The organism is Streptomyces sp. JLBJ103 (genome assembly GCF_058215575.1).
The window spans coordinates 1,365,944-1,422,472 of record NZ_CM177089.1 but is presented as its reverse complement, the minus strand read 5'-3'; the positions used below and the strand labels follow the sequence as shown (position 1 = coordinate 1,422,472).

Here is a 56,529-nt window from a genome sequence, read left to right as displayed (position 1 = left end):
CCCTGGCGTCAAGGTCAGGGAGATCACCAGCATGGACCCCACGTCCTTCCTGGTGCTCGACGTCCCGCAGTTCACGGTGCGGGCCGAGCACGATCTCATGGACAACGCGGAGTTGTTCGGGCTGCGGTCCGCGCAGGACGACAGCCGGGGGCACTTCCCCGGGATCAGCGACTACCCGCTGGCCGTGTCCTCCGGGGGACAGTCCATGACGGCCTCGTTCAGCCGGGAAGGGTTCTTCGCGGCGGCCGTGACCGCGTTCGCGATCAATCCGGGCGGGGTACCGCAGCGGACGCAGAAGGCGAAGCTGCTCAGCGTCGACTACGACCGGCCGTTCGGCTTCCTGGCCGTCCACCGCGCCACCGGTCTGGTGCTGGCGGCTGGCTGGGTGACCGAGCCCGAGGAGGGTGCGGACAGCATGTTCGCGCCGCGCCGCCCGGGGCGACCGCAGCCGCGCCTCGGACCGGGCAACTGAGCCGGGCGGGCCGGGACTTCCCGGCCCGCGTCCGTGACCGCGCCCCCGGCCGGGGAACTGCGTGACCAGCCACGAGGCAGCCGCGGACATATGACGGCAGCCGCCACACTTCCCGCGGAGCGCTGGGGCGCGTCAGCCGGTGAGCAGCCGCTCCCGCAGCCGCTCGCGCTGCGGGGCGGTCAACCCGAGCCCCTCGGTGAGATAGCGCTCGGTGCCGCCCCAGGTCTCCTCGATCGTGGTGAAGGCGGCCGACAGATACTCGAGGCGGGCGTCGAACAGCGGGAGGAGCAGCGCCAGCACCTCCGGTGACATGGTGTCCTCGCCCCCGCCCTTGCGCCAGATCTTGTAACGGCGGTGGGCGGCGGCCGACTCCAGGTAGTCGGCCTCGATGACGTCCCGCTCCACACCGAGGGCGAGCAGGGTCACCGCGATCGACAGACCCGCCCGGTCCTTGCCCGCGGAACAGTGCATCAGCACCGGGGAACTGTCCTCCGCGATGGCGCTGAGCATCCGGCTGTGCTCACCGAGCCGGGCGGTGATGATGGTCCGGTAGGAATCGATCATCCGCTGCGCGGCACGCCCCTCGTCCAGCAGCTGCCGCAGGGTGTTGAGGTCGCCCTCGCGCACCATCGTCCAGAACCCGGCGCCGTCCGCCGGGTCGGACAGCGGGAGATTGACGTTGCGCACGCCCTTCAGCGTGACGTCCGGCCCCTCCAGCTTGATGTCGGCCGCGTTGCGGAAGTCGAAGACGGTGTGCAGTTTCAGCGAGTCGAGGAAGACGGTGTCCTCCTCCGTGGCATGGGCCAGATGGCCACTGCGGAACAGCACACCGTGGCGCAGCCGCCGGCCGTCGGCGGTCGGCAGCCCGCCCAGATCACGGAAGTTGCGTACCCCCACCAGTACGGCCTGGGGGACCTGCGGGGGCTGCTGCGTCACGGGCGCTCCTCGGGTTCGGCCGCCCGGACCTCTGACCGGCGGGGCGGGTTCTGCCGACCATACGACATGGGTGCACAGGGCAATCAGCCCCGCGGAACCGCGCGGGGGCATTGCCGTACCGGCTCAGCTCCCCGATCCTGTTGATGCCTGTTGAGAATTGGGGAAGTGTGATGATTGATATCGGCGGAAACGGTCGGGTCTGGGCGCTGTCGGGGCGGCGCAGCAGCTACGCCCTCCATCTCACCGACCGCGATGAACTGCTCCACCTCCACTGGGGTCCGCGGATCGCGGTCGAGGACGCCGAAGCCCTCGCCGCCGAGCCCGGCCCCCCGGAGCGCGGCTTCGAATCCCCGCTGGACGGGCGCGAGGAGTATCCGGTCGAGGGCGGGCCGCGCTTCGTCCGCCCCGCCCTGTCCGTGCGCACCCCCGGCACCTCCGGCATCCGCGGCACCGAGTGGCGCTTCGAGCACAGCGCCGTCGGCGAGGACGGCCTCGCGCTGCGCTTCCACGATCCGCTGCACCACCTCGGGATCACCCTCCACTACCGGATGCGCGACGACGGCGACGTCCTCGAGCGCTGGGCCACCCTCCGCCACACCGGCACCGCGGACCACCCCCCGCTGGAGCTGTTGCGCGCCGACTCAGCGGCCTGGTCGCTTCCGGCCCGCGACCGCTGGCGGCTGACCCATCTGTACGGGCGCTGGGCGGCGGAGAGCCGGATCGCCCGGACCGATCTCACCCCCGGTGAGAAGGTGATCGGCAGCCGCCGCGGCCACACCAGCCACCACCATCTGCCCTGGGTCGCGCTGGACGGCGGCGACGCCACCGAGGAGAGCGGTGAGGTCTACGGCTGTGCGCTCGCCTGGTCCGGGTCCTGGCGGATCGCCGTCCAGCAGCTGTCCGACGGAGCCGTCCAGACGGTCGGCGGGGTGGGCCACGACGACTCCGGCCAGCTGATGCTGGCACCGGGGGAGTCCTTCACCACCCCGGCCTTCGCGGGGCTGTGGACCGACGGCGGCTTCGGGGCCGCCAGCCGCGCCTGGCACTCCTGGCAGCTCGCCCATGTCATCCCGGACGCCGACGCCCTGCGGCCGGTGCTCTACAACTCCTGGGAGGCCACCGAGTTCGATGTCGGCGAGGAGCAGCAGCTCAGGCTGGCCGGGCTCGCCGCCGACCTGGGCGTTGAGCTGTTCGTCGTCGACGACGGCTGGTTCGGGGCACGGACCGGTGACCGGGCCGGGCTCGGCGACTGGACCCCCAACCCGGACCGCTTTCCACACGGTCTGAAACCGCTGGCCGAGGAGGTGCGCGCACGGGGCATGCGGTTCGGCATCTGGGTCGAGCCGGAGATGGTCAACGCCGACAGCGACCTCTACCGCGCCCACCCCGACTGGGTCCAGCACCACCCCGGCCGGGTACGCACCGAGTTCCGCCATCAGCTGGTGCTCAACCTGGCCCGCCCCGACGTCCGTGAGCATCTGTGGGAGTCGATGGACGCCCTGCTGCGCAGCGCCCCCATCGACTATGTGAAGTGGGACTTCAACCGGTCCTTCACCGACGCGGGCTGGCCCGGCGACGGCTATCCGCAGCGGCTGTGGACCGAGCATGTGCACGGGCTGTACGCACTGCTGGGGCGCCTGCGCGCCGCCCACCCCGAGGTCGCCTTCGAGTCCTGCGCGGGCGGCGGCGGCCGGATCGACCTGGGCGTCCTCCGCCTCACCGACCAGGTGTGGACCTCGGACAACACCGATCCGCTGGACCGGCTCAGCATCCAGCACGGATTCGGCCAGCTGCACCCGGCCCGGGTGATGGCCGCCTGGGTCACCGACAGCCCCAACGCCATGGGCAACGCCCGCGCCTCCTCGCTGCGCTTCCGCTTCGTCAGCGCGATGGCCGGAGTGCTGGGCGTCGGCGGCGATCTGGCCCGGTGGAGCGAAGCCGAACTCACCGAGGCCCGCGACTGGGTGGCGCTCTACAAACGGGTGCGGCCGGTCGTCCAGCACGGTGAGCTGTACCGGCTGCGGCCCCCGGACGGAGGCGGGCTCAGCGCGGTCCAGTACGTCCACGGCGCGGAGACCGTGGTGCTGGCCTGGCTGCCCGCGCAAGCCTACGGCGAACCACAGCCCCCGGTACGGCTGCGCGGTCTGGACCCGGCCGCCCGCTACGAGGACCGGGCCACCGGAGAGATCCACCGGGGAGCGGTGCTCAGCCACCGGGGGCTGCGGACCGGGCTGCGCGGTGACCTCGACGCGGCCGTATTCCACCTTCGCCGCCTTTGACAGCTTCCGTGCTCGGTTCTCCTCCGGGGCGCCGGCAGCCGCTGTCGACGGTCGACCGTGCTCGGCCCCTCGTTCCTCAGGGCCTCCGCGCGCTCTCCCTTTCGACAGCGGCGCGCCCCTTCGGCTCACTCGCAGAGTGGGAAACATCACCACTCGTCAACCCCTGGTTACGATGGCGTAAGTCACGTCCTGAGGTGAATGATGTCCCGACGTGGCAGACGATTCGAAGATAGTGAACAACGGTGGGATCGGGTCGTACGCAGCCGTCGGCGACAGCTTCACCGAAGGCGTCGGTGATCCCGGTCCTGACGGGGCGTTTGTGGGCTGGGCGGACCGGCTCGCGGTCCTGCTCTCCGATCAGCGGCCCCAGCACGATTTCCGCTACGCCAACCTCGCCGTACGCGGCCGGCTCCTCGACCGGATCGTCGAGGAGCAGGTGGCGCGCGCGATCGAACTCAGCCCCGATCTGGTCACCTTCTGTGCCGGGGGCAATGACATCCTGCGGCCCGGCAGTGACCCGGACGATGTGGCCGCCCGCTACGAGGCCGCCGTCTCCGACCTGGTGGCCCAGGTCGGCACGGTGATGGTGTGCACCGGCTTCGACACCCGGGACGTACCGGTGCTCCGTCATCTGCGCGGCAAGATCGCCACCTATACCGCCCATGTGCGGGCGATCGCCGACCGCTACGGCTGTCCGGTGCTGGACCTGTGGTCGCTGCGCTCGGTCCAGGACCGCCGCGCCTGGGACGAGGACCGGCTCCATCTGTCGCCCGACGGGCACACCCGCGTGGCGCTGCGGGCCGGTCAGGTACTCGGCCTCGAGGTGCCCGCCGACCCCGACCAGCCCTGGCCGGCGGAGGGGCAGCGCAGCGCGGCCGAGGTGCGCCGGGACAACATCCACTGGGCGCGTGAGTATCTGGTGCCGTGGATCGGACGACGGCTGCGCGGGGAGTCCTCGGGCGACCATGTCGAACCCAAGCGTCCCGATCTGCTGCCGCTACGGCCCTGAGTGGTCCCGAAGGAATAGGGGCAGACCCCCGTTGGCGCCGCGCTCATCGCGGCGGCGCTTCGCTGTCCCTATTCCCTCGGCACCGCTCGTCCCGTGCGGACAGCGGATGCGGCTCGTGCGTCCCGTGGTGTTCCGTGCGTTCCGTACGGTGCGCCGGGGCCAGACCGGATACGCCTGGACCGGATACGCCTGGACCGCCTGGACCGGATACGCCTAGACCAGATACGCCCAGACGGCCCGGCCCGTACCGCTGTGGTCGGCGGTGACCCCCCATGCCTCCGACATGGCCTCCACCAGCATCAGCCCCCGGCCGCCCTCCTGTTCGACGCCCACCGACCGCGCCTGCGGCACCGACCGGGCGCACCCCTGGTCGGCCACTTCAAGCCGCAGGCGGGTGCCTATCAGCTGCAAGGAACAGCGGACCTCTTCGCTGGAGGTGTGGCGGACGGCGTTGGTGAACAGTTCGGACACGACCAACTCGGCGCTGTCACGGGTGTCCTGACCCACTCCCCAGGAGCGCAGCCGGAACAGTACATGCCGTCTTGCCTCCGCGACGGAAGCGCTCAGCGCCGGGAGACAGAACGCGTCCTGGACGCACGAAGCGACCATGGTGCCGCCGCGCCCTAACCGGAGAGCCTCGTAGGAAGGAGCCACATCGACACTATGCTCTGCGAGACTCGCGCATGGCAAGGTTCAATCTGTAAATTACAGAATCGCAAGCGCAGACTGTTCGGGAAGCTGAGCCCATGCCAGACTGCTGTGTTGTGAAGGTACTTGGAGGGGGACGGTAGTGGCGGATGCGCGGGCGGGCGGAGCCCCCACCGTCCTGCGGGTCGTGCTCGGCAAGCGACTCCAGGACCTTCGGGAGAAGGCCGGGCTGTCGTTCGAACAGGCCGGCCGCGCCCTCGACGTCACCCATGCCACGGTCCGCCGGATGGAGAAGGCCGAAGTCGGCCTGAAGCTCCCGTATGTGGAGAAACTACTCCGTACCTATGGCGTGAACGACCCCGAAGAGGTGGAGGGCTTTCTCGCGCTCGCGCGCGAGGCCAACAAGAACGGCTGGTGGCACCGGTTCCGCGATGTGCTCCCGGACTGGTTCAACACCTTCGTCAGCCTCGAGGGCGAAGCCAATCTGATCCGTGCCTACGAACCGCACTACATCCCGGGGCTGTTGCAGACCGAGGACTACGCCCGCGCGGTGCTGCGGGCCGGTATGCAGCACGCTCCGGAGTCCGAGATCGAGCGCAACGTCGCCCTCCGGATGGAACGCCAGGCGCTGCTGACCCATGACAACCCGCCCATGCTGTGGGTGGTCATGGACGAAACGGTGCTGCGCCGCCCCATCGGAGGGCCCGAGACCATGCGTGCGCAGATCGCACGCCTCATCGACCTCGCGGAGGCGCCTCACATCAGGCTCCAGGTCATGCCGTTCGACGCCGGTCCGCACCCGGCGATGTACGGCCCCTTCCATATCTTCCGGTTCCCGATCCCGGAACTGCCCGATATCGCGTATACGGAGTCGCTGGTCAGCGGCTCCTACTACGACCAGCGCGATGATGTGTCGGCGTTCCTGGAGGCCCTGGACCGGATGTGCGCGCAGGCCGCGCCTGCACAGACCACTCAGGCCATTCTGGGTGGCATTCGCAAGGAGATCTGAACGATGGATCGCATATGCGGGAACCGCGTCTACAGCGGCATGCCGGCGAGGGAACTCGGCAGCGAGGGCTGGCACAAGCCGTGGAGCGGTGGCAATGGGGGAAGTTGCGTCGAAGCGATGAGGCTCAGGGACGGACGGGTGGCGCTGCGCCAGTCCACCGATCCCGACGGCCCGGCACTCATCTACACGCACCTTGAGATGAAACGCTTCATCCAGGGGGCGAAAGCCGGGGAAGCCGACTTCCTGCTTCTGTGACGCCCGAGCGCGGCCCACGGGGGCCGAGGGGGAATGGTGTGACCGACCAGCGCATCTCCGCCGAGGAGATCGATACCAGCAGACCGCATCCGGCCCGGATGTACGACTACTACCTGGGGGGCTGGGACAACTACGAGATCGACCGCGAGGCCGCCGACCGGATCATCGCGGTCTCCCCGGACATCGTCGACAGTGCCCGCGCCAACCGCGACTTCATGGTGCGGGCGGTGCGTGCCGTGGTGGCGGACGGGGCACGGCAGATCATCGACATCGGCACCGGGATACCGACCTCCCCCAACACCCATGAGGTGGCACGGGAGATCGCGCCGGACACCCGGGTGGTCTACCTCGACAACGACCCGATCGTCGCGGCCCACGCCGACGCCAAACTGACCGGCACCCCGGGCACCGGCCTTGTCCTCGCGGACGCCCGGGCACCGGACAAGATCCTTGCCGACCCGGTGGTCCGGGAACTGATCGACTTCTCGCAGCCGGTGGCGCTGCTGCTGGTCGCGGTGCTCCACTTCGTCACCGACGAGGAGGACCCGGCCGGGCTCGTCAACGCACTGACGCAGTCGATGACATCCGGCAGCCATCTGGTCATCAGCCATGGCACCACCGACTTCCATGGCCCCAACCAGGTGGCCGACGAGGTCTACCGGAAGTCCACCGCCCGGCTGAGCCTGCGCCGCCACGAGGAGATCCTTCCGTTCTTCGACGGGTTCGACCTGCTCGACCCGGGTCTGGTGCGAGTGTCCCAGTGGCGGCCGGACCCGGCCGCGGCCGGGTCCCAGGGGCACGGTCCCATCGGGGTCTACGGCGGGGTGGGCCGCAGAAGCTGACGTCCAGGGGAGGCGGGCCCGGCCCGAGCGGCCGGGATCCGCTCCAGCACCCCGCCCGTGACGACGGCGTACGCCTACGAGCCGGAGGGCGAGACCCGACCGGGAGCCGGGCCCGACGCCGGGGCCGGGACGTCACAGCTGTCCTTGAACCCCTGACTGGTCAGACCCAGCGCCGAGTTGATCCGCGAGCGGAGGTTCTCCACCGCCACCATCGCGGTCAGCTCGATCAGCTGCGCCTCGTCGAGGTTCTTGCGCAGCCGCTCCACGAGGGCGTCGTCCACGGTGGGCGGGGTGGCGGTCATGGCCTCGGCGTACTCCATGACGTCCCGCTCCAGCGGGGTGTAGACGTCGCTCTCCCGCCACGTGGGCACATCGTGCAGCTTGCGGTCGTCGATGCCCTGGCCACGGCTGACCCAGTAGCCGAAGTCCATGCACCAGGAGCAGCCGATGGAGGCGGCCGAGGCCATCTCGGCGAGCGCCTTGAGCCCGGGGTCCAGGGTGTTCCACTTGCTCAGCGACTGCTCGAAGCGCAGGTTGCTGAACAGCACCCGCTGGTTGTGGGCGAGGGCCTTGCCCGGGTCGAGGACCTTCCCGTAGGTGCGCTTCGAGTACCACTCCATGACGCGGTAGAAGAGGGTGCGGCGCGGAGTGAGCGAGATACGTGACATGACGGGTGCCTCCGGATGGGGCTGTGGTGCCGCGGCGGTCACTGCCGCCCTTCCACCCGTACGACGGAGCACCCGGGGCCGGATGTGACATGGGTGGATGTGTGCCGCGTCACGTCCTCCAGCGTACGTAACGGCGAGCCGCGCACGCGGAAAGCGGGGTGCGCCAACAGGCGGACCCGCGCCAGCCTGGAGCACATGGCGTGGACGACGACAGATGACCTTGAAGGATTCCGGGCCGCGGCGGGCGGCTTTCTGCGGGGGCGCCCGGCCGAGCACACCGTCCTGCTGACGGTGACCGCCTCGCTGGCGGCAGCGGGCAGCGACCGATACGGGGAGCAGCCACCGCACTACGGCTGGTGGCGGCCGGAGTGGGGGGCCGTCGGGGCCGTCGGAGGGGCCTTTCTGTGCACCCCGCCGTATCCGCTGGTGCTCTCCCCGCTGTCCGACGAGGCGACGGAGGAGCTGGCCCGTGTTCTGGCGGAACAGAACGCGGAGCACGGCGCGCAGCACGGCCCGCCGCCACCGGTCACCGGCGTGAACGCCGGGCGGCGCACCGCCGAGACCTTCGCCGCCGCCTGGCAGCGGCTGACCGGGGCCACCGCCGAGGTGGCGGAGACCCACCGGCTCTACCGGCTGGGCGCCCTGACCCCGCCCGATCCGGCGCCGCCCGGCCGGGCCAGGGCGGCCACCGCCGCCGACCGCGCGGTGCTGCTGAGCTGGTACGAGGGGTTCGCCCGGGACACCGGGGCGCTGAGGGGCGATGTCTCCCGCGCGGTGGACGACCGGCTCAGCCACGGCGGGGTCATCCTCTGGGAGGTGGACGGCACACCGGTCTCGTCCGCTGCGGTCAGCCGCACGGTGGCGGGCATGGTCCGGGTCGCCCTGGTCTACACCCCGCCCGAGCTGCGCGGACGCGGTTACGCCGGAGCCGTCACGGCCGCCGTGAGCCAGGTGGCGCGGGCCGCCGGGGCCGAGGAGGTGCTGCTCTTCACCGATCTGGCCAATCCCACCAGCAACGCCCTGTACCAGCGGCTGGGATACCGGCCCGTGGAGGACCACCTCCAGCTGTCCTTCACCGCGCCCGGAACAACACCACCCGTCGAGTGAGTTGTGTTATTGCAGTACAGCAGCGCACGCAGCGCAGGCCGTGGGGTGATCCGCCGCCCCCTCATTCTGGAGGTCTTGTGACCGGCTCCCGTCCGCACCGTTCCCGGCTCGCCACCGCCCTGCGCCCCGCCGCCTTCGGGGCGGATCCGGCCGGGGAGCGGATGGAGCGCATCCGCCGGTCGCCGAACTTCGCGAACGGCGTGTTCGTCAACCCGGAGGGCGCCCGCACCACGCCGTCCGGCTCCATGCTGAGGTTCCTGCCCACGTACTTCCGCAAGGAGGAGCGGATCCGCCGGGCCCCGGCCGGGCCGGTGCCGGTGCATCCCACCACCCTCGCCGACCTGGCCGCTCCGCCCGCCTCCGGACTGCGGCTGACCTGGATGGGCCACTCCACCGTGCTCGCGGAGATCGACGGGCGCCGGGTGCTGTTCGACCCGGTGTGGGGCAGCCGCTGTTCGCCCTTCGCTCATCTGGGCCCCAAGCGGCTGCACCCGGTGCCGGTGCCGCTGCGGGAGCTGGGTCCGGTGGACGCGGTGGTGATCTCCCACGACCACTACGACCATCTCGACCTGCCCACCATCCGGGCGCTGGTGCGCACCGGCACGATGTTCGTGGTGCCGCTCGGCGTCGGCGCCCATCTGGAGCGCTGGGGCGTCCCGGCCGACCGGATGACCGAGCTGGACTGGCACGAGTCCACCGAGGTGGCCGGGCTGACGCTCACCGCCACCCCCGCCCGCCACTTCTGCGGGCGCGCCCTGCGCAACACCCAGCACACCCTGTGGGCGTCCTGGGTGGTGGCCGGTCCCGAGCACCGCGTCTACCACAGCGGGGACACCGGGTACTTCGCCGGTTTCGCGGAAATCGGAGCCATGTACGGGCCGTTCGACGCGACCATGATCCAGATCGGGGCCTACAGCGAGTTCTGGCCGGACATTCATATGACGCCCGAGGAGGGCATGCGCGCCCATCTCGACCTCCAGGGCGGTGAGCCCACGCGGGGGTTCATGCTGCCGATCCACTGGGGCACCTTCAACCTCGCCCCGCATCCGTGGGAGGAGCCCGCCGAGGGCACGGTCACGGCGGCGCGGGCGGCCGGGGCCTCGATCGCCGTACCGCCGCCGGGCCTGCCCTTCGAACCGCGGCACGGACTGCCGCTGGATCCGTGGTGGCGGGCGATCGCGGCCCGGCCTGTGGCCGGTGTGCCGGCCGCCGCGGCGCCCTCCGGTGCACCCTCCGCCGCCGCGGACACCACCGGCGGCGCCGATCCCGTGCCCGTACCGCAGGGGTAACTCCCCCAGACGGAAGGCCCGTTGCGGCGATGCGACCGCGACGGGCCTTCGTGCGTCCCATTCTGTGCACACCCCTTGTGGTGGATACGGCATGCTCGCTTCAATGGTTAGGAAAGGTTCCTAACGAATGGCTCTTCTCTCGGCCTGCCCGCACGCCCCCACCGTCGACAGGGAACGAACGGAGTCCTCATGTCTCAGCGCATCAGCCGCGCCGCCGCGGCCGTAGCGGTACCGCTGGCCCTCGTGCTCACCGGTCTCGGATCCAGCCCGGCGTCCGGCAATCCGCCCGGCACCCACGGGCACCACTCGGCATACAAGGCGGCCACCAAGGCGGCGGTCGGTCTGGACGACCCGGCCAAGAAGGAGATCGCCATGAAGCTGGTCTCCAGCGCCGAGAACTCCACACTGGACTGGCGTCGCGACGGGTACAGGTACATCGAGGACATCGACGACGGCCGCGGCTACACGGGCGGCATCGTCGGCTTCTGCTCCGGTACCGGCGACATGCTGGACCTGGTCGAGTACTACACCGAGCAGAAGCCGGACAACGTCCTGGCGAAGTACCTGCCCGCGCTGCGTGAGGTCGACGGCAGCGACTCGCACGAAGGTCTGGACCCGTACTTCACCCGGGACTGGAAGAAGGCCGCGGCCGACAGAGCGTTCCAGCAGGCGCAGGAACACGGGCGCGACCGCGTCTACTTCAACCCCTCGGTCAAGCGAGGCAAGGACGACGGCATCGGCGCGCTCGGCCAGTTCATCTACTACGACGCGATCGTGATGCACGGCCCCGGCGACAGCACCGACAGCTTCGGCGGCATCCGCAAGACCGCGATGCGCCACGCCAGGACCCCGGCGCAGGGCGGTGACGAGGCCACCTATCTCCATGCCTTCCTCGACGCCCGTAAGAAGGCCATGCAGTCCGAGGAGGCCCACAGCGACACCAGCCGGGTCGACACCGAGCAGCGGAAGTTCCTCAACGAGAAGAACTTCGACCTGAAACCGCCGCTGAAGTGGAAGGTCTACGGCGACCCGTACGAGATCAACTCCTAGCCGTGCGGCCCCCCTTGACGGGGGGCTCCCACGGACCTCGCACGGACCTTCCGCGGGCGGCGCCCGGGGGTCAGCGGGCCGCCGCCACCAGCGCCTGCATGACCCTCAGGTCGTCGCCCGCCTCCGGATGCCACTGCACCCCGAGCACGAACCGGTCGGCCTGGGGCAGTTCGACGGCTTCGATCGTGCCGTCGTCCGCCGCGTACGCCGAGGCCACCAGGCCCTTGCCCAGCTGGTCCACCGCCTGGTGGTGGAAGGTCGGCACCGACAGTGGCTCCGGCAGCACCTCGCCGAGCAGGGTTCCGGGCACCGGCTGCACCAGGTGGTGTTCGAAGACGCCGGGCGGCCCGGCGTGGCCGTCCAGGTGCTGGATCAGGGTGCCGCCGAGCGCCACGTTCAGCAGCTGGTGGCCCCGGCAGATGCCCAGCAGCGGGGTGCCGTTGGACAGTGCGGCCTCGATCAGCGCCAGCTCCCAAGTGTCGCGCTCCCGGGCGGGCGGGCCGGTGCGCTCATGAGGGTCGGCGTCGTAGTGCACCGGTTCCACATCCGGCCCGCCGGAGATCACCAGGCCGTCGAGGCGGGAGACGACCCGGGCGGCCGACTCCGGGTCCTCGTCGGGCGGCAGCATCGCGGCCAGCCCGCCGGCCTGCTGCACCAGCCGGTGGTAACCGACGGGCAGCAGTGCGGCCGGGAGGTTCCACACACCCCAGCGGGCCGAGGACTCCAGATAAGTGCTGATGCCGATCAGGGGCTTGGACAACGGGGACATCCTCTTTTCTCGATTTCTCGATTTCTCGATTTCTCGATTTCCTGGCTTTTCTCGAGCGCTTTCTCCCGGTCGCGTTCGCTCAGTCGCGGGACAGTTCGGCCTCGGCCTCCGCCAGCGCGGCGAACTCCTCCTCGGGAGCCGCGGCCACCAGACGGTGACGGCTGTAGAAGGCGAAGTAGGCGAGCGCCACCGCGTACACGGCGAGAGCGATGAACGCCGCGTCCTTGTCCACCAGGAAGGTGGCCACCAGCGCCGAGCAGGCCAGGACGAAGGCGATGGACGACGTCACCGTACCGCCCGGGGTCCGGTAGGGCCGCTCGAGATGGGGCTCGCGGCGCCGCAGCACGATGTGTGAGAGCGACATCAGGGCGTACGAGATGGTGGCGCCGAAGACCGCGACATTGAGCATCCGGGCGCCGTCGCCGGACCAGGCGGCCAGGGCGAACCCGATGGCGCCCGGGACCAGCAGCCCCAGATAGGGGGCCTTGCGGCGGCTGGTCAGGGAGAGGAAGCGGGGCAGATACCCAGCGCGGGAGAGGGCGAACAACTGCCGGGACCCGGCGAAGATCAGGGAGAAGAAGGAAGCCACCAGACCGGCGAGCCCGGCGTAGTTGACGATGCGGGAGAGCACGGTGGCCTTGCCGTCCGGCTGGAGCGCCTCGACCAGCGGGTTGCCCGCGCCCTGCACCGCGCCGGAACCGCGGGCGCCGGTGGCGGCGAGGAAGGTGATCAGGGCGAGCAGCAGCAGGATGCCCATGGACCAGGCCATGGCCTTCGGCAGGGTACGGGCCGGGTCGCGGGTCTCCTCGGCGGCCAGCGGCACCCCTTCCACCCCCAGGAAGAACCACATGCCGAAGGGGAACGCCGACCAGATGCCGAGCAGGCCGAACGGCAGCCAGGAACTGGCGCCGAAGGCGGAGTGGTCGACCGTGATGTCATTGAGCGAGTCGGCGTCGAAGTCCGTGAAGGCGGCCACGGCGAAGATCAGCAGCGCGGCGACGGCGATCGCGGTCACGATCAGACTGAAGCGCAGCGCCTCGCCCACACCCCACAGATGGATGCCGATGAAGATGACGAAGCAGGCCAGATAGACCGGCCAGCCCGACTCCAGCCCGAACAGCCCCAGTGACTCGACGTAGTCGCCGATGAAGATGGAGATCGCGGCCGGGGCCAGGACGTATTCAATGAGGATGGCCGTACCGGTGAGGAAGCCGCCCCAGGGGCCGAGGGCCCGCCGGGCGAAGCCGTAGCCGCCGCCCGCGGTGGGGAGGATCGCCGCCAGCTCGGCCAGGGCGAACACCATGCAGGTGTACATCAGGCCCATCAGCACCGCGGCGATGGCCAGACCGCCGAAGCCGCCCTCGGCCAGGCCGAAGTTCCAGCCGGAGAAGTCACCGGAGACGACATAGGCGACTCCGAGGCCGGTCAGCAGCAGCGGGCCCGCGCTGCCGCGCCGAAGGGTGCGGCGCTCCAGATAGCCGTCCTCGGGGGATGCCGGGCCGCCACCTGGCGGTGCGGCGCTGACAGAGGTACGGGCGGAGTCTGTTCCGTCGGCCATGAGGTGCTCCTGCTCCACACGAGGGGGTGGCAAAGGTGTGGGGCCATACCTTTGTCTTCCATCGAGCGATGCGCAAGACCTCTGCGTAAAAGGATCGTTAACGAGGTGCCTATTGGGCCGGAATCCGACGCCGGCGGACGCCGCCGGAGGGTCGCGCTAGACCAGGAATCCACGCAGCAGTGCCGCCGTGCCCTCGCAGTGCTCGCGCATCACCTCGCGCGCGCCCTCCGCGTCGCCGTCGAGCACCGCCTCGACCAGCGCGGTGTGCTGGGCTTGCGAGTGTTCCAGATTGCGCACCAGCAGTGGAATGCAGTCCAGTAGATCGTTCACCGACGCCCGCACCGCCGCGTACTGGGCGGCCAGTGTCGGGGAGCCCGCCAGTTCCGCGAGCGTCAGATGCAGCATCGTGTCGAGCCGCCGGTAGTCGGCGAGTGGGGCGTCGCGGGTGGCGTCCAGGGCCGCTCGCAACCGCGTGACCTGCGCGTCGTCCAGTCCGTGTGCGGCGCACAGCCCGGCCGCGCCGACCTCCAGGACCTCCCGGAACCGCAGGGTGTCCTCCAGGTCCACCGCCTCGACCCGGCGCCGCAGCTCGTCCTCGCCGCCCGTGGCGGGCTCGGGGCGGGCGCGGACGAAGGTGCCGCCGTACCGGCCGCGGCGGCTCTCGATCAGGCCCTGGTCCTGGAGCACCTTGAGCACCTCGCGCAGCGTCACCCGGCTGATCCGCAGCCGGTCGGCCAGCTCCCGCTCGGCCGGCAGTCGCCCGCCGTCCGGGACCAGTCCCAGCCGGACCACCTGGAGTATCTGCTCGAGTGCTTCCTCGAAGCCGTTTCCGGCGCGCACCGGCCGCAGCACCGGCGTCAGCCGGTGATCGATCCGGTCGCCCGATGCACCGCTCTGGCTTTCGCTCATCGAACCGTCCGCACCTACTTCCCAATCAATGGTCTGCGGTATTACCTTATGGCCTTCCGGCGCTGCAATCTTCGCAGGAGGACCACCGTGGCAGACCGCACGCCCCCGCTCTCGGTCGACGAACTGACCAGACTTGTGAACTCCGGGGAGATCGACACCGTCGTCCTGGCCTTCACCGATATGCAGGGGAGGTTGCAGGGTAAGCGGTTCGCCGCCCGTTTCTTCCTCGACGACGTCCTCGATCACGGCACCGAGGGCTGTAACTACCTTCTCGCCGTCGACACCGATATGAACACGGTCGACGGCTTCGCGATGTCCTCCTGGGAGCGCGGCTACGGCGACTTCGCCATGCATGGCGACCACGCCACGCTGCGCCGCACTCCCTGGAACCCCGGCACCGCGCTGATGATCGCCGACCTCGGCTGGCACGACGGTTCACCCGTCGTTGCCTCCCCGCGCCAGATACTGCGGCGCCAGCTGGACCGGCTGGGCGAGCAAGGCTGGACCGCCTACGCGGGCACCGAGCTGGAGTTCATGGTCTTCAAGGACACCTACGAACAGGCGTGGAACTCCGGCTACCGCGGGCTCACCCCCGCCAACCAGTACAACGTCGACTACTCCGTCCTCGGCACCGGCCGGGTGGAGCCACTGCTGCGCCGCATCCGCAACGAGATGGGCGCGGCCGGGATGATCGTCGAGTCGGCCAAGGGCGAGTGCAACTTCGGCCAGCACGAGATCGCCTTCCGTTACGACGACGCGCTGACCACCTGTGATCAGCACGTCATCTACAAGACGGGTGCCAAGGAGATCGCCGCGCAGGAGGGCAACGCGCTCACCTTCATGGCCAAGTGGGATGAGCGCGAGGGCAATTCATGCCATATCCATCTCTCGCTGCGCGACGAGTCCGGGGCGCCGGTGCTCGCCGATGACGCGGGCGAGTACGGCATGTCGAAGACGATGCGCCACTTCCTGGCCGGGCAGATCGCCGCCATGCGGGAGTTCACCCTGCTCTACGCCCCCAACATCAACTCCTACAAGCGGTTCCGGCCCGGCTCGTTCGCGCCGACCGCCGTCGCCTGGGGCCCGGACAACCGCACCTGCGCCCTGCGCGTCATCGGCCACGGCCAGGCCCACCGGCTGGAGAACCGCCTCCCCGGCGGCGATGTCAATCCCTACCTCGCCGTCGCCGGAATGGTGGCGGCCGGACTCCACGGCATCGAGAACGAGCTGGAGCTGGTCGAGGTCTGTACCGGCAACGCCTACAACGGCGACGCCGAGCACGTCCCGACCACGCTGCGCGACGCCGCCGAGCTGTGGCAGGCCAGCCCCATCGCCCGCGCCGCCTTCGGCGACGAGGTGGTCGAGCACTACCTCAACATGGCCCGCGTCGAACTGGACGCCTACGACACCGCCGTCACGGACTGGGAGCGGTTCCGGTCCTTCGAGCGCATGTGATGAGGAACCATCAGGTGACCAACGAGCACCCGCACGAGCACCACGTACTCAACCCGGCGACCGAGGAGGTCATCGCCACCGTCCCGGCGGCCTCCGCCGCCGATGTGGACGCCGCCGTAACCCGGGCCACCGCGGCCCAGCGTGGCTGGGCCGCCCTGGCGCCCGCCGACCGCGCCAGGCAGCTGCGGCGCTTCGCCGCCGCCGTCGACGACCACATCGAGGAACTGGCCGCACTGGAGGTCCGCGAGGCGGGCCATCCGATCGGCAACGCCCGCTGGGAGGCGGGCAATGTCCGCGATCTGCTGGACTACGCGGCCGGGGGAGTGGAACGGCTGGCCGGGAGTCAGATCCCGGTGGCCGGTGGCCTGAACGTCACCTTCCATGAGCCGCTCGGTGTGGTCGCCGTGATCGCGCCGTGGAACTTCCCGATGCCGATCGCCGCGTGGGGCACCGCGCCGGCGCTCGCCGCGGGCAACGCCGTTCTGCTCAAGCCCGCCGAGACCACCCCGCTCACCGCCCTGCGGCTGGCCGAACTCGCCCTGGAGGCGGGGCTTCCCGAGGGTCTGTTCCAGGTGCTGCCCGGTGCCGGGCCGGTGGCGGGCACCGCCCTGGTCGAGCACCCCGGCGTGGCCAAGGTCGTGTTCACCGGGTCGACGGCGGTCGGCAAGGAGATCATGGCCCGGTGCGCGGCGGGCGTGAAGCGGGTGACGCTCGAACTCGGCGGCAAGAGCCCCAACATCGTCTTCGCCGACGCCGATATCGAGCTGGCCGCGCGTTCGGCCCCGGGGTCGTTCCTCGACAACACCGGTCAGGACTGCTGCGCCCGCAGCCGCATCCTGGTCCAGCGGAGCGTCTACGACCGGTTCATGGAACTGCTGGAACCCGCCGTGACCTCGTTCGCGGTCGGCGACCCGGCCGACCCCGCCACCGCCATGGGCCCGCTGATCTCGGCCGCCCAGCGCGAGCGGGTGCGGTCCTACGTCCCCGAGGACGCGCCCGCCGCGATCCGCGGTGAGGCCCCGGGGGGCAAGGGCTTCTGGTATCCGGCCACCGTTCTGGCGGCCACCGGACCGGACGACCGCACCGCCGTCGAGGAGATCTTCGGCCCCGTGGCCGTGGTGCTCCCCTTCGAGGACGAGGACGAGGCCGTACGGCTGGCCAACGCCACCGACTACGGCCTGTCCGGCTCGATCTGGACCCGTGATGTCGGCCGCGCGGTGCGGGTCTCACGCGCCGTCGCCGCCGGAAACCTCTCCGTCAACTCGCACAGCAGCGTGCGCTATGCGACCCCCTTCGGCGGCTACAAGCAGTCCGGCCTCGGCCGGGAGCTGGGCCCCGACGCCCTGACCGCCTTCACCGAGACCAAGAACGTCTTCATCAGCACCGAGGAGCAGTGACGTGACCGAGACCCCCGTGTGCCGCCGCCTGGTCGGCCGTACCGCCGTGATCACCGGAGCGGGCAGCGGTATCGGCCTGGCCACCGCGCGCCGCCTCGCCTCCGAGGGCGCCAATGTCGTCTGCGCCGACATCGACGAGTCCGCGGGCAAGGCCGCGGCCGACGAGGTCGGCGGGCTCTACGTCAAGGTGGACGTGACCGACCAGGAGGAGGTGGAGGCGCTGTTCAAGACCGCGTACGACACCTACGGTTCGGTCGACATCGCCTTCAACAACGCGGGCATCTCGCCCCCCGACGACGACTCGATCCTGACCACCGGCCTGGACGCCTGGAAGCGGGTCCAGGAGGTCAACCTCACCTCCGTCTATCTGTGCTGCAAGGCCGCGCTGCCGTACATGCGGCGGCAGGGCAAGGGCTCCATCATCAACACGGCCTCCTTCGTGGCCGTGATGGGCGCCGCGACCTCGCAGATCAGCTACACCGCCTCCAAGGGCGGCGTGCTGGCCATGTCGCGCGAACTGGGCGTGCAGTTCGCCCGTGAGGGCATCCGGGTCAACGCGCTGTGCCCGGGGCCGGTCAACACCCCGCTGCTGAAGGAGCTGTTCGCCAAGGACCCGGAGCGGGCCGCGCGCCGACTGGTGCACGTTCCGGTGGGCCGGTTCGCCGAGCCGGAGGAGATGGCCGCCGCGGTGGCCTTCCTCGCCAGCGACGACTCCTCGTTCGTCAACGCGGCCGAGTTCCTGGTGGACGGAGGTATCGCGGGCGCGTACGTCACGCCCGTGTGAGGGATGTCCGGCCCCGGCGACAGTCCGCAGGCTCCCCCCGGTGCGCCCGCGCCGGGGGCCTGCCCTGGTCGGAGCCGTCATGCTCGTGGGCCGACCGGGGGCGGCCACACCCGGTGTACGGCCCCCGACCCGTGGCCATAAGGTGACAGCCGTGACCACGAACACACCTCCCGGCTGGTATCCCGACCCGGGTGACACAGGCAACGCCCCCGGCGTGGAGCGCTGGTGGAACGGCTCCACCTGGACCGAGTACACCCGTGACGCCTCAGGAATGCCGGGAATGTCCTACGGCCCGCCCGTGATGCCCAGTTATGTCCCCGGGCAGCCGGGCGGCCAGGGGCGGGGGCGCGGGCCGAAGGTCGCCGCGCTCGCGGTGGCCGTGGGCGTCGTGGTCGCCGCGATCATCGGCGGCATCGTGCTGCTGGGCGACGGCGGGGACGACGACGGCAAGAACAGCGCCAGGCCGTCCCCCAGCGCCTCCGCCTCGGGCGGCGACGACGGCGGGAGCAGCGGCGAGCCGTCGGAGCCGCCCACCGGAACCCCCAGTTTCGACCCGAACACCGCGCCCGATCCGGTCAACGGCATCAGTCTGCCGGTGCTCTCCGGATGGCAGGCGGGCCGCAGCAGCTCCGGCGGCGCCGGGGTCACCACCTCCCGTTACCCCTGCCCCAACGACCCGTCCACCGAGTGTGTACGCGGCGGTGCCTTCTCCCGCACGGCCAGCGGCTACAAGGCGGACACCGCCAAGGGCATAGCCAAGGAGGACATCGCGCAGAACGCCGAGGACTCCTACGGCAAGGACGAGGAGAGCGACCGCAAGGCGTACGGCGGGATCAGCTCCCACAAGCAGCTCAAGGCCGAGTCGGTCGAGGTCGCGGGCGGCAAGGGCTATCTGGTCCGCTGGAAGGTGGACACCAAGAAGGGCGACGACGGCTATGTCGAGTCGGTCGTCTTCCCCTCGCCCACCATCCCCGACACGATGGTCGTGATCCGCTTCGGCTTCGACGTGAGCGACAAGGCGCCGCCGCTCAGCGATATGGACGAGATCCTCAAGGGCGTCAAGGCGCTGGAGGGCGACGGCCGCTCCATCTGAGCCCGGACGGCCCCTTTGAAGACGGACCCTAGAGGAACGTACGGCCCTCGCCCCGGTACGTGGGCACCGAGGCCACGACCCGGTCCCCGCTGTCCGTGTCGATGAGGTGGAGCACCGCGAAGCGCTCGCACAGCTCACCGGCCTTGGCGTGCCGGAACCACACCTTGTCGCCGATCAGCAGATCGTCGGCGGCCGTGCCCAGCAGCGGCGTCTGCACCTCGCCCGGCCCCTCCAGCGGGTCGTAGGCGAGCCCCTCCGGCAGACACGGCACCGGCAGCCGGTCCGCTCCGGCCGCCCCCGACGCCGGATAGCCGCCGCCCAGCACCGTCACCACGCCCACTCCGGGGCGGCGCACCACCGGCTGGGCGAAGAGGGCCGCCGGACGCCCCTGGAACGAGGTGTAGTGGTCGAACAGTCGCGGCTGGTAGAGCCCGGAGCCGGCGGCGATCTCCGTCACCGACTCCTCGGCCGCGGTGTGCTGCACACTGCCCGTCCCGCCGCCGTTGACGAATTCCAGGTCCGCCACCGCGCGCACCGCCCGGACCGCCGCCGCCCGGCGCTCCGCCAGCTCCCGGCGGGCGGTGGACTGCATCAGCCGGATCATCCTGGAGCGCAGCGGCCGGCCGGGCACCGCGTCGCCCACCCCCGCCACATGCCCCTCGTACGCCATCAGCCCGACCACCCGGAAGCCGGGGCGGCCCTGGACCGCCCGCGCCAGCTCGGCCAGTTGGACGGGCGCGTGCAGCGGTGAGCGCCGGGGGCCCACCCGTACCCGGCCGCCCAGCAGCTGGAGCGAGGTGTCCAACTCCAGGCAGACCCGGACCTCTTCGGTGCCCGCGCGAACACTCTCGATCAGATCGAGCTGGCCGACGCTGTCCACCATCACCGTCACCGCCGCCGCCAGCTTGGGATCGCTGGTCAGTGTGGCGAACCCGTCCCGGTCGGCGGAGGGGTAGGCGAGCAGGACGTCATCGAAGCCCTCGCGTGCCAGCCACAGGGACTCCTCGAGCGTGAAGCTCATGATCCCCGTGAAACCGTCCTGCGCCAGTACCCGTTCCAGCAGGGCCCGGCACCGTACCGACTTGCTGGCCACTCGGATCGGCTTGCCCGCCGCCCGGCGTACCAGATCCCGGGCGTTGGCATCGAACGCCCCCAGATCGACGATGGCCAGGGGCGCTTCGAGATGGGCGGTGGCCCGGTCGTACCGGGCTCGGTCAGCGGCGGCAGACGACATGGACGCAGCTTGCCAGACCGCTGTTACCACTGGGTAGAGGGCAGCGGTGCGCGGGGTGCCTGGTGCACCGTAGAGTGTCGCGCACGCCACGACCGGCAGGTCAGGGGCGTGATGTCCGTATACGGGCCCGCCTGTCCGAAAGGTGGTGGGGCGGCGCGGCGAACCGGACGGAGTCAGGTGAACCAGATCCTGAAGCGCGCGAGGGGGTGCAGGTGAGCACCGACGCCGAAGCGGCGCACTCGCCCAGCGGTACGCCCCCGCCACACCCCGCACACCCGCCGTTGGCCGCACACCCCGGGCATCCCGCGCCCGCGTCGCCCGCCGCGCCGCCGCGTCCCACCGCACCGCCCGGCTTCACCCCGGACCCGGACACCCCCGTACTCGGCGTGCCCGCCAAGGTCCCCTCACCACGCGGCCCCGGATCCCGCGGCGGCCGTCCGCGCACCGCCGCCCCGGCGAACGGCCGCCGGGTGCCCCCGCGTCCCGTCGATCCGCCGCTCTCCGTAACACCCGGCTCCGGCCCCGCCGTCGGCCGCCGTCGCTCCCGCGGCCGGACCGCGTCCGCCGCCGTCTGCCTCATCCTCGGCCTCGGTCTGCTCGGCGGGGCGGCGGCCGGAAGCTGGCTCGACGACGCCACCGAGGCCCCGCCGTCCACCGCCGACACCTACGCCCACGCACGTACCGCCTGGCACAGCGTCCCCGTCGACACCCTCTTCCCGCGCACCCTGCGCGGGAAGGGCGAGGGTCCGGGCGGCGCCGACCGCAGCTGGACCCGGATCGCCGTCGCCCCCGACAGCAGCTGCGGCGGCGGATTCGACCCGCTGCTGGCCAAGGCACTGGCTCCGGTCGGCTGCAAACGGCTGCTGCGCGCCAGCTACACCGATGCCACCAGCACCAACGTCACCACCGTCGGCCTGCTGATCACCACCTCCGACGCTTCCGGGATGCGCGCGCTGCACGAGCGCTTCGTCACCGAGAAACTCGACGAACGCGCCGATCTGATGCCCCGTCCCTACGCCGCGAAGGGCACCGCCGCCGCCGAGTTCGGCGACGACCAGCGCGCCAGCTGGCACATCCGGATCCTCACCGACGCCCCCGCCGTCGTCTACAGCGTCAGCGGCTTCGCCGACGGCCGGAAGATCACCGACCCCAGCCCGGCCGGGGAGGCCATCGCACGCGGCGCGACCTCGGCCGCCGCGCAGGCGGGGCTCGGGCATGACGCCCGGGGTCTGGCCGACGAGATCGCCACCGCGTTCCGCAGCGCCCTGGCCGACATCCCGGAGAGCTCCGCATGATCGCGAAGGGACGGCGCCTGGCCGTGGCCCTCGCCGCCGCCGGACTGGCCTTTCTGCCCGTCGTCCCCGCACAGGCCGACGGCATACAGGCCCAGGAGTGGGCGCTCGACGCCCTCCACGTCCGCAAGGCCTGGCAGACCACCAAGGGCGCCGGGACGACCGTCGCCGTCCTCGACACCGGTGTCGACTCCGACCACCCCGACCTCAAGGGCCGAGTGCTGCCCGGCAAGGACCTGATCGGCTTCGGCGCCGGACCCGGCGACCGCACCTGGGCCCGCCACGGCACCGCCATGGCCGGGATCATCGCCGGGCGCGGCCACGGCTCGTCCGGCGGCGACGGCGTCATCGGCATCGCGCCCCGGGCGAAGATCCTCCCGGTGCGGGTGATCCTGGAGGACGCCGACCCTGACCGGAAGAAGGCCCGCGCCTCCCGCGGCAGCGCGCTCGCCGACGGCATCCGCTGGGCCGCCGACCACGGCGCCGACGTGATCAACCTGTCGCTCGGCGACGACAGCGAGTCCGCCCACCCCGAACGCGCCGAGGACGCCGCCGTCCAGTACGCCCTGCGCAAGGGCGCGGTGGTGGTCGCCTCCGCGGGCAACGGCGGCGAGAAGGGCGACCGCGTCTCCTATCCGGCCGCCTACCCCGGCGTGATCGCGGTGACCGCGGTGGACCGCTACGGCAGCCGCGCCGCGTTCTCCACCCGCCGTTGGTACGCCACCGTCTGCGCACCCGGCGTCGATGTGGTCATCGCCGACCCCGACCGGCGTTACTACGAGGGCTGGGGCACCAGCGCGGCCGCCGCCTTCGTCTCCGGCTCCGCCGCGCTCGTCCGCTCCGCCCACCCCGAGCTGAGCCCCCGGCAGATTCGTCAACTGCTGGTCAACACCGCACAGGACGGCCCCGAGGGCGGCCGCAGCGATGAACTCGGCGCGGGCATGGTGGACCCGGCCGCGGCCGTCCAGGCGGGCGCCCGGCTGACCCCGCGCGCCCAGCGGCCCGCCGCGGTGGCCGCCGCGCACCGCTACTTCGGTCCCGGGCCCGGCCATACCAGGGCCCAGCGGGACGAGGGCGGCCCCAACCGGTCGGCGCTGTTCGCCGGACTCGCCGGAGCCGCGCTGGTGGTGGCCGCGGTCGCCCTCTGGCGTGGCTCGGGCCCGCTGCGGCTGCCGGCGCCGCGCTCCTCGTTCACCAGCCGCCGTCCCCGTTGAGGGCGGCGGTGGTCGCCCCGACGGCCCTCCGCGCCGCCGCCTCCACCAGCGCGATCCCGGCGTCCATACGACGGCTGCCGTCGGAGAGCACCACGACGAGATAGTCGCGCCCGCCCGCGGTGATCTGGCCGATGCTGTTGACGTCCCACAGGCCGGTGGTGCTGCGCGGCAGCCAGCCGTTCTTGAGCCGGAATCCGTTGCCGGTGCCGTCGCCGGCGGCCGAGACGCCCCAGCTCTGCTCACGGGCGGTGTGCCCCATCAGCGCCCTGATGTACGCCCGGGACTGCTGGGTCAGTGCCGAACCGCCCTCGAAGACGGCGCGCAGCAGACGCAGTTGATCGGCCGCGGTGGTCCGGGTCAGCCCCCACCGCCCGGCGTTGCCGCCGAACGTCTCCGTCAGGCCCAGCCGCCGGTGCGCCGTGTCGAGGCCGTCGGCGCCGCCGATCGTCCGCCAGAGCACGCTCGCGGCCCTGTTGTCGCTGCGCTCGATCATCGCGGTGGCGTACGCGTGCTCCTGGGCGGTCAGCTCTCTGCCCGCGTCCTGGGCGTCCAGCAGCAGGGCCGCGAGGATGCCGACCTTGACGATGCTCGCGGTGTCGTACCAGCCGCCGCCGTACACCCCGACCGCCCCCGACCGGATGTCCCGCAGGCCCACGGAGAAGTACCCGCGGGAGCGCTCCGCGACCGGGGCGAGTGCCGCGGTGAGGGCGCCGGTGAGGGTCCGGACCGGGGGCGGTGGCACCGAGCGTCTCTCGTTGTCGGGCGGCACACCGCCTCCTTCGCTTCCGCTCGCCGACCGCTCCGGACCGCCCGTCATCGGCTCCTGACCGCTCGCCGACGGTTCCGGACCGGCCGCCGGCCGGGAGTACCCCTGGCTCTGCTCACCCGCCGTGGCGCAACCGAGCAGCGAGAGCGCCAGCGCCGCGATGACCGTGGCCGCGGCGATCGTCCTGACCGCGCTGCCCGGGGCGGGACGGCGGGTCGGTCGAGTGTCGGTGTTTTTGTCCGGGGACGCCAGATGGCCTGCCTTCGTCCGTGATGAGGAAATGATCAACATCTGCTCAGTAAAGACGGCTCCCCGCCGACAGGGCGGTTGCCTCGCCCCCGATACCCTCGGCTTGTGGCGTTCAAGAACATTCCCGACCCCGGCTTCTCCGGCGACGACGGCTCCGCCGACCCCCGCCTGACCGCGGCACTCGCCGCCTGGGCCGATGACCGCTCCACCGAACCCGAGGTGCTGGCCGCGCTCACCGGCGCCCGGCTGCTGGTCCCGGTGGTCGCCGTGCTCGGCGAGGTCGAGGAGGGGCCCGACGGGCTGCGCCGGGAGAAGACCAGCGATATGGCCGTGCCGACGCTCCAGGCCCCCGACGGACGCCGCGCCCTGCCCGCCTTCACCTCGACCGAGACCCTGGCCCGCTGGCGGCCGGACGCCCGCCCGGTGGCCGTACCGCTGCGCCAGGCGCTGGAGGCCGCCGCGCACGAGAAGGCGGACACCCTGGTGCTGGACCTCGCCGGTCCGGTGCCCTACCAGCTGACCGGCCCCGCCCTGCTGGCCCTCGCCGAGGGCCGGACCAGCGCCGATCCGCTCACCGACCCCACCGTCACCGAGGCGGTGCGGACCGTACTGGCCGCCGAGCCGGATGTGGTCCGGGCCCATCTGGGCCCGGCCCAGGACGCCGACGGCATGCTCGCGCTCGCGCTGGCCCCGCAGGCTCCGGCGCGGGAGACGGCACAGCGGGTGGCCGGTGCCCTGGCCGCCGACGAGGTGCTGAGGGCCCGGCTGGTGCGCGGGCTGACGCTGGCGCTGCTGCCGCCGGACGCCACGGTCCCCGGGGAGCCGCTCTTCCGCCGCTGAACCGGAGGCCGGAAACGGGCGCGGGTCAGCCGCCGCGACCCCTCTGACCCGGACCGCAATCGAACCAACAGGCGAAACCTCCCGAATCGCCCCACAATGCATAGGGCAACTGGCGGTCCGATCGGTAAGAGGAGAGCGCCATGGAGACGAGAACGGTCGTAGCGGAGTGCATAGGGACCGCGATGCTGGTCCTCTTCGGAGTCGGTTCCCTGGTCCTGGCCGGCGACTACATCAACGCCCTCGGCATCTCGCTCGCCTTCGGCTTCACGCTGATCGCGATCGCCTACGCCTTCGGGCGTATCTCGGGCTGCCACATCAACCCGGCGATCACCCTCGGGGTGCTGCTGGCCAAGCGCATCGGCATCCGCAGGGCCGTCGAGTACTGGGTCGCCCAGCTGGTCGGCGCGATCATCGGCGCGGCGATCCTCTTCCTGCTGGCCAAGCAGGTGCCGCGGCTCCAGACCGCCGGCGCGTTCGGTACCAACGGCTACGGTGGCCGCTCACCGGTGGGTCTGGGCGCGGGCGGAGCCTTCCTCGCGGAGGTGCTGCTCACCTTCCTGCTGGTCTTCGTGTTCCTCACGGTGACCCAGAAGGTGGCGCTGGTCGGCCTCGAGCCGTTTCCGGTGGGCCTCGCCTACGCCGCGGTCAACCTGATCGGCATCCCGCTGACCTGGGCGTCGGTGAATCCGGCGCGCAGCCTGGGCCCCGCGCTGTTCGCGGGCGGCGGGGCGCTGTCCCAGCTGTGGCTGTTCCTGGTCGCGCCCATGGTCGGCGGGGTGCTGGCCGCGGTGGTGCACCGGTTCACCCATCAGCACCCGGTGGGCCAGGCCCAGCAGGAGCAGGCGGGCGAGCCGCCCAGGGCCGGGCCGTGGGGCCGGATGCGCGGCGGGCACCGACCGGAGGCGGGCGGCCCCGAGGCCAAGGGCCCTGAGGCGGCTTGAGCGGTCTCGCTGAAGTCCGGTGCGGTTCGGTTGCGCCCCGAAGGGGCGCGGGGCTGTGTCGATGTGCGGCTCCGCCGCGTGGGCGCGGTCGGCCACGACGCAGCCGCGGACGAACGACCACAGCTCGTGGCAGTTCCCGCTGAGGCGCTGGCGCAGAGCCTCAGCCGAAGACCGGGCCGGTGAACTTCTCGCCCGGCCCCTGGCCCGGCTCGTCCGGCACCACCGACTCCTCACGGAACGCGAGCTGAAGCGACTTGAGGCCGTCCCGCAGCGGGGCGGCGTGGAAGGAGCTGATCTCCGTGGCACTCGCCGTCACCAGCCCCGCCAGCGCGTTGATCAGCTTCCGGGCCTCGTCCAGGTCCTTGTGTTGCGGCCCCTCCTCGGCCAGCCCCAGGTTGACCGCGGCGGCGCTCATCAGATGCACCGCGACCGTCGTGATCACCTCGACCGCGGGCACATCCGCGATGTCGCGGGTCATCCGGTCGAAGTCGGGGGCCGGCTGCCCGGCGTTGGCGTCGCTCATGGTGGTCGGGGCTCACTTCCTGGAGGATGGGAATGCCTAAGCCTAGGCGGCCGCCCGGAACCGCTCGTACCGGGCGGGTGCCGGACACCGGACGGGCGGCGCGGTGAGCAAGACTCCGCGGCCCTGGTAAGGTAGGTAAACGACCGGCCGGTCACTCGCGTGCCCGGCCCACAAGTGGAGGCTCCACGCTCCCACCTCCCGACCTCGAGTCGGCAGGTCATCGGTCAGGCTGCGCCCCGCGGTGACATCGCGGCGGTGCTCCCGGTCAGTGAGGAGCCCCGCCTGTGTACCGTCTGGGGCGTTTTGTGCGTCACGGCGCGGTGGTCTCAACCGATACAGACGTTGCGCGGCAGTCCGCCAGGCGGTCGCGCGGTGCAACCGAGGAGGATCCATCAGCGCCGAGCCCCGCATCAACGACCGGATTCGCGTCCCCGAGGTGCGACTCGTCGGTCCCAGTGGCGAGCAGGTCGGCATTGTGCCGCTTGCCAAGGCCCTGGAGCTTGCGCAGGAGTACGACCTCGACCTGGTCGAGGTGGCGGCGAACGCCCGTCCGCCGGTCTGCAAGCTCATGGACTACGGAAAGTTCAAGTACGAGTCGGCCATGAAGGCCCGTGAGGCGCGCAAGAACCAGGCGCACACGGTCATCAAGGAGATGAAGCTCCGGCCGAAGATCGACCCGCACGACTACGACACCAAGAAGGGTCACGTCGTCCGGTTCCTCAAGCAGGGTGACAAGGTCAAGATCACGATCATGTTCCGTGGCCGTGAGCAGTCCCGGCCCGAGCTCGGCTACCGGCTGTTGCAGCGGCTCGCTGAGGACGTCCAGGAGCTCGGCTTCGTGGAGTCCAACCCGAAGCAGGACGGGCGAAACATGATCATGGTCCTCGGTCCGCACAAGAAGAAGACCGAGGCGATGGCCGAAGCCCGCGAGGCGCAGGCTGCCCGCAAGGCGGAGCGCCAGGGCGGCAGCCCCGCCGAGGAGCCCGCCGAGGAGCCCGCCGAGGCGTGATCGCGAGGCGCGAGCCTCCACCGCCCACCCGGGGCCGCACGGCTCCGGAGACCAACCGAAACACAAGACGCTTCCGCACGCCGGACCGCGGTCACCCCCGCGCCCGCCCGGTCCCGGAAAGCGCCCCTGACGAGGAGTGAACGGCGACATGCCGAAGAACAAGACCCACAGCGGTGCACGCAAGCGCTTCAAGCTCACCGGTTCCGGCAAGGTCATGCGCCAGCGCGCCGGTCGCCGCCACCTTCTCGAGCACAAGTCGTCCACGCTGACGCGCCGCCTGGCCGGCACGACCGAGATGGCCCCGGCCGACGCCAAGAAGATCAAGAAGCTCCTCGGCAAGTGACGCCCCCGCCCCGCCGCGGCGGGGTGTGCGCCAAGCCGACCGGGACCTATTCGTTTCCGGGCCGCAAGAGTCACCCGCGGCCCCGTACAAGGAGTTAAACAAGTGGCACGCGTCAAGCGGGCAGTCAACGCCCACAAGAAGCGCCGGGCGATCCTCGAGCAGGCCAGCGGCTACCGCGGCCAGCGGTCCCGCCTGTACCGCAAGGCCAAGGAGCAGGTCACCCACTCTCTGGTCTACAACTACAACGACCGCAAGAAGCGCAAGGGCGACTTCCGGCAGCTGTGGATCCAGCGCATCAACGCCGCTGCCCGCGCCAACGGCATGACGTACAACCGCTTCATCCAGGGTCTGAAGGCCGCCAACATCGAGGTGGACCGCAAGATCCTGGCCGACCTCGCGGTCAACGACGCCAACGCGTTCGCCGCGCTGGTCGAGGCGGCCCAGAAGGCGCTGCCGAGCGACGTCAACGCTCCGAAGGCGGCCTGACGCGTAACGCCGCGCTGAGCCGTACCGGTACGGACCCGTAGGTGATCACTCACCTGCGGGTCCGCGTGTGTCGGCGCCCATCACCCCGTGAGCCCTCGCCGCCGGACGCGATCCGGCTCCGCGGCGCCGGGCTCCGGCTGTCTCCACCACACCGCACGAGAAAGCGCACCCCATGGCGGCCCCTGAGCTGACTTCCCTGAAATCGCCGCGCGTCACGGCGGCGCGACGGCTCGCCAAGCGCAGCTTCCGCGGCAAGGAGCGGCGGTTCCTCGTCGAGGGGCCGCAGGCCGTACGGGAGGCCGTCGACCACCTCATCGAGGTCTACACGACCCCCGAGGCCGCCGAGCGCCATGCGGAGATCGTCGCCGCGGCGCGGGCCGCGGGCGTCCCGGTGCTCACCGCGACCGACGAGGTCGTCGCGGAGATGTCGGACACCGTGACCCCGCAGGGCATCGTCGGGCTGTGCCGCTTCCTGGACTCGCCGCTGACCGAGATCCTGCGCGCCCGCCCCCGGCTCGTCGCCGTACTCGCGCATGTCCGCGACCCCGGCAACGCCGGGACCGTACTGCGCTGCGCGGACGCCGCCGGGGCGGACGCCGTGGTATTCACCGACGCCTCGGTGGACCTGTACAACCCCAAGGCCGTGCGCGCCTCCGTGGGCTCCCTCTTCCACCTCCCGGTCGCCGTCGGGGTGCCGGTGGAGCCCGTGGTGAGCGGGCTGAAGGAGGCCGGGGCGCGGGTGCTGGCCGCCGACGGCGCGGGGGAGCGGGACCTGGACTCCGAACTCGACGACGGTCTGCTGGGCGCCCCCACCGCCTGGATCTTCGGCAATGAGGCATGGGGGCTGCCGGAGGAGACCCGCGCACTCGCGGACGAGGTGGTGCGCGTTCCGATCCACGGGCGGGCGGAGAGCCTCAACCTCGCCACGGCCGCCGCCGTGTGCCTCTACGCCTCGGCGCGTGCGCAGCGTGCTCCCGCGGGGTGCCGCTCCGTCACACCGACCTAGTAGGGTTGCCCCCTCTGGGGGCCCAGGAGGGGGTGTGGGGATGGACGTCAGGACCTCCGGCGCCAGGGCGGCCGACGCCCGCGCGCCCGGAGCGGGGCTGCCCGCCGTCGAGGACGGGCCGCCGGAGCCGGTCGCTATGACGGCCGCGTTCGGCCTGCACCCCGACGATCTGCCCGACGGCCTGGTGGTGGCCGATGAGACCGGCCGCGTCACCTGCTTCAACGCCGCGGCGGCCCGGATCACCGCCACCCACCCCGAGGACGCCATCGGCGCCCAGTTCGAGCGCGCCCTGCCGTTAGAGGACCTGGACGGTCGCCGCTGGTGGGCGCTGACCGATCCGTACGGCGGGCTGGCCACCCGGGTCGGCCAGCCGGAGCGCAATCTGCTGCTGCCCGGCGGCCGGGAGGTCCTGGTCTCCGCGCGGTACGTCCGTGAGTACCCCACCGGCCCGGTGCGCCGGCTGGTGATCTCGCTGCGCGGCACCGAGGCGCGCCGCCGTACCGAGCGCAGCCACGCGGAGCTGATCGCGACCGTCGCCCATGAGCTGCGCTCCCCGTTGACCTCGGTCAAGGGGTTCACGGCCACCCTCCTCGCGAAGTGGGAGCGCTTCACCGACGACCAGAAGCGGCTGATGCTGGAGACGGTCGACGCCGACGCCAACCGGGTCACCCGGCTGATCGCCGAGCTGCTGGACATCTCCCGGATCGACTCCGGTCGGCTGGAGGTGCGCCGTCAGCCGGTGGACGTCGCCGCCGCGGTCCGCCGCCATGTGCAGGCGCTCACCGCCGCCGGACACTGCGCCGAACGCTTCCTGATCAGGGTCAGGGGGCCGTTGCCGGATCTGTGGGCCGACCCGGACAAGATCGATCAGGTGCTGGGCAACCTGCTGGAAAACGCGGTGCGCCACGGCGAGGGAACCGTCACCATTGAGGTGGCACCCGCACCGGCCAGGCCCGCTGCGGACGGCCCGGCCGTGGAAGGCCCCGCTGTGGAAAGGACCGCCGTCACCGTGAGCGACGAGGGCCCCGGTATCCCCGAGGAGTCGATGAGCCGCGTCTTCACCCGCTTCTGGCGGGGCAGCAAGCGCGGCGGCACCGGCCTGGGCCTGTACATCGTCAAGGGCATCGTCGAGGCCCACGGCGGCACGATCACCGTCGGCCGGGCCCGCGGCGGCGGCGCCGAGTTCCGATTTACCCTGCCCGTGGGCACTCCGGCCTATCTGGTCTGAGCCCCCACGGGCTTCCCGCGGAACAGCAGACACCCCGCGCCCCTTAGACTCGGGCTTTGGCACCTTTGGCGTCCCTTGTGGTTCCTTGTGGTCGCAGCAGCCGTCGAGCGGGGTCGCACAGCCAGGGGGCACCTCCCAGCGGTAGCTGGGGGACAAACGGAAGCACGGGAAGAGATGTCGGCACCCAATAAGTCGTACGACCCTGTCGAGGTCGAGGCACTGAAACCGGAAGAGATCGCCCGGATGCGGGACGAGGCGCTCGCCGCCATCGCCGCCGCGGGTGACCTCCAGGCGTTGCGCGAGGTGAAGGTCGGCCACACCGGTGACCGCTCACCGCTCGCGCTGGCCAACCGCGAGATCGGCGCCCTGCCGCCGCACGCCAAGGCGGACGCGGGCAAGCGCGTCGGCCAGGCCCGCGGCCAGGTGAACCAGGCGCTCAAGGTTCGCCAGGAGGAGCTGGAGGCGGAGCGGGACGCACGGGTGCTGGTCGAGGAGGCGGTGGACGTCACACTGCCGTACGACCGCACCCCGGCCGGGGCCCGCCACCCGATCACCACCCTCTCCGAGCGCATCGAAGACGTCTTCGTGGCCATGGGCTACGAGGTGGCCGAGGGCCCCGAGGCGGAGGCCGAGTGGTTCAACTTCGACGCGCTGAACTTCCCGCCCGACCACCCCGCCCGCGAGATGCAGGACACCTTCTTCGTGCGGGGCGGCGACGGCGAGCAGGGTGACCAGCCCTCGGGCGTGGTGCTGCGCACCCACACCTCGCCGGTGCAGATCCGGTCGATGATCGACCGCGAGCCGCCCATCTATGTGGTCTGCCCGGGCCGCACCTTCCGCACCGATGAGCTGGACGCCACCCACACCCCGGTCTTCCACCAGGTCGAGCTGCTGGCCGTGGACGAGGGGCTGACCATGGCCGACCTCAAGGGCACGCTCGATCACATGGTGCGGGCGCTGTTCGGCGAGGGCATGTCCACCCGGCTGCGGCCGAACTACTTCCCGTTCACCGAGCCGTCCGCCGAGATGGACATGCTGTGCTACGTCTGCCGCGGCGAGTCGGTCGGCAACCCCGACCGCCCCTGCCGCACCTGCTCCAGCGAGGGCTGGATCGAGCTGGGCGGCTGCGGCATGGTCAACCCGCGGGTGCTGGTGGCCTGCGGTGTCGACCCGGAGAAGTACAGCGGGTTCGCCTTCGGCTTCGGCATCGAGCGGATGCTGATGTTCCGGCACAACGTGGAAGACATGCGAGACATGGTCGAGGGTGATGTGCGCTTCACCCGGCCCTTCGGGATGGAGATCTGATGCGGGTCCCGCTTTCTTGGCTGCGGGAGTACGTCGACCTGCCGGCCGGTGAGACCGGACGTGACGTACAGGCCAAACTCGTCGCCGCCGGGCTGGAGGTCGAGACCGTCGAGCAGCTCGGCGCCGGCCTCAAGGGCCCCCTGGTGGTGGGGCAGGTGCTGGCCATCGAGGAGCTGGAGGGCTTCAAGAAGCCCATCCGCTACTGCCAGGTGGACGTCGGACAGGCCAACGGCACCGGTGAGCCGCAGAACATCGTCTGCGGCGCCCGGAACTTCGCCGTCGGCGACAAGGTCGTCGTGGTGCTCCCCGGCGCCGAACTCCCCGGCGGCTTCGCGATCGCCGCGCGGAAGACCTACGGCAAGGTCTCCGAGGGCATGATCTGCTCCGCCAGCGAGCTGGGCATGTCCGACGACCACGACGGCATCATCGTGCTGCCGCCGGAGTACGAGCCCGGCACCGACGCCATCGAGCTGCTGGAGCTGGTCGACGAGGTCCTGGACATCGCCGTCACCCCCGACCGCGGCTACTGCCTGTCGATGCGCGGTGTCGCCCGCGAGACCGGCACCGCCTACGGGCTGCCGCTGCGCGACCCGGCCCTGCTGGACGTGCCCGCGCCCAACAGCCACGGCTACCCGGTCAAGGTCGCCGACCCGGTCGGCTGCGACCGCTTCACCGCCCGTACCGTCACCGGTCTCGACCCGCAGGCGCACTCCCCGGTCTGGTTGCAGCGCCGCCTCCAGAAGGCGGGGATGCGCCCGGTCTCCCTCGCCGTCGACATCACCAACTATGTGATGCTCGAACTCGGCCAGCCGCTGCACGTCTACGACCGCGGCCGGGTCAACGGCGCGATCGGGGTGCGCCGCGCCGAGCAGGGCGAGAAGCTCACCACCCTCGACGGCACCAAGCGCGTGCTGGACGCCGAGGACCTGGTCATCACCGACGAGAGCGGGCCGATCGGCCTCGCCGGGGTGATGGGCGGCGCCAACACCGAGATCGCGGACGCGGTGACCGACCCCGAGACCGGAGCGGTGCGCGGCAGCACCGAGGTCGTCATCGAGGCCGCCCACTTCGCGCCCGTCTCGATCGCCCGTACCGCCCGCCGCCACAAGCTGTCCTCCGAGGCGTCCAGGCGGTTCGAGCGCGGCGTGGACCCGGAGGCCACCTCGGCGGCGGCCCAGCGCACCGTCGATCTGCTGGTGCTGCTCGCGGGCGGCACCGCCGAGGCGGGCGTCACCGAGGTCATCTCGCCCAGCGCCCCGCGCACCATCATCTTGCGCGCCGACCACCCGGACCGGGTGGCGGGCGTGGTGTACGGCCGGGAGGCCGTGGTGCGCCGCCTCCAGCAGATCGGCTGCGATGTCTACGGCTCCGACGACCTCACCGTCACGGTGCCCAGCTGGCGGCCGGACCTCACCGACCCCAACGACCTGGCCGAGGAGGTCATCCGGCTCGAGGGGTACGAGAACCTCCCCGCGACGCTGCCGCAGCCGCCCGCCGGACGCGGGCTGACCGAGCGTCAGCGGCTGCACCGCCGGGTCGGCCGGGCGCTGGCCGGTGCCGGGTATGTGGAGGCGCTCAACTACCCGTTCATCGGCGCGGAGGTGCTCGACCAGTTCGGTCTTGCCGCCGACGACCCGCGCCGGGACCTGGTCACGCTGGTCAACCCGATCGCCGACACCGAGCCCGCGCTGCGCACCACCCTGCTGCCGGGGCTGCTCGGCGCGCTGCGCCGCAACGACGGCCGGGGCGCCCACGACCTCGCGCTCTTCGAGACCGGTCTGGTCTTCCGCGCCAGCGGTGCCCGGCCGGCCGCGGTCAGCCCGCCGGTGGACCACCGTCCGACGGACGAGGAGATCGCGTTGCTGGACGCCGCCCTGCCGCGGCAGCCGCGCCGCGCCGCCGTGGTGCTGACGGGCGCGCGGGAGCAGGCCGGATGGTGGGGCGAGGGCACCCCGGCGGGCTGGGCCGACGCGGTCGAGGCGGGCCGGATCGTGGCCCGTGAGGCGGGCGTCGAGCTGATCGTCCGCCAGGACCAGCAGGAGCCGTGGCACCCGGGCCGCTGCGCCGCGCTGCTGGCCGTCGTGGACGGCCAGGAGATCCTGGTGGGGAACGCGGGTGAGCTGCACCCGCGGGTCACCAAGGCCCTCGGCCTCCCCGAGCGCACCTGCGCCATGGAGATCGAGCTCGACCGTCTGGAGGAGGCGGGCTCCGGCACCGTCGAGGCGCCGCGAGTGTCCACCTTCCCGGTGGCCACCCAGGACGTGGCGCTGGTCGTGGACACCGCGGTGGCCGCGGCCGATGTGGTGGCGGCGCTGCGCGAGGGTGCGGGCGAACTGCTCGAATCCCTGCGGCTGTTCGACGTGTTCACCGGTGAACAGCTCGGTGAGGGCAAGAAGTCGCTGGCCTACGCGCTCCGCTTCCGCGCCCCCGACCGTACGCTGACCGCCGATGAGATCGCGGCGGCCCGTGACGCGGCGGTGGCCCTCGCGGCCGAGCGCACCGGAGCCGTGCTCCGCGGCGCCTGACGCCTCGTTCCGACCGGTTGACTCCGGTCGTGCGCCGTAACAGGGCGCGCCTCGCATGCGCGGGGCGCGCCCTTTTGCGCGCGGTTCGCTCTCCCGTCCGTCCCGCGGGGTGGCGTTCGAGGCCCACTTGAGAAGGGCTTCACACGATCAGGTGAGAATCGGAAGCCCCTGGTCCATTTAGCGGTGACGGTCGCGAGAATCGTCCCGGTCGCTGGGCCCAGGTCAGGCCCGAGTCAGGAATCGGCTCCCGGGTCCCGCCGACCGCCTCATTGGCTGTGAACGGGGGCGTCGCATGATGGGAAGCAGTGCGCGAGGCGGGCCGCCGGGAGCGACCCCACCCTGCGGGCGAAGGGCCGCCGTCGCGCTGCTGTGCGGATGGCTGCTCAGCGTCGTCGTCTGGGAGCTGAGCTGTCCCTACGGGCCACGGGTGATCCAGCTCCTGGCCGCCGCGCCCGCCATCGCCTGCGCCTTCACCGGCAGCAGACGGTGCATGTTGCTCGGCGGCGCGAGCGCGCTGTTCGCCCTCGTCCCGCTCGGCGTCCCGGGCCCGGAGAGCTCCGCCGACGCCCTGTGCGCCCGCGCCGGTGCCTGCGCGGCCATCCTCACCGTGGTCACGGCCGGCTATCTGACCACCGGCCGCCACTCCCGGCTGGTCCGCGAACTGGAGCGGGCCCAGGAGGTGGCGGCCGCCGCCCAGCAGGCCGTGCTGCGTCCACTGCCGCCCCGTCTGGATGGCATCGAGCTGGCGGGCGGCCATCTGTCGGCCAGCCGTGGCGCGGCGGTCGGCGGCGACCTCTACGAGGTGCTGGCCACCCCCTACGGCCTCCGCGCCATCATCGGTGACGCCCGCGGCCACGGCCTCGCCGCCATCGGCACCGTCGCCGCCGTCCTCGGCAGCTTCCGCGAAGCCGCCCACGAGGAGCGCGGGCTCCGCGACGTCCTGCGGCGGCTGGACCGCGCCCTGGAGCGCCATCTGCGCGAGCGCGCGGGCGGCGCGTACACCCCGGAGAGTCCCGAGGCCGAGGAGTTCGTGACCGTCCTGCTGCTGGAGGTGGGCCCGGACGGCGAGGTCACCGCGCTCAACTGCGGCCACCCCTGGCCGTACCGGCTCCTGGAGCAGCCGGTCGGCCCGGCCACCGCCCGGCAGACCACGCCGGGTGAGGTGCTGCCCCCGCTCGGCCTCTTCCCGCTCCCCGCCGAACTGCCCCTGGCCCACTGCGCACCACTGCCCCCCGGGGACGCGCTGGTGCTGCACACCGACGGCGCCGAGGACGCCCGGAACGCGGACGGCACCTTCTTCCCGCTGCGCCGCGCCCTCGCCGAGGCCGCGGGCGGGGGGCCCATCGTCCCGGCCACGGTGGTCGAGGGGGTGCGTTCGGCGGTGCTGCGCCACACCGGAGGGCGGCTCGCCGACGACATCGCGCTGGTGGCGCTGCGCAACGACCGCCGTCCGGTGTCCGCCACCCCCTCGCTCTCCGTCCCGGCCGGCGATGCCCGGCGCCCCTTCGGGGCGCAACCGAACCGCACCCGACTTCGGTGAGGCCGCCTACCGTCCGTCCGGAGAGGCACTGGCCGTTTCACACCCCGTGCGAAATCCCCTCCACTACGCTGGCGCCACCGAGGGCGCCGGGAGGGCGAGATGGAGCCCAACACACTGCTCGACTCCGTACTCGACGAGGCCGGGATCTCCCATGCGGGCCTGGCCGCGCATATCAACGAGGCAGGCCGGGCACGGGGCATGACACTGCGGTACGAACACACGGCGGTGGCGCGCTGGCTGAAGGGGCAGCGGCCGCGCGGCCAAGTCCCGGACCTCATCTGCGAGGTGCTCGGCGAACGGCTGCGCCGCGCCCTCACCCTGGACGACATCGGGCTCGGCACCCCCGGCAGCCCCCGCGCCCCCGCCACCCCGCTCTCCGGGTTCGTCGAGCGGGCCACCGCGCTGTGGCGGTCCGACGAGCAGCAGCGCCCGCATGTCATCGCCGCCCCCGCGGTCACCGGCACCTCCGCCGTCATCCCGGTGTGGGAGTGGGAGAACCCGCCCGAGGACTCCGATGTCTCCCGCCACGGGCTGACCCGCGTCAGCATGGCCGACATCGAGATGCTGCGCGCGGCCCGCGCCCACTACGAGCAGCTGTACCGCAAGGCCGGGGGAGTGGCGACCCGGGTCCGAGTCGTGGGCTTCCTCAACGCCGAGACCGCGCCCCTGCTGCGCGGCAGCTACCCCGACGAGACCGGCCGTCAACTCCACCGTGCCACCGGCGGATTGGTGGCCATCGCCGGTATCTGCGCCTACGACTCCGACGCCCACGGCCTGGCCCAGCGCTACTTCCACCAGGCGCTGCGCCTCGCCAAGGCCAGCGGCGACCGGGGACTGGGCGCCTATGTGATAGCGCTGCTGGTCAACCAGTCGCTGTTCCTGCGGGAGTACCGGCAGGCGGTCGCCTTCGCCGAGTCGGCACTGCGCGCCGCGGGCACCCAGATCACTCCCGCGCTCGCCGCCGATCTGTATGCCATGCAGGCCAAGGCGTACGCCCGGCTCGGCGACGGCACCGGGGCGCTGGCCTGCATCCAGCGGGCCGAGACCGCCGCCGACCGGATCCGGCCGGGCCAGGAGCCCGACGAGACCGGCTATGTGCAGCCGGGCCTGGTCAACGTCCAGGTGGCCGAGGCGCTGCTGAGCCTCGGCGACCTCGGCGGCGCCCGGGAGCACGCCACCGCCGCCGTCGGCACCCCCGCGCACGACCGGGGACGGGTGCACCGGCTCGCCATGCTCACCCATATCGAGCTGCGTACCGGCGACGCGGACCGGGCCGGCGCCACCGCGGTGGAGATGACCGAGCGGGCTCGCGGGATGGAGTCCCAGCGGTTACGCGACCGGCTGCGCGCGGTCCGGGAACACCTCGCGGCCAGCGGATGCGCCGCGACGAACGAGGCCGCGGAACTCATCGACGGGGCACTGCGCGTACCTCTCTGAGCGCGGTCCGCACTCTCGTCAGCGGCTGGCCGGGGATTGCCATCTGTGCGGCGGAAGGTGGCCGGTAGTGCGGTGGAAGAACCTCAGGGAGCGGACCGTGTACGAGAACCGGTGGTTCCGGGTCAATCTCGCCGATGTCAGACTCCCCGACGGCCGCCACCTGGACCACTATCTGATCCGGCTGCGCCCGGTGGCGGTGGCCACCGTGGTCAACGCGGCCAATGAGGTGCTGCTGCTGTGGCGGCACCGCTTCATCACCGACGCCTGGGGCTGGGAACTGGCCGCGGGGGTGGTCGAGGACGGGGAGAGCGTGGAGGACGCCGCGGCGCGGGAGATGGAGGAGGAGACCGGCTGGCGCCCGGGGCCGCTGCGCCATCTGCTCTCCGTCGAGCCGTCCAACGGGCTCACCGACGCCCGCCACCACATCTACTGGGCCGAGGAGGCCGCGTATGTCGGGCACCCGGAGGACGACTTCGAGTCCGACCGCCGGGAGTGGGTGCCGCTGAAGTCGGTGCCCGACCTGGTCGCGCGGGGTGAGGTGCCCGCGGCCAACATGGCGGCGGCGTTGCTGCTGCTCCACCACATCCGCCTCGGCTGACCGCGGGCGGATGACGGCACCTCGCGGCACGTTCCGCAAAGCGCTAGCGTCCGGCCGTCTGCCACACCGCGAGGGCCAGCGAGGAGAGGCCGGTGAGGGCGGCGATGGAGGGCAGTGGCCAGCGCCCGTGTTCCAGGATCCTGATCCGGCCGGCCAGTTGACCGACGTCCTCCTCCGCCTGTTCCCCCCGGTGGTCGAGCAGGGCGAGCCGGCCGTCGACCCGGGCGAAGCCCACATCGACGGTGCGTCGGAGTTCCGCGAGCTCCACGGATAACGCGGCGTGGTCGGGCTCGGTGGTCACGGGTTGATCCCCTTCCGGATGTACGTCCGTGCAGTGGTCACGCAACCGAGTCAACCGCTGACCGGGGTCGCGCGGGAGAGTGTGCGGCAGGGGTGTGCGAGTCACCGGCGCACACCCCGTGCGAATGCCGGTGCGGCCCGGGCCCGGCCCCCGCCCCGGAGGGAGGGAGCCGGGCCCGTGAGCCGCCGGTAGCAGCGCGGATCAGCTCATCCCGATCAGTACAGGTAGAATCCCGAGCCGGTCTTACGGCCCAGCCGTCCCGCGTCCACCATGCGCAGCAGCAGCGGGGGAGCGGCGTACAGCGGCTCCTTGTACTCGTGGTACATGCGGTCGGTGCGGGCCGGTCATGAGAGGGCCTCCGCTCGCTGCTGCCGGCAGCCCGGTTCGGTGCCTATGCTCCGCGCGGCCCGGCGGATCACCCCTTCTCTGCCGGGGGCGATGATGGAGCCGTGCTGGGCCATTTTGTTGGCGTGGCCCGGTTCGTGCTGGGTCGGGTACATTCGTTCTTCCTCCTCAACGTCTCGTGGAGACGGGGGCACGGCGCTCGGCGAAGGCCCGCCGCGCGCCTCTTCGTGGTCCTCGGAGAGCGAGCAGATGACCTGGGACCCCCTGTGGTGCGCCGGCGGCGACCTCGTCGGCCAGGCGCACGGCTGCGGCACGCGGTCGTCGGCCAACTGGTTGACGAAGCCCAGGGCTGCTGCCCGCTCCCCGGTCAGCCGGCCGCCCGTAGAGAACAGCTCCGCCGAGGCGGTGGGGCCGATCAGTCGTGGCAGCAGCCAGGACAGCCCCAGGTCACCGGCCGACATGCCGACGTGGGTGAACACGGCGTGGAAGCGGGCGTCTGGTGCGACGACGCGCAGGTCCGCGGCCTCCGCAAGGGCGAACCCGGCCCCGCACCGGCCCGTGAGTGGGATCCCCGAGCGGTGCTGCCAGGTCGAGGCCGCTACAGAAAGACGGCCCCGCCCCGGTGAGCACGACCACCCGGCATTCCTGCTCCCCGGAAAGGTCCTTCAGCCCGGCGTCCAGCTGCGGAAAAAGGGTGTGCACCATCGCGTTGCGCGGTTCCGGTCTGTCCAAGGTCACCACGCCGACCTGCCCGCGCAGCCCGGTGGCGTGATCACCAGGGGCATCCCCAGCGCCACCGCGAAGGTGGCATTGATGTGGGGCGCCGTGTGGTAGCGCGGCGCTGGGAGCAGGGTCGTGCTTCCCGGTAGCGGCTTAAGAAGTTCGCCGATGCCCCCCGCTTCTGCACGTCTTCCGGCGGGACCTTGTACCGGAGGATCCCCTTGGCCAGTCCGGTGGTCCCGGAGGTGTAGATCACGGCCATCGGAGGGTCGATCGTCGTGGACTCGACGGGCGCGTGTGCGGCGATGACGGCCTCCACGGTCTGGTGCCTACCCGTCGCAGGCACCTCCCCGAGGCCATGGGCTGCCGTCACCTCCTGGGGCACCTCCGCCTCGAGGATGACGAGCCCTTCGGGCGCCTGCTGCTCGACACCGGGAACCAGGTCGCTGTGAACGATCGCCGCCTTGCACGCACTTTTGTGGAGCACGCGTTTCAGGCCGGTTCTGATCCCATGCCAATTGACAGGGACAGGTACCGCGCCGATGAACGATGCGGCGAGGCTGGCTTCGAGGAAGCCGATCTCGTTCCGCATCACGATCGCGTAGCGGTCACCGTGCCGCACCCCGTTCGCCAGCAGGGCGGCCGCCAGCCGCGCTGCCCGTTCCTTGACCTCGGCCAGGGACCGGAACCCGTCTCCTGAGTAGATGCCTGGAGTGTCAGTCAAAATGCCCTCTCTCCCTGGCTGCTGCCGCGACCGCGAGATGACTTCCTTCATGGTTTCGTTCATTCCGCCGACGGTCGGGGCCAGGTGGTGGGCGCGGACCGTACGGTGCCGGCAAGCCGGCTGCTGATGATTCCGGTGGCCCCGGTCACTGTCCGGCTGACGGCGGCTGCCAGGGCACGGCCACGCTCATGCCGCACCGCAGGCGGCGAGGCCAGAAGCGACTCAACTTTTGGACGCGTTGCTCGACGGCTCAGCCGAGGTCGAGGGAGCGACCGACGATCTCCTTCATGATCTCCGTCGTGCCCGCGTAGATGCGCGACACCCGGCTATCGACCCAGGCACGGGCGATCGGGTACTCCAGCATGTAGCCGTACCCGCCGTGCAGCTGCACGCACGCGTCGACCACCCGCCCCTGCAGCTCGGTGCACCACCACTTGGCCTTGGCAGCGTCGACCGCGGTCAGCTCACCCGCGCTGAGTGCGAGCACGCAGCGGTCGAGGTACTGCTGTGCGATGTCGACCTCGGTCACCAGCTCCGCGAGCCGGAAGCGGGTGGCCTGTAGGGCGCCGAGGGGTTTTCCGAAGGCCTTGCGCTCGCGCGCGTAGGTCATCGTCCAGTCGAGTGCCGCCGTCGCTTGGGCGAGCCCGGCGACGGCCACGGAGATCCGCTCCTGGGCGAGGTTGCGCGTCAGGCCGAAGAAGCCCTCGCCCTCCTCGCCGAGGAGGTTTGCCGCCGGCACCCGCGCGCCGGTGAAGGCGAGCTCTGCGGTGTCCTGGGCGTGCAGGCCGACCTTCTCCAGCTTGCGTCCGCGTTCGAAGCCGGGCGTGTCGCGCTCGACGACGATCAGGCTGATGCCGCGGTGCGGGTGCTCGCCGGTGCGGACGGCGGTGATGACCAGGTCCGCGTTGATCCCGTTGGTGATGAAGGTCTTCGAGCCGTCGAGCACGTAGTGGTCGCCGTCGCGGACGGCACGGGTGCGGATGCCGGAGAGGTCCGAACCCGTGCCCGGTTCGGTCATCGCGATCGCGGTGATCGTCTCACCGCTGGCGATACCGGGCAGCCAGCGCGACTTCTGCTGCTCGTCGGCCAGCTCCAGGAAGTAGGGTATGCAGACGTCGGCCTGAAGGCTCGGGCCGAGGGTCGCGGGCGCGACCCCGGCCTTCGCCGCCTCCTCCTGCAAGACGACGTTGTAGCGGAAGTCCGCCGCGCCGGCGCCGCCGTACTCCTCGGGGACAGCGGCGAACACGCCGAGTTCGCCGGCCTTGGTGAACAGCTCACGCGGGACGATTCCCGCCTTCTCCCAGTGGGAGTAGTGCGGTACGACTTCCTTGTCGAGGAAGGCGCGGACGCTGGCCCGGTAGTCCTCGTGCTCGGACTCGAAGAGGATGCGCTTCATCACGTGCCTCAGATCTGGAAACCGCCGCCGCAGACGAGGGTCTGCGCGCTGACGTAGTCCGATTCGGGGGTGCACAGCAGGTAGACGGCGCCCGCGGCTTCCCGCGGGGTGCCGCCGCGGCCGAGCGGGATCATGCGCTCCATGGCGCTGAGGAGGTCGGGGTTGACGCCGACCTTGATCTCCTTGCCCTGTACGTCGATGGTGCCGTCCCCGTCCGCGGGCGTCTCGGTGAGCCGGGTCTTGATCAGTCCGAAGGCGACGGTGTTGACCGTGACGTTGTAGCGGCCCCACTCCTTGGCCAGCGTCTTGGTCAGCCCGGTGATACCCGCCTTGGCGGCGGCGTAGTTGGCCTGCCCGGCGTTGCCGCCGAGGCCCGCGATGGATGAGATGTTGACGACCTTGCGGCACGGGACCGGCTCGCCGGCCTGTCGGGCCCTCTTCACCAAGCCCGAGATCACCGGCTGGGCCGCGCGCAGGATCCGGAACGGTGCCTTGAGGTGCACGTCGAGGATGGCGTCCCACTGTTCGTCGGTCATCTTCTGGATCACGGTGTCCCAGGTGTAACCGGCGTTGTTGACGATGATGTCCAGCCCGCCGAAGTGTTCCCCGGCAGCCCTCACGAAGCGCTCGGCGAAGTCGGCGTCGGTCACACTGCCCACGCAGGCGATCGCCCGGCCGCCCAGGGCTTCGATCGCGGCCACGGTCTCCTTGGCGGGCTCGGCATCCAGGTCGTTGACCACGACAGCGGCGCCTTCCGCTGCCAGCTTCAGCGCGATCTCACGTCCGATGCCCCGGCCGGAACCGGAGATGATGGCGACCTTGCTGTCGAGCTTTCCCATGTGCGTCAGTCCTTCTGGTTCAGGGCGACGGTCGCGTCGCCGGTGAGGGTGATGGTGCCGTCTGCGAGCGTCACGGCGACCTCGACGGTGGCGCGCAGTTCGCCGTCCTGCTCCTCGATCGCGGTCACCCGCCCGGTGCAGGTGGGCCGAGCGTGCACCGGCGTGACGGCGGCGAAGCGAACCCGGTAGGAGCGCAGCCTGTCCTGGGGCATCCAGTTCGTCAGGAGCCTGCCCAGGTAGGCCATCGAGAGCATGCCGTGCGCGAACACGTCCTCAAGACCGGCCGACTTGGCGATGTCGAGGTCGATGTGGATCGGGTTGTGGTCACCGGACGCACCGGCGAAGAGTGCGAGGGTGGTCCGCGATATGGGCGCCAGTTCCAGCGGCGGCAGCTCGGTGCCGACGTCGAGCCGTGCGACTGTGGTCATGTGGTCACCTCGGGGTTGCGGACGACGATGACGGTCGTCAGGTCGGCGACGGCGGAGCCGTCGTCACGGGTCACCGCGGTCTGTTTGACGATGAACGTCAACGTGCCGCCCTTCTTGGTGAAGATGTCGCAGATGCGCGGCCTGGCGATCAGGGTGTCGCCCGCGTGCGCCACCGAGTGGTAGGTGAACGACTGCTCGCCGTGCAGTACGCGCCGCAGGTCCACGCCGAGTTCGGACAGCCAGCCGAAGGGGTCCGGCTGTTCGAGCTCAAGGCCGAACAGGAAGGTGGGCGGCACCGGCAGGTCCCGGTGCCCGGCGGCCCGGGCGGCGCTCGCGTCGGTGTACACCTCGTCCGTCTCGCCGATGGCCTTGGCGAAGAACCGCAGCCGGCCCGCGTCCACGGTCATGGTGACCGGAGCCGGCTCAGTGCCGATCGCCGTGGTGTCCACTGCCATGTCAGGAGACCTTCTCGTACAGGGTGACGACGGCTGCTCCGCCGAGACCGATGTTGTGCTGAAGGGCCACGTTCACGCCCTCGACCTGTCGGGCGCCCGCCTGCCCGCGCAGCTGCCACACCAGTTCGGCGCACTGCGCGAGACCGGTCGCGCCCAGCGGGTGCCCCTTGGACAACAGGCCGCCGGAGGGGTTGGTGACCACGCGGCCGCCGTAGGTGTTGTCGCCGTCGTGGATGAACTTCTCGGCGGTGCCCTCGGGCGTCAGGCCGATCGCTTCGTAGGTCAGCAGTTCGTTGGCGGTGAAGCAGTCGTGCAGTTCCACGACGCGGAGGTCCTCGGGTGATACGCCAGATGCTTCGTACACCTGCTGCGCGGCGGCCTTGGACATGTCATAGCCGACGACCTTGGTCATGTCCTTGTCGGTGAACGTCGACGAAAAGTCCGTCGTCATGGCCTGCGCCGTGATGGCGACCGAGGTGTCGAGGCCGTGCTGGCGGGCGAAGTCCTCGCTGGCGATCACTGCCGCGGCCGCACCGCAGGTGGGCGGGCAGCACTGTAGCCGGGTCAGCGGGCCGTAGATGTGCGGCGAGGCGAGCACTTCCTCGACCGTGACCGGATCCCGGAAGACGGCGTAGGGGTTGTGGGCCGCGTGTGCGCGAGACTTCACCGAGATCTTCGCGAAGGTCTCCGCGGAGGTGCCGTACTTCTTGGCGTAGGCAGCGCCGGCTCCACCGAAGTACTGCGCGGCGAACGGTGCGTCGGAGGTGCCCTGCACCGCGTGTGCGACCGCATCGAACCGGTCGAACGGGCTCGGCCTGTCCTGCCACTGCGTCGTCAGTGCCCCGCGCTGCATCTGCTCGAATCCCAGCGCGAGCACGCAGTCGGCCACGCCGCTCTCGACGGCCTGACGTGCCAGGTAGAGCGCTGACGAACCGGTCGAGCAGTTGTTGTTCACGTTGATCACTGGGATGCCGGTCTGGCCCAGGCCGTACAACGCCGCCTGACCGCACGTCGAGTCGCCGTAGACGTAACCGGCGTATGCCTGCCGGACCTTCTGGTAGTCGATGCCCGCGTCCTTCAGTGCGGCTCGGGCGGCCTGCTCGCCCATGACGTCGTACGACTCGCCCTTGCTCGGGGTGGCGAAGGGAATCATCCCGACGCCGACCACATGCGCTCGCTGTCCCATGGTGCCTCCAAGTGGGTATACGTGGAGACTAGTAGAGATTCACTTAGCTGCCCAGGGGGAGGTCTGAACTCGATGATGTGAGCGGCGTTACACGGCCGCGGTGCTCCTAGGGGGAAGGCCGAGGATGGCCGAACCGATGGCGACCAGGGACTCACGTGCGCCGGGCTTCGTGCGTTGCAGGGGAGTACGGGCGATGTCGTTCACCACGGTCATCGCGGCCTGGACGCGGATGCGCGCGGTCACCACGTCGAGGCCGGGGTGGACCTGCTGCAGCAGGTGCGTCCATTCGGCGATGTAGTCGTGCTGTGCCTGGCGCATCCTGGTGCGCTCCCTGGCGGGCAGGTGATCCAGCTCGGTGATCAGCAGGTTGATCAGGTGGTGGTGGGCGAAGAACAGGGCGGTGTAGGCCTCCAGCAGCCGGTGCAGGGCTTCGCCGTGGTCCGGAGCGCTGGAGAGCGCCTTGTTCATGTCCATCCGCATCGTTTCGATGCCGCGCTGCATCGCCGACATGAGCATGTCGGCCTTGCTGGGGAAGTGGTTGTAGACACTCGGGCCGGCGATGCCGACCTCGGCGGCGATGTCCTCGATCCCCACAGCCACGTAACCCTGCTCGGCGAACATTCTGATCGCCACGGCCAGCAGATTCTCGCGCCGCGACCGCAGGCCGACCGCGGGAGCCGAGGTGGGAACGGCTGGCGCGGCCTCGGGCGAGGGAGGCAGCGGGGCATCGAGGACGCCGAGCAGCAGGTCGCTCAGCAGCTTCTCGTAGGTGGTGCGCGGCAGCTCCAGGTGATGGAACGAGATGCTCACCACGACGGACAGCAGGCACCGGCTGAGCAGGTCGGCCTGCTCGCTGTCGTGACGTGCCGCTTGGACGAACCCGGCGAGCCAGCTGTGGGCCGACCGCAGCAGGACGCGCATCTCGGCCTGATGGTCGGCCGCGATGTGCCGACCTTCGCGTTGCCAGAGCACGCCGATCGGCCGGTGATCCAAAGCCGTCGCCGCGAGCCGGCGTGCCGTGGCGTGGACCGTGCCGTCGGCGGGTTCGGAGACGCTTTCCGCGATAGCGTCGCGCACCTGCCTCATACCGTCGAGCACAACCTCGGTGAGCAGGTGCTGCTTACCGGAAAAATGACGGTACAGAGCCGACGGGCCGATGGCGACGGCGTCGGCGATGTCGCTCATGGCGACCTGAGCGTAGCCGCGCCGGTAGAACAGGTCGGCAGCCGCGGAGAGGATGAGTGACCGCCGGTTGGACGGTCTCGTGCCGCGTGCGGGAGCCCGCACGGTCATCCGCTGCCGAGCCGTCGAGGCCATGCCACCCTCCGTCTTTAAGTCGACGCCGTCTCGGCGTCGCCCCAGTGACCTTTGCGTAGTTCGCGCTTGAGGATCTTCCCGGCCCCCGAGACAGGCAGGGCATCCACGAAGGCAACACTACGGGGGACCTTGTAGCCCGCGATATGCGCCCGGCAGGCGTCCCGCAGCTCCTCTTCCGTCACCTCGTGACCGGGCAGGAGAACCACGGCCGCGTGCACCCGCTCGCCCCACCGCTCGTCCGGCACCCCGATGACCGCGCAGCACGCCACGGCTGGATGCTTGGCGAGGGCATTCTCCACCTCGACGGAGTATACGTTCTCACCGCCGGTGATGATCATGTCCTTGATCCGGTCCATGATGAACACATAACCGCGCTCGTCCATGTAGCCCCCGTCGCCGGTGTGCATCCACCCGCCGCGCAGCGCCGCCTCGGATTCCTCCGGCCGGTTCCAGTAGCCGAGCATGACGTGGTCGCCGCGCACTTGGACCTCGCCGAGCGTGCCGCAGGGCACCTCGTTGTCCTCCGCATCGGCGATGCGGACCTCGGCATGCGGCGCGGCGCGTCCCGCCGACTTCCTCAGCTCGGGGTCGTCATGATCAGCGGGCAAGAGCATCGTGGCGACCGGGGACAGCTCGGTCATCCCGTAGGCCTGCGTGAAGTTCGTGACGGGGAAGCACGTGCGTGCGCGCTCGAGCAGCGTCTCGGAGATCGGCGATGCCCCATAGACGATGGTGCCGACACTGGACAGGTCACGTCCGGCGATGTCAGGGCTGTCCACCAGCATCTGGATCATGGTGGGGATCAGCAGCGTGTCGGTGATCCGGTGCTCGGTGACGGCGTCGAGCACGCCCGCGGGGGTGAACATCGGCACGATCACGTGTGTCGAGCCGACCAGCATGCCGGCGGTCCAAGCGCAGATGTCGGCCAGGTGAAACATCGGGGCCGCATGCAACAGCCTGCCGTGCGGGGAGACGAACGCGCCGGTGGCGAGGCTGCCGAGTGCCGAGGTGATCAGGTTGTTGTGGCTGAGCATCACGCCCTTGGGGCTACCGGTGGTGCCACCGGTGTAGAAGACCCCTAGCAGGTCGTCACCACCCCGCCTCGCGTCCTCGGCCGGCCTCGCCTGCGCGACCAGCCGCTCGTAGTCGAGCGCACCTTCCGGGCACTCGCCATCGCCGCAGAAGACCACGGTGGACAGCTCGGGGAACTGCTCGCGCAGCACGGGCAGCAGCGGTGCGAACATGTCATCCACGAAGAGCACGCGGGTGTCCGACTCCCGCAGCGAGTAGACGATCTCGGCCGGGCTCCAGCGGATGTTCACCGGGTTGAGCACGGCGTTCGCCCACGGGACGGCCAACAGGTACTCGTGGTACCGGTCGGAGTTCAGGGCCAGGATGGCGACGCGGTCCCCGTCCGCGACGCCAAGCGCGCCCAGGGCGCCTGCCAGGCGCGCGACCCGGTCGGCGGACTCTGCAACTGTTCGCACCCGCCCGCCGAAGATCGTGGCGACTGCATCGGGGTTCTGCTGCACTGCTCGGTGCAGCGACTGGGTCAGATACATCGACTCTCCAAAGCGGCGAGTAGGGGCTCATTGAAGCGGGGAGCGCCGACACTAATGACCGTTCACTTAGTATGCAACGGTTACGCCCGGATCAACGGTGAGATTCCCGGTAGGCGAGCGGCGGGACGTCGTACCGCCGCTTGAACGCGTACACGAACTCGACCGACATCGAAATCTTCACCCCAGCTGCCGAGGTCTTCGACGCGGAAGTTCTGCCGGGCCTGGCCGCCTGTGGGCTCGGCTCATTCCCGTCGCCCTCGATGGCCTCGGCTCACCCGAGGGCTGCACAGTGGACCGGACGCACCAGCGGGGAAGTCATTGCCCAGGTCCGCTCTCGATGAGGCGTCGAAGCGACGGGAGTAGTGCGTCGATGTCCCGCCCAGTCCTGAACGAGACGACGGTGGTGCCGCCGCCGGTCTCCGGACGGGACCCGGGTGCTGGGAAAAGGGCAAGCACCTCGCGCATCGTTTCGTCGACCACCGCGACAGGGTCTGGAGACTCCCCCGTGATCTCTTTCGCGGTCCTGCAAGAGGGCCGCCGGCCCCAGAGCCCGGCATGACTGGTCTCCTTGTCGAACGCATGACCTGGGGTGGTGACACCGGGCCCAAGGGGGTGCCGTTGGAGACGTTGATGAGAGGTCCGACTACCGCCCCGCCGAGCCTCTCGCGGGCGGCAGGTCTGCATAACGTGGATGCGCGCGTACGGCGCCGTTGCCCTGGCCAGCACCGCACGAGCCCTGTTCAGGAGGATGGGTTGTACGACATCGACGACGCGGGCGTCTTCCTCGGCCCGGACGTCGGCAAGGGCGCCCATCATGGGTACGGGCTGACCCCGGCCGGCAAGAAGGTCTTCGACAAGCAGCTGCCCAACAGCGAGCCGAAGTTGCGGGCCGTCTTCAACAAGCTTGCCGCGAAGTTCGGCACCGTGCTGGTGATCGTGGACCAGCCCGCCTCGATCGGAGCCCTGCCCCTGACGGTCGCCCGGAATGCGTGGATGCGCTGGGGAGCAAGCCGCTCGGCGTCCAGCAGCTCGGCAACGGCCTCAGCTCCAGGCCGCGCAGGTGGGCCAGTGAGCGGGCGAGATCGGCATGGAAGGCAGCCTGTCGGCCAGGGGACGGCGTAGAACAACCGATGCCGGCCCCGAGGTTCTCGCGCACGGGCACCGGTCCGCTCGCCGGGCCCGTCGAACGCACGGCCGAGCAGGCCCGCTCGCTCCAGCTGGAGCGGGTGATGAGGCCGGACGGCGCCTCCGCTGTGGCCACCAGGGCTGTTGCCGCCGTTGGTCGACGACGGCACGTAGGACACGATCCTCCGGTCCCTCCTGGCGCAAGCCGACGCCGAAGACCGGATTGACTGCGGCATGATCAGCTTCGACTCCACCTCCTGCCGAGCCCACCAGCACGCAGCAGGCGTACGGACCACGCCACCGCACAGCTTTGGGCGCCGGGCTCTGCCACCTCGGGGCCGTTTCGATGAGGGGCTGGGACGTTCGAGGGCGGCCTGCCGAGCACGATTCATCTGGTCGGCGAGGGTGGGCGCCGCCCTCTGGTGTTCCTGATCGCTCCGGGCCAGTGAGGCGACACTCCGCGGCTCGTGCTGGCACTGGAACGTCTCGGCGTCCCTGGCGCGGAGCCGGTCGGGCCCGCACCCGCCCCGACCATCGCAGCGGTGACAAGGCGTGCAACTCGCGCCACAACCGCTGAGCGTACTGCGCCGACCTGGCCGACGGTGTACGCAAGCATCTTGGCCATGTGCGGTCCACCGATCCCGGTCCCTGATCCGGTCGTAAGGGGTACCCCTACGGGGCTGGGGAGAGCGGGGCCTGCGGAGGAGCCTGCGGGCCCTCGCCCGCGACGTGTGCGGCACCGTCGCAGGCAGCGCGCTACCTGGAACTGGCCATCCGCCAACCCGGACCAGCGCCCCCGGGATCGCCGGGTAGGCCCACCGGCCGACCGGGTAAGCCGTCCTCCGCCGGAGGCGTCTTCATCTTCCAGGCGTTCAACCTGCTGCCGACCCTCAACGCCCTGGAGAACATCACCCTCCCCATGGACATCGCCGGCCGTAAGCCGGACCGCGCCTGGCTGAACCGCGTCGTGGAGACCGTCGGCCTGGGCGGACGCCTCAAGCACCGCCCCAGCCAGCTCTCCGGCGGCCAGCAGCAGCGCGTCGCGGTCGCCCGCGCACTCGCCTCCCGACCCGAGATCATCTTCGCCGACGAGCCCACCGGGAACCTCGACTCCCGCTCCGGCGCCGAGGTGCTGGGCTTCCTGCGCAACTCCGTACGGGAGTTGGGCCAGACCGTGGTGATGGTGACCCACGACCCGGTCGCCGCCTCCTACGCGGACCGGGTGGTCTTCCTCGCCGACGGCCGGATCGCCGACGACATGCCCCACCCGAGCGCCGACATGGTGCTGGAGCGCATGCTGCGTTTCTCCGGGGGCTCCCCCCCAGGCCCCCGGCTTCGACGCCAAGGGCCGAACGAGCTGATCCGCCGCAGCCGCCACCCGCACTTCGGACCTCTCCTCCAGGACTGACCCACTCATGTTCCGTACTGCCTTGCGCAATGTGCTTGCGCACAAGGGCCGGCTGCTGATGACCGTGCTCGCCGTGATGCTCGGCGTGGCCTTCGTCTCCGGCACCCTGGTCTTCACCTCGACCACCTCCGACGCGTTCCAGAAGAGCTCCCAACAGGGCTTCGACGACGTCGACGTGGCCATCCAGCCGCGCTCCTCCGACCAGCGTGACGGCGCGCCCCCGCGGCTCGACCAGAAGCTGCTGTACGAGGCCGCCCGCATGCCCGGCGCCGCCTCCGTCACCGGCTTCACCGCCATCGCCGACAAGAAGGGCAAGCTGATCGGCGACGGCTTCGCCACCCGCGGCAGTTCGGTGGAGTGCTCGGCATCGGCCTGGGCATCTTCTTCGGCTGGGCGGCCGGTGAACTGATCGGCGATCGCATGCGCACGTACGAACTGGTGCTGCCCTGGGGGCGCATGGGCCTCTTCCTCGCCCTCGCCGCGGTCATCGGCGTCCTGGCCGCCCTCTGGCCCGCCCGTCGAGCGGCCCGGATGAACATGCTCACCGCAATCAAGGCCGAGTAACCCCGGCCTGAGCCGGACGGCTGGCCCCCGCACCCTCCCCCAGGGAGGGCGCGTGCTGGCTGGGCACAAGCCGGACGACGCCTCCGCCGTGGCCACCGGGGCTGCTGCCGCCGGACTCTCGGCCCGGGCCCGGCGAGCTGGCTTCGAGCGACACGCGAGCCCGCGCCATCGCTATCATTGACACACCCATGATGGCCAACGTCAGTGACGCGTGTCGGGCGGGGTCAGCAGGGCTCCCGTGACGGTTGTCGCCGCGCCATGTGGAGCTCCCGGGCGGCGGCCGGGTCGACCGACAGAGCCCACGCGGTAGACCGCGGCAAGTGTGCGCACTGCTGATCGAAGGCGTCCCACGGCTACGGAGGTGTGGTATCCGTGCCCCACGACATCGCCGACGATCAGGGCCACCCGGGCCCCGGACAATGGGATCACATCGAACCAGTCACTTCCCAGCCCGTGGCGGGCGGCCGCCGGAAAGTAGCGCGATGACACCTCCGCGGCCGAGCGCTCGTGAAGCACGCGCGGCAGCAGGCTGCACGGCAGCAGAGAGAGCGCGCAGCGGCTGAGCGCGGAGGGGCGCACCAGGGGGAAGATCGCCGTGACGGTGACTGATTGATTGATTCCGAGGGTTGCCCGTGGCCGGCTGGGCCGCGTAGGCGCACCCGCGGTATCCGGCCGCAGCGGGCCCACCGGCGGGTGTTCAGCGGGCCGTCAGGTGCCGACCCGTCGATCCACCTGCTGGCTCGCGTCCGGAACAGGCACAGCCGGGGCGCTCGTGCTGATCTCGAACCAGGTCGTCTTGCCGCGTCCCGCGGGCGAACTGCCCCAGTCGGCCGCGAGGGCGTCGACGATCAGCAGTCCGCGCCCGGACTCGGCCTCCTGGTTGTCGGCCTCGTCGGACGTGAGGATCTCGGTCGGGACAGGCGGGTGCGGATCGCTGTCGCGCACCTCGACACGGATCCTGTCCGGATACTCCCGCAGCCGCAGATCCACCTCACTATGCGCATGGATGAGTGCGTTGGTGACGACCTCGGACGCCAGCAGCTCCAGATTGTCCAGCAGCGGCATCAGGTCCCACTGGTGCAGAAGCTCCCGCAGGAATCGGCGTACGTGCGCCACACCGCGCAGGTCATGGCGCTGGACGAAGGTGCGCGCCACTCGACGCTGACCATCAGGCTGCGCTCCCTCGTACCGCACCACCAGCAAGGCGACATCGTCGGCCTGCGGACGGGGTGGGCTGCAGTGCTGCGTCAACCGGTCCGCCAGCACTTCCAGGTCCTCCGTGCAGTTGTCCGCCAGCAGACGGCCCAGCCGGCCGACGGCGGCCCCCGCCCCCAGCCGACGCGTTTCGAGCAGACCATCGGTGAACAAAGCCACCACCGACCCCGGCGACAGGAGAATCTCGCTCTGCTGGTAAACCGCTTGGGGGTCGACGCCCAACGCAGGTCCCACCGGTGGCTGCACCTGGGTGGTCCGGCCTAGGGCGTCGCTGATCAGCGGCGCCGGGTGGCCGGCGGTTGCCAGAGTGGCGCTCCCTAGCGTCAGATCCAGCCACACGCAGCAGCAGGTGCTGTACAGGCCGGTGTCCAGTCCCGCGAGCAGGTGGTTGCTCCGCTCCAGCACGCTGGCCGGGTCGTGCCCCTCGGCGGCGTAGGCCCGTATTGCGCTGCGCATCTGGCCCATGGTGCCCGCTGCTTCCAGGCTGTGGCCCTCCACATCCCCGATGACGAGCCCGATGCCGCCTCCGGGCAACGGGAGGATGTCGTACCAGTCGCCACCCACCTCCGCCCCCTCAGTCGCGGGCAGATAGCGGGATGTGGCGACCACCTCGGGCAGGTGCGGCAGGCTGCGTGGCAGCAGGGTGCGTTGCACGCTCTGAGCGAGGGCGTGCTCGATCTCGTGAGAGCGGGCGCGCTCCAGGGACTGGGCCACCTGTTCCAGCATCATGACGAGTACGGCCAGTTCCTCGGCGTTCAGGGTGCGGCCGGGGGTGTCGAGCTCAAGGGCGCAACAGCCCACCGCTCCTTTGGCCGAGACCAGGGGAAGGTAGACCCAGGCGGGGGAGTCCGCGGCGTGGCCGACGTGGGGATAGGCTTCCTGGAACTCCCCTGCGGTGGGGAAGATTCTGGCCTCGATCTGGGTGATGGTGTCGGTCTCGGGAGTGTGCTCGGACAGCAGCGTTCCTTCGATCTGATGAACCGCCTCCCGGGAGAAGCCTGCGGCACCGACGACGTGCAGGCGGCCTTTTTCGGCGAGGGACAGCATGATGGCGCGTGTGCCCAAAGGGCGCACGTGGGCCTGTACGGCCGCGATGATGTCCCGGACGCGCACGGCCGCGGTCAGCTCGGCGGCGAGCTGGTGCAGTTGATAGAGGAAGGTGTTGCTCGTTATCAAGCCATCGACCGATATATCCGGCTCGTCCTGGACGGTGGGTTCCGGAGCGGCTCCCCCGGGGGGGTGGAGTGCGGTGCCGGAGGAGCGGGAGATGAACAGGGGGACGGAAGGGGGCTCTACGGTCGCCCCTTGCTCGGCGAGCTCCTCGAGGTCGACTGCCAGCTCGTCCGCGATCGCCCTCAGGTCTCTGAGCGCTTCCTCCGAGACCTTCCGCGCCGGCGTCCAGCGCAAGGTCACGACCCCGAATCGGCGCCGCGACGTGCGCACCGGTGCGGACACCACCACTGTGTTGAACGGGATGCGCAGGAGGATCGCCGGCATCTGGCGGGCGAAACGCCGTACTTCCGTATCGTCAGCGAAGGCCAACTCACCTGACTGGTGGGCTCTGGCGGTGGTGGAGCGGAAATCGTCTGCTGGCACCGACGGCAGGATGGTGATGCTCAAGGGCGTGCTCACCGTCATCGCCGCGATCAGCGACCGGGAGTCCGAGGTCGGCAAATAAGCGGTGCACGTCGCGGCACCCAAGCGGGCATCCAGGCGGCGCAGCGCGGATGCTAGGGCTCGGTCCCGACGCACCTGCAGCCTTCCCGTAGGTGCCTGCGCGGCTGATGCGGAGTCCATGAGGTCCACCGTGATGACCGGCGTGAACTGCCGAGAACGGACGTCCACGCTGGGTGGTTATTCCCTTCCATTATGGGTCCGATCCCGCCTGGTGACGGCCCGGGTGCCCGTGCGCCGAAGGCCGCGGGCTTCGGCTCACGGCTGTTGAGGGGACACGCCCTGCTCCACGACCATGGCCAGGACGGATCGCAGGGTCGCGTAGACCCGTTCCAGGTCGACGTCCTCCGGCGAGATGCGCCATTGCTGGTGGATGCCGATCAGTGTGCCGAGGACGATGGTGGCGAGATCGTCGGGGTCGAGACGCGTCGCCGGGACGGCCGGGGCGAGCCAGGTACGGATCACACCGCGCAAGGCTCTGTGGAGCTCGGCGTAGCGGTGGTGGAGCGGTGAGCCGGGTTCGACGGCCTCCGCGACGAGGGTGATGAAAAGCCGGGCGGCGGGCAGGCGGGTGAACACCACGGCCCGATCAAGTGCCTGATCGAGGCCGTCCGGCCCGGTCTGCGGGGCAGTCAGTCGGGTCCGTGCGATGTCGAACAGTTGCTCGACGACCGCTTCGAGCAGACCTTCTTTGTTGCCGAAGTGCCAGGGGATCGAGCCCCGGCTGATACCGGATCGTTCGGAGATGTCGGCGAAGGTGGTCTGCCGGTAGCCGCGCTCCGCGAAGAGCTCGGTTGCCGCATCCACCAGCAGCCTGCGGCTCTCCTGGCTCGTCTCCGCGCGTCGCCTGGCCACTGTACCCCCAGCCCCCACTTCCCATTCCTCCTATTTTATCGCTCCTTGATTCTACCAGTATTGGCTAAACAACAATTTACTGGCTGGCCAGAATCTTCTATGCTGGCTGACACAGACACAGCGAGGAGACAGTCATGAAATGGGTTACCTATGACGCTGGACAGGGCGCGAGGGTGGGCGTGGTGTCCGGCGACCGGATTCACGCGGTCAGCGCGGACGTCGGCCTGATCGACCTGGTCGCCCAGGGCGCCGACCGTCTGCGGGCGGCGGGCGAGGAGGCAATGCGGGCGCCCCGGGAGACCGTGGCGATCAGTGAGGTACACGTGCTGGCGCCGATCCCCCGTCCGGCGACCGTCCGTGACGCCACCGGCTACCTGGAGCACATACGCAACTGCCAGCACAGCCTTGGCCTCGGCCGTGAACTCCACGACACCTGGTACGAGATTCCAGGCTTCTACTTCGCCTCGCCGTCGACCGTGGTGGGGCCCTACGACGACGTCGCCATCGCGCCGGGCAGCGCCTGGTTCGACGTCGAGCTGGAGATTGCCGCCGTCATCGGCACGGGCGGACGGGATCTGACGCCGCAGGAGGCCGAGGAGCGCATCATCGGCTACACCCTGTTCGGCGACTGGTCGGCCCGGGATCTGCAGATACACGAGAGCCAGCTCAGGATCGGCCAGGGCAAGGGCAAGGACAGCGCCACCACCCTCGGCCCCTGGTTGGTGACAGCGGACGAGCTGGAGCCCTACCTGCAGGACGGTAGGCTCGCCCTGGAGGTGCGCCTCGCCATCAACGGCGAGACGATCGGCGCCGGCCGCACCGACACGATGGACTGGACGTTCGGCGAGATCATCTCCTATGCCTCCCGCGGTGTGGATCTGCTGCCCGGAGATGTCATCGGTTCGGGCACCATCCCGACCTGCGCGCTCATCGAACATCTCAACATCGCTGATCCCTCGGGGTTCCGGGGTTGGCTTCAGGAGGGCGATGTGGTCACCCTCACCGCCGACGGTCTGGGGCAGACCCGTCAGACCGTCCGCGCCTCGACTCCCCCCGCCCCGCTGGCGCCCCGGCCCCATCCCAGCCGGCCGGTCCGCGCACCGCGCGTGAACCCCGCCACGCCGCTGCTGCCGTACACACGGGGGCTGCACGAGGTCGGCAAGGACGTGTGGGCCTGGCTCCTGCCCGACGGCGGCCACGGCTTGAGCAACGCCGGACTGATCGGCGGAGCCGGTTCCTCACTGCTCGTCGACACCCTCTGGGACCTGTCGCTCACCCGGGAGATGCTCACGGCGATGGAGCCGGTGACCGGGACACGCCCCATCTCTCACGCCGTCCTGACCCACTCCAACGGCGACCACACCTACGGAAACCAGCTCCTCGACCCATCGGTGCGGATCATCGCGGCCAAGGGCACGGCCGAGGAAATGAGCCATGAGATGCCCCCCTCCATGACCACCATGGTCCAGGTCCTCGACCTCGGCCCCGCGCTGACCCGCTACGCGCGCGAACGGTTCGGTCACTTCGACTTCGGCCATATCCGCCTGCGTACCCCTGATCAGACCTACGACGGCGAGCTGACGCTCGACGTCGGCGGCCGAGAGGTACGCGTGCTGAATCTGGGACCGGCACACACCGGCGCCGACTCGGTCGTCCACATCCCCGACACGGGTGTGATCTTCGCCGGCGACCTGCTGTTCATCGGGTGCACGCCGGTCGTCTGGGGCGGTCCCATCGCCAACTGGATCAAGGCCTGCGACACCATGATCGCCCTGGACGCTCCCACAATCGTGCCGGGCCACGGCCCGGTCACCGACCCCGACGGGATCCGCGCCATGCGCGGCTACCTCACCCATGTCGTCGAGCAGGCCGACGCCGCCCACGCCCGAGGGCTCACCCATCAGGAGGCCGCTGCCGGGATCGACCTCGCCGAATACGCCACGTTGCTCGACCCGGAACGCGTCGTGGTCAACGTCTACCAACGCTACCGTGAACTCGACCCGGAACTTCCGCGCCTCAGCCAGATGGAACTCCTGACGTTGATGGCCGAGTGGGACGCCGAACGGGGCCGGTGACGCGCATGACCGACCCCCTCGAGTGCCCCCGTCCGCCTCCCTCGGGCGACCAGACGGTCGGATCCATGCTGCGGCACTGGGAGAGCACCACACCCGCCGCGCCGTTCCTGATCGTCGACGACCAGGACGACAGCGTCACCCTCGACTTCGCCACGACCGCCGACCTCGGCCGCAGCGGGGCCGCGCTGCTGGGCAGCCTCGGTGTCCGGCGTGGAGACCGGTTCGCGGTGGTGATGGGCAACAGCCTGGAGTTCTTCGCCTGCTGGTTCGGCGCC

General features: G+C 70.8%; 51 protein-coding genes and 7 pseudogenes (2 of these 58 only partly in view). 34 read left to right on the top strand and 24 right to left on the bottom strand.

The window, feature by feature from the left end:
- On the top strand, positions 1–472 hold the end of the coding sequence (locus AC4BEG_RS06090) for a serpin family protein (protein ID WP_490704874.1). Its footprint begins 767 nt before the window's first position; 472 of the gene's 1,239 nt are visible here — the last part of the coding sequence; its start codon lies off the left edge, out of view; the stop codon is at positions 470–472.
- Between the two features lie 132 nt (positions 473–604).
- Here the strand turns inward: AC4BEG_RS06090 and AC4BEG_RS06085 are convergent, their stop codons facing one another.
- Positions 605–1,408 (bottom strand): tyrosine-protein phosphatase, encoded by an 804-nt coding sequence (locus AC4BEG_RS06085; protein WP_490704873.1) that lies wholly within the window; start codon positions 1,406–1,408, stop codon positions 605–607.
- Between the two features lie 170 nt (positions 1,409–1,578).
- On the opposite strand from AC4BEG_RS06085, the gene AC4BEG_RS06080 reads away from it, so the two are divergent.
- Together AC4BEG_RS06080 and AC4BEG_RS06075 are read left to right on the top strand one after the other, a co-directional pair.
- A complete protein-coding gene (locus AC4BEG_RS06080; RefSeq protein ID WP_490704872.1) occupies positions 1,579–3,687 on the top strand; it encodes an alpha-galactosidase in 2,109 nt (702 codons plus the stop codon).
- 211 nt (positions 3,688–3,898) lie between these two features.
- Entirely contained in the window at positions 3,899–4,696 is a 798-nt protein-coding gene (locus AC4BEG_RS06075; protein ID WP_490704871.1) for an SGNH/GDSL hydrolase family protein, read from the top strand.
- A 213-nt stretch (positions 4,697–4,909) separates the two neighbouring features.
- Here AC4BEG_RS06075 and AC4BEG_RS06070 read toward each other — a convergent pair whose 3' ends face one another.
- The gene (locus tag AC4BEG_RS06070) at positions 4,910–5,350 is read right to left on the bottom strand and encodes an ATP-binding protein (RefSeq protein ID WP_490704870.1); all 441 of its coding nucleotides are present in this window, start codon (positions 5,348–5,350) and stop codon (positions 4,910–4,912) included.
- A gap of 136 nt (positions 5,351–5,486) precedes the next feature.
- Here AC4BEG_RS06070 and AC4BEG_RS06065 point away from each other — a divergent pair, with 136 nt between their 5' ends.
- From AC4BEG_RS06065 to AC4BEG_RS06055, 3 genes are read left to right on the top strand one after another with little or no spacing between them, the layout of a single operon-like run.
- Positions 5,487–6,353, top strand: a complete 867-nt coding sequence (locus AC4BEG_RS06065) for a Sco1979 family transcriptional regulator (RefSeq protein WP_490704869.1) — start codon at positions 5,487–5,489, stop codon at positions 6,351–6,353.
- A gap of 3 nt (positions 6,354–6,356) precedes the next feature.
- Positions 6,357–6,608 carry a DUF397 domain-containing protein gene (locus AC4BEG_RS06060; protein WP_490704868.1) on the top strand — a complete coding sequence of 84 codons (252 nt, stop codon included), beginning with the start codon at positions 6,357–6,359 and terminating at the stop codon, positions 6,606–6,608.
- Positions 6,609–6,646: 38 nt separating this feature from the next.
- A complete protein-coding gene (locus AC4BEG_RS06055) occupies positions 6,647–7,450 on the top strand; it encodes an SAM-dependent methyltransferase (RefSeq protein ID WP_490704867.1) in 804 nt (267 codons plus the stop codon).
- Positions 7,451–7,524: 74 nt separating this feature from the next.
- On the opposite strand, the gene AC4BEG_RS06050 is transcribed toward AC4BEG_RS06055, so the two are convergent.
- Positions 7,525–8,118, bottom strand: a complete 594-nt coding sequence (locus AC4BEG_RS06050) for a carboxymuconolactone decarboxylase family protein (RefSeq protein WP_490704866.1) — start codon at positions 8,116–8,118, stop codon at positions 7,525–7,527.
- 195 nt (positions 8,119–8,313) lie between these two features.
- On the opposite strand from AC4BEG_RS06050, the gene AC4BEG_RS06045 reads away from it, so the two are divergent.
- The 3 genes from AC4BEG_RS06045 to AC4BEG_RS06035 all read left to right on the top strand — a co-directional run bounded on the left by AC4BEG_RS06045 (position 8,314) and on the right by AC4BEG_RS06035 (position 11,564).
- Positions 8,314–9,225, top strand: coding sequence for a GNAT family N-acetyltransferase (locus AC4BEG_RS06045; protein ID WP_490704865.1), 912 nt, complete (start codon positions 8,314–8,316; stop codon positions 9,223–9,225).
- A 77-nt stretch (positions 9,226–9,302) separates the two neighbouring features.
- On the top strand, positions 9,303–10,514 hold the full coding sequence (locus AC4BEG_RS06040) for an MBL fold metallo-hydrolase (RefSeq protein WP_490704864.1): 1,212 nt from the start codon (positions 9,303–9,305) through the stop codon (positions 10,512–10,514).
- Between the two features lie 189 nt (positions 10,515–10,703).
- Positions 10,704–11,564: a chitosanase gene (locus tag AC4BEG_RS06035; RefSeq protein ID WP_490704863.1), complete on the top strand. Its 861-nt coding sequence runs from the start codon at positions 10,704–10,706 to the stop codon at positions 11,562–11,564.
- 70 nt (positions 11,565–11,634) lie between these two features.
- Here AC4BEG_RS06035 and AC4BEG_RS06030 read toward each other — a convergent pair whose 3' ends face one another.
- The 3 genes from AC4BEG_RS06030 to AC4BEG_RS06020 all read right to left on the bottom strand — a co-directional run bounded on the left by AC4BEG_RS06030 (position 11,635) and on the right by AC4BEG_RS06020 (position 14,800).
- The gene (locus AC4BEG_RS06030) at positions 11,635–12,333 is read right to left on the bottom strand and encodes a gamma-glutamyl-gamma-aminobutyrate hydrolase family protein (RefSeq protein ID WP_490704862.1); all 699 of its coding nucleotides are present in this window, start codon (positions 12,331–12,333) and stop codon (positions 11,635–11,637) included.
- Positions 12,334–12,412: 79 nt separating this feature from the next.
- Entirely contained in the window at positions 12,413–13,891 is a 1,479-nt protein-coding gene (gene eat, locus AC4BEG_RS06025; RefSeq protein WP_490704861.1) for an ethanolamine permease, read from the bottom strand.
- Between the two features lie 156 nt (positions 13,892–14,047).
- Positions 14,048–14,800, bottom strand: coding sequence for a FadR/GntR family transcriptional regulator (locus AC4BEG_RS06020; RefSeq protein ID WP_490704860.1), 753 nt, complete (start codon positions 14,798–14,800; stop codon positions 14,048–14,050).
- A gap of 87 nt (positions 14,801–14,887) precedes the next feature.
- On the opposite strand from AC4BEG_RS06020, the gene AC4BEG_RS06015 reads away from it, so the two are divergent.
- From AC4BEG_RS06015 to AC4BEG_RS06000, 4 genes are all read left to right on the top strand, one after another.
- On the top strand, positions 14,888–16,255 hold the full coding sequence (locus tag AC4BEG_RS06015) for a glutamine synthetase family protein (RefSeq protein WP_490704859.1): 1,368 nt from the start codon (positions 14,888–14,890) through the stop codon (positions 16,253–16,255).
- A complete protein-coding gene (locus AC4BEG_RS06010; RefSeq protein WP_490704858.1) occupies positions 16,255–17,652 on the top strand; it encodes an aldehyde dehydrogenase family protein in 1,398 nt (465 codons plus the stop codon). The genes AC4BEG_RS06015 and AC4BEG_RS06010 overlap by 1 nt, the downstream gene beginning before the upstream one ends.
- 1 nt (position 17,653) lies before the next feature.
- Positions 17,654–18,436: a 3-oxoacyl-ACP reductase gene (locus tag AC4BEG_RS06005; RefSeq protein WP_490704857.1), complete on the top strand. Its 783-nt coding sequence runs from the start codon at positions 17,654–17,656 to the stop codon at positions 18,434–18,436.
- 151 nt (positions 18,437–18,587) lie between these two features.
- Positions 18,588–19,529: a DUF2510 domain-containing protein gene (locus AC4BEG_RS06000; protein ID WP_490704856.1), complete on the top strand. Its 942-nt coding sequence runs from the start codon at positions 18,588–18,590 to the stop codon at positions 19,527–19,529.
- Between the two features lie 28 nt (positions 19,530–19,557).
- Here the strand turns inward: AC4BEG_RS06000 and AC4BEG_RS05995 are convergent, their stop codons facing one another.
- Positions 19,558–20,763 (bottom strand): amino acid deaminase/aldolase, encoded by a 1,206-nt coding sequence (locus AC4BEG_RS05995; protein ID WP_490704855.1) that lies wholly within the window; start codon positions 20,761–20,763, stop codon positions 19,558–19,560.
- Between the two features lie 212 nt (positions 20,764–20,975).
- Here AC4BEG_RS05995 and AC4BEG_RS05990 point away from each other — a divergent pair, with 212 nt between their 5' ends.
- The gene (locus tag AC4BEG_RS05990; RefSeq protein WP_490704854.1) at positions 20,976–22,058 is read left to right on the top strand and encodes a hypothetical protein; all 1,083 of its coding nucleotides are present in this window, start codon (positions 20,976–20,978) and stop codon (positions 22,056–22,058) included.
- Positions 22,055–23,269: a type VII secretion-associated serine protease mycosin gene (gene mycP / locus AC4BEG_RS05985; RefSeq protein ID WP_490704853.1), complete on the top strand. Its 1,215-nt coding sequence runs from the start codon at positions 22,055–22,057 to the stop codon at positions 23,267–23,269. Before AC4BEG_RS05990 ends, mycP begins: the two co-directional genes overlap by 4 nt.
- Here mycP and AC4BEG_RS05980 read toward each other — a convergent pair.
- Entirely contained in the window at positions 23,247–24,326 is a 1,080-nt protein-coding gene (locus AC4BEG_RS05980) for a serine hydrolase (RefSeq protein WP_490704852.1), read from the bottom strand. The two genes, mycP and AC4BEG_RS05980, sit on opposite strands and share 23 nt — an antisense overlap.
- Positions 24,327–24,389: 63 nt before the next feature.
- On the opposite strand from AC4BEG_RS05980, the gene AC4BEG_RS05975 reads away from it, so the two are divergent.
- Positions 24,390–25,124 carry an SseB family protein gene (locus AC4BEG_RS05975; protein WP_490704851.1) on the top strand — a complete coding sequence of 245 codons (735 nt, stop codon included), beginning with the start codon at positions 24,390–24,392 and terminating at the stop codon, positions 25,122–25,124.
- 140 nt (positions 25,125–25,264) lie between these two features.
- The gene (locus AC4BEG_RS05970) at positions 25,265–26,065 is read left to right on the top strand and encodes an MIP family channel protein (protein ID WP_490704850.1); all 801 of its coding nucleotides are present in this window, start codon (positions 25,265–25,267) and stop codon (positions 26,063–26,065) included.
- Between the two features lie 160 nt (positions 26,066–26,225).
- Here the strand turns inward: AC4BEG_RS05970 and AC4BEG_RS05965 are convergent, their stop codons facing one another.
- Positions 26,226–26,588 (bottom strand): DUF1844 domain-containing protein, encoded by a 363-nt coding sequence (locus AC4BEG_RS05965; protein WP_201872729.1) that lies wholly within the window; start codon positions 26,586–26,588, stop codon positions 26,226–26,228.
- A 391-nt stretch (positions 26,589–26,979) separates the two neighbouring features.
- On the opposite strand from AC4BEG_RS05965, the gene infC reads away from it, so the two are divergent.
- From infC to AC4BEG_RS05915, 10 genes are all read left to right on the top strand, one after another.
- A complete protein-coding gene (infC, locus tag AC4BEG_RS05960) occupies positions 26,980–27,597 on the top strand; it encodes a translation initiation factor IF-3 (protein ID WP_490706992.1) in 618 nt (205 codons plus the stop codon).
- Between the two features lie 148 nt (positions 27,598–27,745).
- Complete coding sequence (gene rpmI, locus AC4BEG_RS05955; protein ID WP_490704849.1) at positions 27,746–27,940, top strand: 50S ribosomal protein L35; 195 nt, start codon at positions 27,746–27,748, stop codon at positions 27,938–27,940.
- 102 nt (positions 27,941–28,042) lie between these two features.
- Positions 28,043–28,426, top strand: coding sequence for a 50S ribosomal protein L20 (rplT, locus tag AC4BEG_RS05950; RefSeq protein ID WP_009713826.1), 384 nt, complete (start codon positions 28,043–28,045; stop codon positions 28,424–28,426).
- 172 nt (positions 28,427–28,598) lie between these two features.
- A complete protein-coding gene (locus AC4BEG_RS05945; protein ID WP_490704848.1) occupies positions 28,599–29,432 on the top strand; it encodes a TrmH family RNA methyltransferase in 834 nt (277 codons plus the stop codon).
- A gap of 40 nt (positions 29,433–29,472) precedes the next feature.
- The gene (locus tag AC4BEG_RS05940; protein WP_490704847.1) at positions 29,473–30,660 is read left to right on the top strand and encodes a sensor histidine kinase; all 1,188 of its coding nucleotides are present in this window, start codon (positions 29,473–29,475) and stop codon (positions 30,658–30,660) included.
- 174 nt (positions 30,661–30,834) lie between these two features.
- A complete protein-coding gene (gene pheS, locus AC4BEG_RS05935; RefSeq protein WP_490704846.1) occupies positions 30,835–31,965 on the top strand; it encodes a phenylalanine--tRNA ligase subunit alpha in 1,131 nt (376 codons plus the stop codon).
- Positions 31,965–34,490: a phenylalanine--tRNA ligase subunit beta gene (gene pheT, locus AC4BEG_RS05930; protein WP_490704845.1), complete on the top strand. Its 2,526-nt coding sequence runs from the start codon at positions 31,965–31,967 to the stop codon at positions 34,488–34,490. Before pheS ends, pheT begins: the two co-directional genes overlap by 1 nt.
- 292 nt (positions 34,491–34,782) lie before the next feature.
- On the top strand, positions 34,783–36,030 hold the full coding sequence (locus AC4BEG_RS05925; protein WP_490704844.1) for a PP2C family protein-serine/threonine phosphatase: 1,248 nt from the start codon (positions 34,783–34,785) through the stop codon (positions 36,028–36,030).
- 99 nt (positions 36,031–36,129) lie between these two features.
- The gene (locus tag AC4BEG_RS05920) at positions 36,130–37,467 is read left to right on the top strand and encodes an NsdA family TPR-like regulatory protein (protein ID WP_490704843.1); all 1,338 of its coding nucleotides are present in this window, start codon (positions 36,130–36,132) and stop codon (positions 37,465–37,467) included.
- A gap of 67 nt (positions 37,468–37,534) precedes the next feature.
- Positions 37,535–38,065 carry an NUDIX hydrolase gene (locus AC4BEG_RS05915; protein WP_176179802.1) on the top strand — a complete coding sequence of 177 codons (531 nt, stop codon included), beginning with the start codon at positions 37,535–37,537 and terminating at the stop codon, positions 38,063–38,065.
- Between the two features lie 43 nt (positions 38,066–38,108).
- Here the strand turns inward: AC4BEG_RS05915 and AC4BEG_RS05910 are convergent, their stop codons facing one another.
- From AC4BEG_RS05910 to AC4BEG_RS05855, 12 genes and pseudogenes are all read right to left on the bottom strand, one after another.
- Positions 38,109–38,366 carry a hypothetical protein gene (locus AC4BEG_RS05910; RefSeq protein WP_490704842.1) on the bottom strand — a complete coding sequence of 86 codons (258 nt, stop codon included), beginning with the start codon at positions 38,364–38,366 and terminating at the stop codon, positions 38,109–38,111.
- A gap of 215 nt (positions 38,367–38,581) precedes the next feature.
- A pseudogene (locus tag AC4BEG_RS05905) lies at positions 38,582–38,698 on the bottom strand (3-hydroxyacyl-CoA dehydrogenase family protein); the annotation flags it as partial.
- A 12-nt stretch (positions 38,699–38,710) separates the two neighbouring features.
- The gene (locus AC4BEG_RS05900; protein ID WP_490706991.1) at positions 38,711–39,226 is read right to left on the bottom strand and encodes a hypothetical protein; all 516 of its coding nucleotides are present in this window, start codon (positions 39,224–39,226) and stop codon (positions 38,711–38,713) included.
- Positions 39,159–39,416, bottom strand: a complete 258-nt coding sequence (locus AC4BEG_RS05895) for a hypothetical protein (RefSeq protein WP_490706990.1) — start codon at positions 39,414–39,416, stop codon at positions 39,159–39,161. The genes AC4BEG_RS05900 and AC4BEG_RS05895 overlap by 68 nt, the downstream gene beginning before the upstream one ends.
- Positions 39,417–39,483: 67 nt before the next feature.
- Positions 39,484–40,218 (bottom strand): AMP-binding protein, encoded by a 735-nt coding sequence (locus tag AC4BEG_RS05890; RefSeq protein WP_490704841.1) that lies wholly within the window; start codon positions 40,216–40,218, stop codon positions 39,484–39,486.
- A 187-nt stretch (positions 40,219–40,405) separates the two neighbouring features.
- Positions 40,406–41,551: an acyl-CoA dehydrogenase family protein gene (locus AC4BEG_RS05885; RefSeq protein ID WP_490704840.1), complete on the bottom strand. Its 1,146-nt coding sequence runs from the start codon at positions 41,549–41,551 to the stop codon at positions 40,406–40,408.
- Positions 41,552–41,559: 8 nt separating this feature from the next.
- The gene (locus AC4BEG_RS05880; protein WP_490704839.1) at positions 41,560–42,390 is read right to left on the bottom strand and encodes an SDR family NAD(P)-dependent oxidoreductase; all 831 of its coding nucleotides are present in this window, start codon (positions 42,388–42,390) and stop codon (positions 41,560–41,562) included.
- Positions 42,391–42,395: 5 nt separating this feature from the next.
- Positions 42,396–42,818 carry a MaoC family dehydratase gene (locus AC4BEG_RS05875; RefSeq protein ID WP_490704838.1) on the bottom strand — a complete coding sequence of 141 codons (423 nt, stop codon included), beginning with the start codon at positions 42,816–42,818 and terminating at the stop codon, positions 42,396–42,398.
- Positions 42,815–43,273 carry a MaoC family dehydratase N-terminal domain-containing protein gene (locus tag AC4BEG_RS05870; RefSeq protein WP_490704837.1) on the bottom strand — a complete coding sequence of 153 codons (459 nt, stop codon included), beginning with the start codon at positions 43,271–43,273 and terminating at the stop codon, positions 42,815–42,817. The genes AC4BEG_RS05875 and AC4BEG_RS05870 overlap by 4 nt, the downstream gene beginning before the upstream one ends.
- 1 nt (position 43,274) lies before the next feature.
- Positions 43,275–44,459 (bottom strand): lipid-transfer protein, encoded by a 1,185-nt coding sequence (locus tag AC4BEG_RS05865; protein ID WP_490704836.1) that lies wholly within the window; start codon positions 44,457–44,459, stop codon positions 43,275–43,277.
- 87 nt (positions 44,460–44,546) lie between these two features.
- Positions 44,547–45,776: a TetR/AcrR family transcriptional regulator gene (locus AC4BEG_RS05860; RefSeq protein WP_490704835.1), complete on the bottom strand. Its 1,230-nt coding sequence runs from the start codon at positions 45,774–45,776 to the stop codon at positions 44,547–44,549.
- A 14-nt stretch (positions 45,777–45,790) separates the two neighbouring features.
- A complete protein-coding gene (locus AC4BEG_RS05855) occupies positions 45,791–47,338 on the bottom strand; it encodes a long-chain-fatty-acid--CoA ligase (protein WP_490704834.1) in 1,548 nt (515 codons plus the stop codon).
- Between the two features lie 753 nt (positions 47,339–48,091).
- Here AC4BEG_RS05855 and AC4BEG_RS05850 point away from each other — a divergent pair.
- The 5 pseudogenes from AC4BEG_RS05850 to AC4BEG_RS05830 all read left to right on the top strand — a co-directional run.
- Positions 48,092–48,328: pseudogene (locus AC4BEG_RS05850) on the top strand (IS110 family transposase); the annotation flags it as partial.
- Positions 48,329–48,637: 309 nt separating this feature from the next.
- A pseudogene (locus AC4BEG_RS05845) lies at positions 48,638–49,037 on the top strand (transposase family protein); the annotation flags it as partial.
- Between the two features lie 282 nt (positions 49,038–49,319).
- Positions 49,320–49,824 (top strand): annotated as a pseudogene (locus AC4BEG_RS05840) (ABC transporter ATP-binding protein); the annotation flags it as partial.
- 54 nt (positions 49,825–49,878) lie between these two features.
- Positions 49,879–50,223, top strand: a pseudogene (locus AC4BEG_RS05835) (ABC transporter permease); the annotation flags it as partial.
- Positions 50,220–50,435 (top strand): annotated as a pseudogene (locus AC4BEG_RS05830) (FtsX-like permease family protein); the annotation flags it as partial. The pseudogenes AC4BEG_RS05835 and AC4BEG_RS05830, both read left to right, overlap by 4 nt.
- Positions 50,436–50,744: 309 nt before the next feature.
- Here AC4BEG_RS05830 and AC4BEG_RS05825 read toward each other — a convergent pair.
- The 3 genes and pseudogenes from AC4BEG_RS05825 to AC4BEG_RS05815 all read right to left on the bottom strand — a co-directional run.
- Positions 50,745–50,975: pseudogene (locus tag AC4BEG_RS05825) on the bottom strand (SpoIIE family protein phosphatase); the annotation flags it as partial.
- Between the two features lie 168 nt (positions 50,976–51,143).
- Positions 51,144–53,447: an ATP-binding SpoIIE family protein phosphatase gene (locus AC4BEG_RS05820; protein ID WP_490704833.1), complete on the bottom strand. Its 2,304-nt coding sequence runs from the start codon at positions 53,445–53,447 to the stop codon at positions 51,144–51,146.
- Between the two features lie 135 nt (positions 53,448–53,582).
- Positions 53,583–54,179 carry a TetR/AcrR family transcriptional regulator gene (locus AC4BEG_RS05815; protein WP_490704832.1) on the bottom strand — a complete coding sequence of 199 codons (597 nt, stop codon included), beginning with the start codon at positions 54,177–54,179 and terminating at the stop codon, positions 53,583–53,585.
- Positions 54,180–54,313: 134 nt separating this feature from the next.
- Between AC4BEG_RS05815 and AC4BEG_RS05810 the strand changes: the two genes are divergently transcribed.
- Together AC4BEG_RS05810 and AC4BEG_RS05805 are read left to right on the top strand one after the other, a co-directional pair.
- A complete protein-coding gene (locus tag AC4BEG_RS05810; protein WP_490704831.1) occupies positions 54,314–56,254 on the top strand; it encodes a fumarylacetoacetate hydrolase family protein in 1,941 nt (646 codons plus the stop codon).
- 5 nt (positions 56,255–56,259) lie between these two features.
- On the top strand, positions 56,260–56,529 hold the 5' end (the start) of the coding sequence (locus AC4BEG_RS05805; RefSeq protein WP_490704830.1) for a class I adenylate-forming enzyme family protein. The gene runs 1,332 nt beyond the window's last position; 270 of the gene's 1,602 nt are visible here — the first part of the coding sequence; the start codon lies at positions 56,260–56,262; the stop codon falls past the right edge of the window.

Bases quoted from the DNA above. Each gene is read 5' to 3' on its own strand.
- AC4BEG_RS05820 (WP_490704833.1), bottom strand. From the start codon at position 53,447: ATGGACTCCGCATCAGCCGCGCAGGCACCTACGGGAAGGCTGCAGGTG.
- AC4BEG_RS06020 (WP_490704860.1), bottom strand. From the start codon at position 14,800: ATGAGCGAAAGCCAGAGCGGTGCATCGGGCGACCGGATCGATCACCGG.
- AC4BEG_RS05925 (WP_490704844.1), top strand. From the start codon at position 34,783: ATGATGGGAAGCAGTGCGCGAGGCGGGCCGCCGGGAGCGACCCCACCC.
- pheS (WP_490704846.1), top strand. From the start codon at position 30,835: ATGTCGGCACCCAATAAGTCGTACGACCCTGTCGAGGTCGAGGCACTG.
- AC4BEG_RS06030 (WP_490704862.1), bottom strand. From the start codon at position 12,333: ATGTCCCCGTTGTCCAAGCCCCTGATCGGCATCAGCACTTATCTGGAG.
- AC4BEG_RS05865 (WP_490704836.1), bottom strand. From the start codon at position 44,459: ATGGGACAGCGAGCGCATGTGGTCGGCGTCGGGATGATTCCCTTCGCC.
- pheT (WP_490704845.1), top strand. From the start codon at position 31,965: ATGCGGGTCCCGCTTTCTTGGCTGCGGGAGTACGTCGACCTGCCGGCC.
- AC4BEG_RS06080 (WP_490704872.1), top strand. From the start codon at position 1,579: ATGATTGATATCGGCGGAAACGGTCGGGTCTGGGCGCTGTCGGGGCGG.
- AC4BEG_RS06050 (WP_490704866.1), bottom strand. From the start codon at position 8,118: ATGTCACGTATCTCGCTCACTCCGCGCCGCACCCTCTTCTACCGCGTC.
- AC4BEG_RS06045 (WP_490704865.1), top strand. From the start codon at position 8,314: ATGGCGTGGACGACGACAGATGACCTTGAAGGATTCCGGGCCGCGGCG.
- AC4BEG_RS05875 (WP_490704838.1), bottom strand. From the start codon at position 42,818: ATGACCACAGTCGCACGGCTCGACGTCGGCACCGAGCTGCCGCCGCTG.
- AC4BEG_RS05970 (WP_490704850.1), top strand. From the start codon at position 25,265: ATGGAGACGAGAACGGTCGTAGCGGAGTGCATAGGGACCGCGATGCTG.
- AC4BEG_RS05945 (WP_490704848.1), top strand. From the start codon at position 28,599: ATGGCGGCCCCTGAGCTGACTTCCCTGAAATCGCCGCGCGTCACGGCG.
- AC4BEG_RS05965 (WP_201872729.1), bottom strand. From the start codon at position 26,588: ATGAGCGACGCCAACGCCGGGCAGCCGGCCCCCGACTTCGACCGGATG.
- AC4BEG_RS06010 (WP_490704858.1), top strand. From the start codon at position 16,255: ATGAGGAACCATCAGGTGACCAACGAGCACCCGCACGAGCACCACGTA.
- AC4BEG_RS05885 (WP_490704840.1), bottom strand. From the start codon at position 41,551: ATGAAGCGCATCCTCTTCGAGTCCGAGCACGAGGACTACCGGGCCAGC.
- AC4BEG_RS05920 (WP_490704843.1), top strand. From the start codon at position 36,130: ATGGAGCCCAACACACTGCTCGACTCCGTACTCGACGAGGCCGGGATC.
- AC4BEG_RS05980 (WP_490704852.1), bottom strand. From the start codon at position 24,326: ATGTTGATCATTTCCTCATCACGGACGAAGGCAGGCCATCTGGCGTCC.
- AC4BEG_RS05870 (WP_490704837.1), bottom strand. From the start codon at position 43,273: ATGGCAGTGGACACCACGGCGATCGGCACTGAGCCGGCTCCGGTCACC.
- AC4BEG_RS05995 (WP_490704855.1), bottom strand. From the start codon at position 20,763: ATGTCGTCTGCCGCCGCTGACCGAGCCCGGTACGACCGGGCCACCGCC.
- AC4BEG_RS06060 (WP_490704868.1), top strand. From the start codon at position 6,357: ATGGATCGCATATGCGGGAACCGCGTCTACAGCGGCATGCCGGCGAGG.
- AC4BEG_RS05895 (WP_490706990.1), bottom strand. From the start codon at position 39,416: ATGGTGCACACCCTTTTTCCGCAGCTGGACGCCGGGCTGAAGGACCTT.
- AC4BEG_RS05855 (WP_490704834.1), bottom strand. From the start codon at position 47,338: ATGTATCTGACCCAGTCGCTGCACCGAGCAGTGCAGCAGAACCCCGAT.
- AC4BEG_RS05880 (WP_490704839.1), bottom strand. From the start codon at position 42,390: ATGGGAAAGCTCGACAGCAAGGTCGCCATCATCTCCGGTTCCGGCCGG.
- mycP (WP_490704853.1), top strand. From the start codon at position 22,055: ATGATCGCGAAGGGACGGCGCCTGGCCGTGGCCCTCGCCGCCGCCGGA.
- rpmI (WP_490704849.1), top strand. From the start codon at position 27,746: ATGCCGAAGAACAAGACCCACAGCGGTGCACGCAAGCGCTTCAAGCTC.
- eat (WP_490704861.1), bottom strand. From the start codon at position 13,891: ATGGCCGACGGAACAGACTCCGCCCGTACCTCTGTCAGCGCCGCACCG.
- AC4BEG_RS05890 (WP_490704841.1), bottom strand. From the start codon at position 40,218: ATGAACGAAACCATGAAGGAAGTCATCTCGCGGTCGCGGCAGCAGCCA.
- AC4BEG_RS05810 (WP_490704831.1), top strand. From the start codon at position 54,314: ATGAAATGGGTTACCTATGACGCTGGACAGGGCGCGAGGGTGGGCGTG.
- AC4BEG_RS05860 (WP_490704835.1), bottom strand. From the start codon at position 45,776: ATGGCCTCGACGGCTCGGCAGCGGATGACCGTGCGGGCTCCCGCACGC.
- AC4BEG_RS05940 (WP_490704847.1), top strand. From the start codon at position 29,473: ATGGACGTCAGGACCTCCGGCGCCAGGGCGGCCGACGCCCGCGCGCCC.
- AC4BEG_RS06035 (WP_490704863.1), top strand. From the start codon at position 10,704: ATGTCTCAGCGCATCAGCCGCGCCGCCGCGGCCGTAGCGGTACCGCTG.